Consider the following 56,599-nt stretch of genomic DNA (forward strand, 5'->3'; position numbering starts at 1 on the left):
ATCGCGGCACGGAAATCCGCATCCGCCTCGGGCTTGATGCGTACGATCGAGTTCATGAGGTACCCCTATTCCGTCAAGCCCGGCCCGAGCAGCTCGCGCAGGATAGCGCCTTCGAGTGCCGCGAGCTCCGCGGAGCCGCGTTCGCGCGGCCGCGCAAATCCGACCTTGATGTCCTCCGCAATGCGGCCATCTTCGATCACCAGCACCCGATCCGCCAGGGCGACCGCCTCGGAGACATCGTGGGTGACGAGAATAGCCGTGAACGCCTGATCCGCCCAGACCCGCTCGAGCAGCCGCTGCATCGCGATCCGGGTCAAGGCATCGAGCGCACCGAGCGGCTCGTCGAAGGCCAGCAGCCGCGGTCCGCTGACCAGCGCGCGCGCCAAGGCCACGCGCTGCTTCTGGCCGCCGGACAGGATGGACGGCCATTGATCGCGCTTGTCGGCCAGTCCGACCTCGGCCAGCGCATGCTCGGCGCGCTGGCGTGCGCCTTGCGCCTTGCGGTCGCGCCCCAGGCCGACCTCGACATTGGACAGCACCCGCGCCCACGGCAGCAGACGCGGCTCCTGGAACATCACCCGGACGTCCTCCGGCCGCGCGGCCGCACCGAAGCTGATCGCGCCGGCCGTCGGCTTGTCGAGCCCTGCGATCAAACGCAACAGCGTGCTCTTGCCGCAGCCCGAACGGCCGACGATGGCGACGAACTGGCCTGCGGGAATGTGCAGGTCGATGCCGCGCAGCACCTCATGGTCGCCGAAGGATTTGCGCAGGTCGCGGATGGTGAGCGGCAGGCCGCGCACATCCGCCGTGTCCCGCAAGGCTTCCGCCTGCGGCAGGAAGTCCGACTGATCGATCGCCTCGGTGCCGGAGAGCGGAACGCGAAGAAGTTGCTGCATGGAAACCTCAAGCTTTGCTGAATGCCGGATGCCAGGCCAGCGTCAGCCGCTCCAGCACGCGCGCGGCGCTGTCGGCGAGCTTGCCCAGCAGGGCGTAGATCAGGATCGACAACACGACGACGTCGATCTGCATGAACTCGCGTGCCTGCATCGCCATGTAGCCGAGCCCGGACGATGCGGCGATGGTCTCGGCGACGATCAAGGTCAGCCACATGATGCCGAGCGCGAAGCGCAGACCGACGAAGATCGACGGCAGCGCGCCCGGGAAGATCACCCGGCGGAACAATTCGCCGTCGCTCATGCCATAGACGCGGCCCATCTCGATCAGCTGCGGATCGACGGTGCGGATGCCGTGCAGCGTGTTGAGATAGACCGGGAAGAACACCCCGAGCGCGACCAGGAACAGCTTGGCGCTCTCGTCGATGCCGAACCACAGGATCACCAGCGGAATCAGCGCCAGATGCGGCACGTTGCGCACCATCTGCAGGGTAGTGTCGGTGAGCTTGGCCGAGAGCTGCGACAATCCGTTGGCGAGGCCGAAGGCGAAGCCGATGCCGCCGCCGATCACGAAGCCGATGCTGGCACGCCAGAAACTGACCCAGATGTTCTGCGCCAGCTCGCCGGAAAGGAGCAGCTTCCAGCCGGCGCGGGCCACATCGCTCGGGGCCGGCAACACCCGCACCGGCACCAGGCCGGCGACGCAGGCGGCTTGCCAGATCAGGATGATGGCGAGCGGCACGAGCCAGGGGATCAAACCGTCGGCGCGCGGCAGAGCAAGCTTGCGCGCCCGGGGAAGACTGTCGATCAGGCTCATGATTGCGAGGCCCTCCGCAGCGGCAACTGCTCGTTGGCGATGGTCTCGCCGAACGGGCCGGTGTTCGCCCGCAGCCTGGAGATATTGCTTGGCCGATCCAAGGCAAGCCGCGGAAACACCAGTTCGGCGAAACGATAGGCTTCTTCGAGATGAGGGTAGCCGGACAGGATGAAAGTGTCGATGCCGAGATCTTGATATTCGCGGATGCGCGCAGCGACCGTGTCGGGATCGCCGACCAGCGCGGTGCCGGCACCGCCGCGCACGAGGCCGACGCCGGCCCACAGATTCGGGCTGATCTCGAGCTTGTCGCGGCGGCCGCCATGCAGCTGCAGCATCCGCTGCTGCCCGACCGAATCCATCCGCGCGAAGATCTTCTGCGCGGACGCAATCGTCTCATCGGTGACATGCTTGATCAGGTCGTCGGCCGCGGCCCAGGCTTCGGCATTGGTCTCGCGCACGATCACGTGCAAGCGAATGCCGAACGACAATTTGCGGCCGCGCGCATCGGCAACGGCCCGCACCTTCGCGATCTTCTCGGCGACCTGGGCCGGCGGCTCGCCCCAAGTGAGATATTTGTCGACGGTATCGACCGCGACGTCGATCCCGGCATCCGACGAACCGCCGAAGAACAAGGGCGGCCGCGGCGCCTGCACCGGCGCAAACAGCAGCCGGCCATCCTCGATCCGGATGTGCTTGCCGGAGAAATTCACCGCCTTGCCTTCGAGCAGATCGTTGTAGACGGTGAGGAATTCGCGCGTCACCTCATAGCGCTCGGCATGGCTGAGATAGATGCCGTCGCCCTTGTTCTCGATCGGGTCGCCGCCGGTGACGACGTTGACGAGCAGCCGCCCGTTGGTGACGCGGTCCAGCGTCGCGGTCATGCGCGCCGCCACGCTCGGCGATTGCAGGCCGGGGCGCACCGCGACCAGGTAGCGCAGCCGCTCGGTGAACGGCGCCACCGCCGAGGCCACGATCCAAGAATCCTCGCAGCTGCGCCCTGTCGGGATCAGCACGCCATAATAGCCGAGCTGATCGGCGGCTTGTGCGATCTGGCGCAAATAGTTGAAATTGACCTCACGCCCGCCTTCCGACGTGCCGAGATAGCGGCCATCGCCGTGGGTGGGCAGGAACCAGAGAATATTGGCGTTGGAAACGTTACTCATACGTTGCTCTCATCGTTGATGTGGCTGCGGCATGGCTGCCGCTGATGTCGCGGGTTCAGGTGGACGGCGTCCACTTCCAGACGATGTCGGCGACGTTGACGGGCTTTGGAATGAGACCGACCCGCGCGAAGCGATCGGCGACCGCCTGCTGGCTCTTGATGATGTCGTCATCGAGCGGAACGACGCTGTAGATCGAGCGATCGACGAAGCGCCTCACCGCGGCGAGATCGACGCCGGTCGCCTCGGCCTGCGCTTTTGCGACCTCCTCGTGATGGCTGTTTGCCCATACGCCTTCGGCGGCGAAGGCCGCGTTCAGCTTGGCGACCAGGCCCGGATACTTCTCCACGAAGTCGCTGCCGACGATGTAGAACGAATTCGGCTTGTGCACGTCCTTGTCGAAGACGATGGCCCGCGCATTCTCCTTCAGTTCGGCCAGCGCGAGATAGGGATCCCAGATCGACCAGGCATCGACCGAGCCTTTGACGAAAGCTGCCGTCGCATCGGCCGGCGCAAGCGGCGCCGGAATGATGTCGCTCCAGGACAGGCCGGCTTTCTCCAACGCGGCAACCAGAAGATTATGCGCGCTGGAGCCCCTGCCGAAAGCGACGCGCTTGCCCTTCAGGTCCGCGAGCGTCCTGATCGGCGAATCCTTCGGGACGATGATGGCCTGGCTGCTGCCATTCTGCTTGACAGCCGCGGCATAACGGACCTTGGCGCCCGCGGCCTGCGCGAAGATCGGCGGCGCGTCGCCGACATAGCCGAAATCCACGCTGCCGACGTTGATGGCCTCCAGCAACGGCGGACCGAATTGGAAATCCACCCAGACGATGTCGATGCCATCGGCCTTGAATGCGTCCTCCAGCGTATGGCGCGCCTTCACGGCCGGGAAGAAGCCGCCCTTCTGCGTGCCGATGCGGATCTCCTTCGGCCTGTCCTCGGCGAAGGCCGGCGCAGCCAAGGCTGCGATCGCCGCCGCGCCGAGCGATAGTTTCAAGAAGTCCCGCCGTTTCATTGCCATCTCCAGATCCCCACACCCGCATCCGCGTTGATGCGATGCGAAAGATGATGGGGATTGCCGAAATGGCTGTCGAGCACCCGGAAAAAATAGCGATATCAGTCCTGTCGGCAGGCTCCCGGCGCGATGTTTGTTTCAACAAGCAAAGCCGATGCAGGGAGAATTTCTAGCGGCCGAACGCGCACTCACGGTCCTTCACGGTTCATCAACCGTATTGGCGATCGGCTGCATCGCCTCCGTCCTCATCTCTGCGCAACCTTCGATGCGGTCCTGTGTCGATTGATCCAGGTCAACGTCGGCAACACGGCCGTTGATTAGCGTACAAACAGGCCGCGGCCCGGATGCCGCCAATCCCCCCTCCTCAGAAGAGAATTCTCTCATGTCGCCCGTGGGCAGCGATGCGAACGCGCATGCGCGTCGCAGACGCATGGAAATTTTCGCCTTCCTGTTTCTAACGGCTGTGCTGATGCCCGCGCTCGCAGTGGCGAGCGTCGGCTCCTATGGGCTTGCGGTGTGGTGCTACCAGATGCTCGCCGGGCCGCCGGGACCGCCTGCCTCGCACTGAACCGCTCTCCTCGACCATCAGGATTCCCCCGTGTCCCGCCTCCAATCTTCCATTAATCGCCGCGCGCTCATCACCGGCCGCGCACTGACCACCGAGCGCGTGATCGCGCCGCCCTCAGGCGAGATCGCCTCGATCATCGTGCAGGCCCGTCCCGATCAGCTCACCACGGTCGAAGCCGGCATCCTCGCGCTCCCTGGCTGCGAAATCCACGGCCGCGACATCAGGGGCAAGCTGATCGTCGTCGTCGATGCCCCCAACGCCGGCGCGCTCGGTTCGACCATGAACACGATCGCCTCGCTCCCCCATGTCCATTCCGCCTGCCTCGTCTTCCACGCCATCGACGCCGGCTAATCACACGAGACCACAATGACCGACATGAAGATCGATCGCCGCCAGATGCTGAAGCTCGAGGCCGCCGCGATTGCCGCGGCCGCAGCCGGCATGCCGAGGTCGAGCCTGGCGGCAAACCTCATCACCGAGCGCGAAGCCAGCGCGCTGAAATGGGACAAGGCGGCCTGCCGCTTCTGCGGCACCGGCTGCAGCGTGATGGTCGCGACCAAGGACAATCGCGTGGTCGCCACCCACGGCGACATCAAGGCCGAGGTCAACCGCGGGCTGAACTGCGTCAAGGGCTATTTCCTGTCCAAGATCATGTATGGCCACGACCGGCTGACGCAGCCGATGCTGCGTAAGACCAACGGCAGATACGACAAGAACGGCGAGTTCACGCCGGTGTCGTGGGACGAAGCGTTCGACATCATGGCCGTGAAGTTCAAGGATGCGCTGAAAAAGCGCGGCCCTTCCGGCGTCGGCATGTTCGGCTCGGGCCAGTGGACGATCTGGGAGGGCTATGCCGCTTCGAAACTGTTCAAGGCCGGCTTCCGCTCCAACAATATCGATCCCAATGCGCGCCACTGCATGGCCTCCGCGGTCGCTGGCATGATGCGCGCCTTCGGCATCGACGAGCCGGCCGGCTGCTATGACGATATCGAGGCCACCGACGCCTTCGTGCTGTGGGGCTCCAACATGGCGGAGATGCATCCGATCCTGTGGACACGGGTGACCGACCGCAGGCTGTCGGCGCCGCATGTCCGGGTCGCCGTGCTCTCGACCTTCGAGCACCGCTCCTTCGATCTCGCCGACATCGGCATGGTGTTCAAGCCGCAGACCGATCTCTACATCCTCAACGCCATCGCCAACCACATCATCAAGACCGGCCGCGTCAACAAGGAGTTCGTCTCCGCACATACCGTGTTTAGGCGCGGCCAGACCGACATCGGCTACGGGCTGCGGCCGGAGCATCCGCTGGAGCAGAAGGCGACCGGGCGCACCAAGGCCAATGACGCGACCGACATCAGCTTCGATGAGTACGTGAAATTCGTCTCGGACTACACGCTGGAGAAGGCCGCCGAGATGTCCGGCGTGCCGCTCAACCGGCTCGAGGCGTTGGCAGAGCTCTATGCCGATCCGAAGACCAAGGTGGTCTCGTTCTGGACCATGGGCTTCAACCAGCACACCCGCGGCGTCTGGTGCAACAACCTCGTCTACAACATCCACCTGTTGACCGGAAAGATCGCAGAAGCCGGCAACAGCCCGTTCTCGCTCACCGGCCAGCCCTCGGCCTGCGGCACCGCGCGCGAGGTCGGCACCTTCTCGCATCGCCTGCCGGCCGACATGGTGGTGACCAACAAGGAGCATCGCGCCAAGGCCGAGCACATCTGGAAGCTGCCGGAAGGCACCATTCCCGACAAGCCCGGCTATCACGCCGTTCAGCAGAGCCGCATGCTGAAGGACGGCCTGCTCAATGCCTATTGGGTTCAGGTCAACAACAATTTGCAGGCCGGCCCCAACGCCAACCAGGAGACCTATCCCGGCTTCCGGAACGCCGACAACTTCATCGTGGTCTCGGATGCCTATCCGTCGGTGACCGCGCTCGCCGCCGATCTCGTTCTGCCGACCGCCATGTGGGTGGAGAAGGAAGGCGCTTACGGCAATGCCGAGCGGCGCACCCAATTCTGGCATCAGCTCGTGACAGCGCCCGGCGAGGCGCGCTCCGACCTCTGGCAGCTGATGGAGTTCTCCAAGCGCTTCAAGGTCGAGGAGGTCTGGCCGGAGGAGCTGATCGTCAAGATGCCGGAGGTTCGCGGCAAGACGCTGTTCGACGTGCTCTATCGCAACGGCCAAGTCGACCAGTTTCCGGTCAGTGAGATCGAGGCCGGCTACGCCAACGACGAATCCAGGGCGTTCGGCTTCTACGTCCAGAAGGGGCTGTTCGAAGAATATGCCTCGTTCGGCCGCGGCCACGGCCATGACCTCGCGCCGTTCGAATCCTATCACCGCGAGCGCGGCCTGCGCTGGCCGGTGGTCAACGGCCAGGAGACGCGCTGGCGCTTCCGCGAGGGCAGCGATCCTTACGTGAAGCAAGGCGCGGGCATTCAGTTCTATGGCTTTCCCGACGGCAAGGCCCGCATCTTCGCCCTTCCCTACGAGCCGCCGGCGGAATCGCCCGACAAGGATTATCCGTTCTGGCTCTCGACCGGCCGCGTCATCGAGCACTGGCATTCCGGCACCATGACGCGCCGGGTGCCCGAGCTCTACAAGGCTTTCCCCGAAGCGGTCTGCTTCATGCACCCTGACGATGCGCAGGACGCGAGCCTGCGGCGCGGCGACGAGGTGAAGGTGGCGTCCCGCCGCGGCTTCATCCGCGCCCGGATCGAGACGCGCGGCCGCGACAAGCCACCGCGCGGGCTCGTCTTCGTGCCCTGGTTCGACGAATCCAAGCTGATCAACAAGGTGACGCTCGACGCCACCGATCCGATCTCGCTGCAGGCCGATTTCAAGAAATGCGCCGTGCGCATCGAGCGGGTGTAAGCGCCATGATCAAGAAACTCACGATGATGCTGCTCGCCGCGACCCTCGCGGCCGGATCAAGCGCGCTGCTGGCGCAAAGCGTGTCGTCCTCTCTGCGCGGGCCGGCGCCGCTCAACGAGGAAGGCCCGGCGCCGCCGATGACGGCGATGAAGAATACCGCCGAGAAGGAGGTGCGCAACTATCCGGAGCAGCCACCGGTGATCCCGCATTCGATCGAAGGCTATCAGGTCGACATGCAGGGCAACAAATGCCTGTCCTGTCATGCCCGCGCCCGTACCGCGGAGTCGCAGGCGCCGATGATTTCGGTGACGCATTTCATGGACCGCGACGGCCAGTTCCTGGCCTCGGTGTCGCCGCGCCGCTTCTTCTGCACCGAATGCCACGTGCCGCAGAGCGTTGCGACGCCGCCAGTCAGCAACGACTTCGTCGATATCGACACGATGCTGAGCCGCGAACGTCCCGGTGGCCGCCGATGAGTACCCGCGAAACCGAAGGCGGCGCGCCGGCCAAGCGCCGCGGATTGCTCGAGCGCGCCTGGACCTTCGTCCTCGACCTGATCGATGTGCTGCTCAAGCCGAGCTCGGTGTTCGCGCTCGGCGCGCTGGTGCTCGCCGGCTTCGTCGCCGGCGTCGTTTTCTGGGGCGGCTTCAACACCGCGTTGGAGCTGACCAACACCGAGAAATTCTGCACCGGCTGCCACGAGATGCGCGACAACGTGTTCGCCGAGCTGAAATCGACGATCCACTTCTCGAACCGCTCCGGCGTGCGCGCGAGCTGCCCGGATTGCCACGTGCCGCACAATTGGACCGACAAGATCGCACGCAAGATGCAGGCATCGAAGGAAGTCTGGGGCCATCTGTTCGGCTCGATCGACACCCGCGAGAAGTTCACCGATCGCAGGATCGAACTCGCCGCCCATGAATGGGCGCGCTTCAAGGCCAATGATTCGCTCGAATGCCGCAACTGCCACAGCGCGCAATCGATGGACATCACCAAGCAATCGCCGCGCGCAGCGGTGGCACATCAGCGTTTCCTCTTCACCGGCGAAAAGACCTGCATCGACTGCCACAAGGGCATCGCGCACCACCTGCCCGACATGCGCGGCGTGCCGGGGTGGCAGTAGAAGACCGTGTAGTCCTTACGCGTCGATATGTCGTAAGCCCTAGCCAAGAGCTCGGTGGTCTCCCCTCCCCCTTGCGGGGAGGGGTTGGGGGTGGGGGTCCACACGGGCAGTCTTTGCTGAGCCCCCCTCCCCGACCCTCCTCCGCAAGGGGGGAGGGAGCGCACCGCCCGCGTTGCGAGAGCGCAGCTCCCGACCTCGACACGTCAGGATCGTCTCTGCCCGAACCCGCTTGATCTCCCAGAAACAGCCCTTAGGTTCACCGGGTCCCGAGTCGCCCCCGCGGCTTCACCCGTTGAGCAATGCCCACCTTCACCCCGCACCAGGATTCCGCACTGAAAGCCGTCGGCGACTGGCTGAAGGCCAAGCCCGGCCGCAACGGCACGCCGCCGGTATTTCGCCTGTTCGGCTATGCCGGAACCGGCAAGACCACGCTGGCCCGTCACATCGCCGAAGGCGTCGACGGCGAGGTCAAGTTCGCCGCCTTCACCGGCAAGGCCGCGCTCGTCATGCGCAACAAGGGCTGCGACAACGCCTCCACCATCCATTCGCTGATCTACCGGGCGCAGGAGAGCGGCGAGGAGCAGCCGAATTTCGAGTTGTGGGACGATGCGCCGGCCTCCAAGGCCAAGCTGATCATCATCGACGAATGCTCGATGGTGGATGCCGATCTCGGCCGCGACTTGCTCTCCTTCGATTGCCCCCTGCTCGTGCTCGGCGATCCCGCGCAGTTGCCGCCGATCAAGGGCGGCGGCTTCTTCACGGAGTCGGAGCCGGATGCGATGCTGACCGAGGTGCATCGCCAGGCGCAGGACGATCCGATCGTGCGGATGTCGATGGATGTCCGCGAAGGCAACACGCTCGATGTCGGCCGCTACGGCGAGAGCGAAGTGGTGGAGCGCCACGAGCTCGACCCCACCCGCGTGATGGGCGCCGATCAGGTCCTGGTCGGGCGCAACAACACCCGCCGCGCCTACAACATGCGGGTGCGGCAGCGCCTCGACATCGAGGACACATTGCCGGTCGCCGGCGACAAGCTGGTCTGCCTGCGTAACAATCGCAAGAAGGGCCTATTCAATGGCGGGCTGTGGCGGGTGAAATCGCGCACCGCTTCGAAATCGAAGATCATCGGCATGCGGCTCGCGCCGGACGAGGATCTCGGTCGCAAGGTGACCAAGGTCTCGGTCCGCGGCGAGTGCTTCGCCGGCGGCATCGAGGACATTCCCTGGGAACAGCGCAAGCCCTATGATGAGTTCGACTACGGCTATGTGCTGACCGTGCACAAGTCGCAGGGCTCGCAATGGGACGACGTCGTGCTGTTCGACGAGAGCTTTGCTTTCGGCGAGAGCCGCGCCCGTTGGCTCTATACCGGCATCACCCGCGCCGCGAAGCGGCTCTCGATCGTGGTGTGATCGACGTCATCGCCACATCGTGCGCGTCAATGCCGGCGACGATACGGCCTGCGAGGAACCACCGGCGTCGGCCCGGCCGTGGCATCCAAGGGCGCCATCTGGTGCGCCCGCCGCATCAGGGCCTCGGGCGTCAGCGCGCCGCCATTGAGCACGTCGCGATCGGGGTGCATCGCCTGAAAGGCGGCAGGCTCCGAGAACGACTGTGCCGATCCGGCGGACATGGCCGCCATGGACAGCACCAGCGACGCGGCAAGTGTCTTCGCAACGGTCCTCGTCATGAATTCAACCTCCAGCTGCTGGAAAATATCATAGCACGCCAGCGGTTCCTGCAACATCAGGCCGCCATCATCAGCGGCGATACGGCCGCTGATGATGCACATAGACCCGGCCCGGCACCGGAGTAGCATACGGATAAACCGGCGCCGTGCCGCCGGCACGCTCCAGGCCCATGCGGCCCGCGAGCGTCAGCGCCCCGCCATTGAGCACGTCGCGATTGGGATACATGGCCTGAAATGCAGACGGCTCCTGCTCGCCCCAGAACCAGCCCTGGGCCGATGCCGGCGCAGCGCCAGCAACTGCCGACAGCGCAAGCGTCACTGCAAATACCTTCCAAATAGTCATGGTTGTCCTCCGTCTCTCTTACGTGCGGAGAAACGCGTTCGTCTGCTGCTCTGATCGGAGACGTTTCCAGCGGAAATTCTTGTCGGTGATGCCGATGTAGGAAGCACGCCGGCAGACGCCCAATCACCGTGCATCACGACCATGCGAATGATACGAACTATCGTTCTCGATGCGCGCTCCTCCGCTCCCGAAAGCGCGTTGTTTGTTACTCTCGCTTCCGAGACGGTGCGCAAGACGGTTTTATTCCCCGGCAGACGCGTGCTGACAAAGAACTAATGGCTGGCGATCACGGCTCCGCGACCGCTGACTGACGATGGTCTCACAGCGTTTCACGATGCTTCCACGATGATTCTCGCGGGAGCGTCAGAAGTACCGCGCCAGCCGCTTCCCTGGCAGCAGGTCATATGGCGCCTTCCAGCCGGGCAGCGCGGCGATGCGCCGCAGCCAAGCGTGAACATCAGGAAAGTTTGCGGCGAGATCGTAGCCGCTCTCCTCCACCGGAAACATGAGGTAGCCGCACATCGAGATGTCGGCCACCGTCGGCCGCTCGCCGATGATGAACGGCCGCTGCGCCACTTCGCTCGCGACAATCGAGAGGAAATCATCGATGCGCTTGCGGAAGAATTTCTGCACGCCCTCGTTCGGCGACGGTGTGAAGGCACGGCGATAGCGGTAGCTCGCCATGTAGCCCGATAGCTTGTGATTGTCCCAGAACAGCCAGCGCAGGATCTCGAACCGCTCGCGCTCGTCGGTCGCGCCGAACTGTCCATAGCGCTCGGCGAGCCGTAGCAGAATCGGCGCGGTCTGGGTCAGGCGGACACCATCCTCCTCCAGCACCGGAATCTCGCCCATGGGATTGACGCTCCTGCGCCACTCCGGCGTGAGGGTGACGCCGCCACCGAAATCGGTCCACACCGGTTCGAAGCTTTGGCCGCAAAGCGTGAGCATGAGCGCCAGCTTGTAGCTGTTGCCGGATTCCGGGAAATAGTGCAGCCGATAGGTCGCCATCTCAGCGGTCGCCTCCATGTGCGGACGGAAGCCTAAACGAGCGCGGCGGACCTGACCATTCAGTTTTCGGCTGCAAGCCTTCAGCGGCATGCAAGGCGTCGTCACGCCTCCCATCTATGCCGCGAAGGCCGCGGCCTCCGCAAACAGCCAGTCGCGGAATTGCGCGAAGCCGCGCGCCTGCTCCGCACGACCGCCGCGATGCACCAGATGAAACTGGCGCGGCAGCCGCACAGGCTCGGTGAACAACGGCGTCAGCCGGCCGCTCGCAACGAATGGCCGAACCACCGGATCGAGCCCGAGCGCGATGCCCATGCCCGCAGAGGCGGCCTCGTAGACGACCTGCAGATTGTCGAAGGCAAGACAGTGTTGCGGGATAGCGTTGACCCCGACGCCGGCGAACCACTCCTGCCAGAACGCGATCTGATGGCTGGTGCCGATCAGCCTCTGCTCCAACAGCGCGCGCGGCTCGTGGCATTCGGTCTTGCCGAGAAACTGCGGGCTGGCCACCGGCACTGCGTCGACGGCCAGCAGCGGTTCGCAGACGAGACCCGGCCACGGTCCCCGCCCGAGCCGGATCGCGCAGTCGATCTCCCGACGGGACTCCAGGTCTTCGATCTCCGGCGAGGTGTGCAGCTGGAGTTCGATCCCATCGTGCTGCGTCTGAAAACGCTGCAAACGTGGAATCAGCCAATTTGCGGCGAATGTCGGCATCACGCTGACGGTCAGGCCCTTGCGCTGCCCACGCCTCCTCACCGCCTCCGTCGCCCGCGCCATCCGCTCCCAGGCCGGATCGAGTGCCGCGAAGTAGTCACGACCGGCATCTGTCAGCGAGAGTCCGCGCGGCTGCCGTTCGAACAGCCGTGCGTCAAGCTCGGCCTCCAACAGCTGGATGCGCCGGCTCAATGCAGGCACCGTGAGGTTCAACCGAAGCGCGGCTTGCGCCAGGCTGCCGACGCGCGCCACCGCCACAAAGGCTTCGATGTTTTTCAGAGGAATTCGCCGCATGAGGGAAGTTTAGAGCAGCATCTCGACCGGTGCGAGGATGCTGCATGCAAGATCGAGACATAGCCTCATGCAGAAATTGCCCGTCGTGCCAATCTGCCGCATGTGTGTCGCCTTGCCGTGTCGGGCAAATCACCGGCACACTCTCCCGCGTCTCAGCCCACAAGAGGGGCGCTTCGCGATCGTCACGAGTGTCGGGCCTGGGATGCGACGGACGCAAGGGTATCGCAGCGTGGTTGCACGCCGACGAACGATATCAGCGCGTACGGTGAAATCGTGTGGTCCTGATACTCCGACGCTAGTATCAAGCTCGCGATGAGGTTTCGCCTCGCGCAGGTGACGGTGGCCAAAAAGCCCGGCGCACCGGGGAGACCACGTATAAGCCGTAAGACCGTCGTGCAGGGAAGGCCGGTTGTTCGGCTCGTACCTGTGGTGACTGCCGCCTGCATTTTCTTCTGCAGGCGGGCCATGGGTGCGGCCAGCATCCGGCCTTCCCTGTGCCCTCTTCGCGGAGAGGGACGCGAAACCATCATCACTCGGACGCAAAACGCGCCGCGAGGTCGGCAGTCATGTTCGCTTTCAGCTTCGGCTTTCATCGGCCCCGAGCGGTCCGGTCGCAACCCTTATCCTATCACGCAGTCGTGTCCCGGAGGCCGTAACGGGGACGGACGATGCGCGTATCTTGCGAGGATGCCGGCGGGACAGCCTCGCCCCGTCCGGACTTGACGACGAATAGCCAGAGACTGACTGAGAGGACACCCCATGCGCCGCAATCCGCTCCACCGCCTGCTCCCGAAAGCCACGATCCTCGGCGTCTTGACAGGCGTCTTGGCCGGAGCCGCCCTGCTCGCCGTCGCGCCTTTGCGTGCGGCCGAGGATGCCGTGGTGATCCCGCCGCCAGCCCAGGATGAGCCGGCCGCCAGCGGGCTGGAGACGGCCGTCCTGGCCGGCGGCTGCTTCTGGGGGGTACAGGGCGTCTATCAGCACACCGCGGGCGTCGTGAATGCGGTGTCGGGCTACGCCGGCGGCAGCAAAGCGACCGCCGACTACCACACCGTTTCGACCGGCAGTACCGGCCACGCGGAATCCGTCGAGGTCAAATTCGACCCGAAGAAGATCAGCTACGGCAAGATCCTGCAGATCTTCTTCTCGGTCGTGCACGATCCGACCCAGCTCAACCGGCAGGGGCCGGATACCGGAACGCAATATCGCTCGGCGATCTTCGTAACCTCAGACGCGCAGAAGAAGGTGGCGGAGGCCTATATCGCCCAGCTCGACCAGACCAAGGTGTTCAAGAAGCCGATCGTGACCAAGATCGGCAAGCTCGATGGCTTCTATCCGGCGGAAGGTTATCATCAGGACTATCTGACGCTGCACCCGAGCCAGCCCTATATTGCCTATAACGACCTGCCGAAGATCGAGAACCTGAAGAAGATCTTCGCCGAGAACTACCTGGAAAAGCCGACCTTGGTGAGCGACGCCAAAGCGACCAACTAAGGCGAACCAACTGACGGCATAACAAGAATGCGGCTGATCAAGCCGCTGGAGAGCGAGACATGACCGACACCAAGACGAGCGAGAAGATCGTCAAGAGCGAGGCAGAGTGGCGCAAGGAGCTGACACCGATGCAATATGCGGTGCTGCGCGAGAAGGCGACCGAGCGCCCCTTCACCGGCGAGTACGAGCATGATCACCGCGCCGGCACTTACGTCTGCGCCGGATGCGGCCAGACCCTGTTCGAGTCCGATGCGAAGTTCGAGTCCGGCTGCGGCTGGCCGAGCTTCACCCGGCCGGCGGCCGAGAACCATATCGACGAAGAGAGCGATACCAGCCACGGCATGGTCCGCACCGAGGTCCTGTGCTCGCGCTGCAGCGGCCATCTAGGTCACGTTTTTCCGGATGGCCCCGGCCCGACGGGGCTGCGTTATTGCATCAATTCGGCGGCGCTGAAGCTGAAGCCGCGGTGAACTGGTGAGGGCGGCGCTGGGGTCCGCCCTTGGCCCGTCATCCGGCGGAGGTAGGCGGGCGCCGTCCCGCTCCTGCCAAAGCAATCAAACCAGCACACGACATCGCCAGGAGGGTGATCAGGAAATGATTATTCACCCACTGGTTGAAAATAACATAAGTTACTGAAATACATTTATTTTCCGGGCTCGAGGGGAGCGCTCCTGGATTTACGATGTGCTCCTGGGGGATTCGCAATTTTGTCAAAAAGGCTTATATTAGCGCTGTAACTGACATGCAGGGCCGGGCCGCCTGGGCGGCTTTAACCGCCCTCGACACCCGCAATCGCTGGCGCCAGCCGCCACGCTGCAACAGAAAGCTCGCGTCAGCGCTCCATCCGACAAGAAGAGGTCTCAGACCATGCGTCCTATGCGTCCGTTCAACTTCAACACATCGGCCGAACTGTTCCCCGCCGCCATCCGCAAGAAGAAGCGGGCAGGCTTTGCCTATCGGCGGTTTGGCACCGCGGCGGAAGCCGTGCGTTTTGCCATGGAGGAACTGCCGGCGGATTCGCTGAACGGCGCCTATCTGCAGGTCGAGGAGGCCCGCTTCGACCAGAACGGCATTCGCTCGCTGTACGAGAGCGAGGCGTTCCCGCTGCCGCGCCGCGCGGCGCCGAAGACGCCGGATGCCAATGCGGCGTAAGCCTCCGATACATTCGACTTTAAACCCTGCCCCGCCTTGTGCGGGGCAGTTTTTTTCTGAAGCCTCTTTTGCTGCTTTTGCCGGTTTACCGCGGCTGGGTGTCCAGCCAGCGCCGCAAGATCCGGGCGTTGCGCATATTGGCGCGGAACAACACGTCGAATGCGTCACCCGCCACGGGCACCATGCCGACCACGCCTTCGACGGCGACATTGGCGAGCATGCGGGTGATGACATGCCAGGGCGCGCCGAGCGCGCGGGCCTCGCGCACCAGCCACAGCGACAATGCCGTCGCGATCAGGTCGCCAACGACCGGGATCAGGCCGATGATGCCATCGATGCCGTAACGGATATTGGTGCCGGGCAGCACGAAGGCGACGTCGAGCAGCTTCGCGATCGCTTCCAGGCGGATCATCCGCTGCTCGCGGGTCAGGTTGCCGAATGGATCGGCCGTCTGGAAATCGAAACGGTAACCGCCCGCATTCTGGAACGAACCCGTAAACGCCCCATGGGGCATTTCGTACGGGACTTCGCGCCCCTCCTGGTCGATCACCGGCCCGCGCGCCTCGGCGCCCGTGAAGCGCGCATGCGAGGTCCGTCCGGTGGGGCGGCGCGACCGGCTCGTGATGTTGTCTTGTGGCATGCCCATGAGATGGAAACGCGAGAGCGCAACACAAGTTGCGTCACGCCGTCGCGCTCAGGCGGCCGAAGGGGCAGCCGGCTGCGGTTCCTCAACGAATTTGTGCACCAGCCAGGACGAGACCGTCGCCGGGATGAAACCGACCAGGCCGTACAGGATGAACTGCGCCACGCCGGAATCCGCCCCGTGCGACGAATAGTTGAAAGCAGCCAGCAGGAACGCGATCGCGCCGACCAGCAGCATGCGCACGACCGGCCCGATGCGCCTGACATGGCAGAGGATGTCGTCGATGGCGCACATCATGAGCGCAGGCAGGAAGCCGAACAGGTAGCTGTATTGCAGCGAAACCGCGAAGACCTTGAACACCTTTGCGATCTCGGCCGCATTGGTGCCGGTCCAGTAGCCGGACTGATAGGTGGTGACGAGCAGGAGGCAGAATCCGCCGAGCGCAGGTCCTACGGCGACGAAGATCAGATAGCGTTTCATGCCTCACTCCCTCCGCCCTGCCGGTCGATCGCAGCCGGGCGCCCGCTTACTCACCCCATTGAGCGAACGCATCGTTGAAGGCGCGCTCGCCAGGCTCACCCTTCTCGATCGCGATGATCGCGCGGCGCTGGTTGGTGTAGACCAGCGGCACGTCGAACCAGGAGCGCTCCTTCAGGAGCTGGGTGTTGCGGGCGCGGTCGGAGTCCACATTGGACAATCCGACCAGGAAGAAGCCGTCGGTGACCTTGACCGCGAGGCCTGCGAGGGGCGTACCGCGCGCCTGCTCGTTGGACTTCATCAGCAGGCCCGGCACGTTCCCCACGCCGCCGCCGGAGAAGTCAGGCGGCAGGATGAAGGTCAGCTCGACCGTATGGCTGGCCGGCAGCGACGAATCCATGTTGCGCCGGAACGACATCGTCATCTTGAACTTGCGATCCGGGATCTCGATGTCGCCGCGTACCGCGATGTCCGGCTTCTGCTGGCCGGAGCCCTTGATCTGCTCGGTGCGCCAGACCACCGTCCCGATATACTGCTTGCCCTTGGGATCGGACGGATCCTCATCGTAGAGCACCACGCGCTGGGCGACCGGCGCGATCTGGTCGGACTGCGACTGACCGACCCGATCCGGAATCTTTGGTTTGGTCAACGGCGCCGTGGTGTCCTTCGGTGTCTCGACGGCGGGCGACGACCTGAGCATGTTGCCGACGGCCGAAACAATCGGCCTGCCCCACAACAGGCCCGCGCCGATCAGAATCAGGACGACGCCGACCGCGATCGCGCTCTTGAACGGGAATGTGGCGCGCCCGCCCAGCTTCTTGTTGGCCTCGCGGTCCCGCTCGGCGCCAGCGCGCGACCGGCCGGATTGCGCCGGCAACGCGTAGCGTTCGGCTTCCTCCACCGCTTCATCGTAGGAATAAGGTCCGTCGGACGCCGCCCCATGGTCATCGGGCCCCGGCTCCAGCCGGTCCAGGTCGGTCGGCGGCACGTTGGCGTAGGTCTTGCGCGCGGCCCGGTTGGCCTGGGCCGTCGCCTTGCCGAGGTCGTCGACGTCGGCCGTGATATCGCGGAAGCCGCGCATGGCCGGCGGCTGCCCGTCCCCATTATTGTTGTCGGGACCGCGCCGCGGTCCCGCGGCACGCTCGCGCAGGGGCGGCATCCGCGCCTCCGGGATCGCCCCTTGCGGCTGGCCCTGTGGCGGCTGCGGCCGAGGCGGCATCGCCGCTTGCCCGGCGTCGGGCCGTGGATTGCGCGGCAGCCGCGTCTGGTCGGGGGACGCAGGCTCACCGCCCGGCGGCCGCTCGCTGCGCCCTTGAGAAGGAGCGGCCGGCCGCGGCCGTGGTCCTGGCGCACTGGCACCCTGCTCGGACCCGGCCGGCGGTGGCGCTCCCGGCTGCCCCGCGGGGGCGGATGGAGCGTCTGCACTGCGCCCACCGGCACGGCGCAGGGCATCGCCCGGCCGGGGGCTGCCGCCCGCCGCCCGCGCTGCATCGCGCGCACGCTGCGCGGCTTCCGCTTCGACCTTGCGGACCGCCTCTTCCAGCGCCAGCCGCTCGCGGGTGATTTCCGATTCGGACAGCGGCGGCTGCACGCCGCGCAACTGCGCGATCAGCGCCGCTCGTGCCCGCTCATAGAGCGCACGACGACTTTCGCCGCTGGCATTGGGGTCCAGTCCGGCGATGGCACGGGCGATCAGCGGGTAGTAGTCGGCCATGTCAACTCAACTTGCGCGCTTGCCTGCCATATCCAGTCAAGCCTCGAACGGGTTCTGGACCAGAATAGTATCCTCGCGTTCGGGGCTCGTGGAAAGCAGAGCAATCGGACAACCCACCAGTTCCTCGACCCGCCGCACATATTTGATCGCCTGCGCCGGCAGATCCGCCCAGGACCGCGCATTCGCCGTGGGCTGCTTCCAGCCTTCGATGGTCTCGTAGATCGGCTCGACCCGCGCCTGCGCACCTTCGCCGGCGGGCAGATGATCGATTTCCTTGCCGTCCAGCCTGTAGCCGACACAGACATCGATCGAATCGAAGCCATCGAGAATGTCGAGCTTGGTCAGCGCCAGCCCGCTGATGCCGCAGGTCCGCACCGTCTGGCGCACCAGCACGGCGTCGAACCAGCCGCAACGGCGCTTGCGCCCGGTGTTGACGCCGAATTCCTTGCCCCTGCGGCCGATCTCTTCCCCGATCTCATTGGTGAGCTCGGTCGGGAAGGGCCCCTGGCCAACGCGCGTGGTGTAGGCTTTGCAGATGCCGAGCACATAGCCGACGCTGCCGGGCCCCATGCCGGTCCCGGTCGCCGCCTGCGCCGCCACCGTGTTCGACGAGGTGACGTAGGGATAGGTGCCGTGATCGACGTCGAGCAACGCGCCCTGCGCGCCCTCGAACAGGATACGCTTGCCCTCACGCCGCTTGGCGTCGAGCAGGCGCCAGACCGTCTCGGCGTAAGGCAGAAGCTGCGGCGCCATCTCCGCCAGCCCGCGCAGGATTTCGTTGCCGTCGATCTGTTCGAGGCCGAGGCCCCGGCGCAGCGCATTGTGATGGGCAAGCAGCCGATCGATCTTGTGCGGCAAGGTGCCGAGATCGGCGAGGTCCATCAGGCGGATCGCACGGCGGCCGACCTTGTCCTCATAGGCCGGGCCAATGCCGCGGCGCGTGGTGCCGATCGCAGTCGCCGTGTTCGAGGACTCCCGGAGCGCATCGAGCTCACGGTGCAGCGGCAGGATCAGCGTGACGTTTTCGGCGATGCGCAGATTGTCCGGCCCGATCGCGACGCCCTGGCCCTGAAGCTTTGCGACCTCCTCCAGGAAGGCCTGCGGGTCGAACACGACGCCGTTGCCGATCACCGACAGCTTGCCCGGCCGCAGCACGCCCGAGGGCAGCAGCGCGAGCTTGTAGGTCGCGCCATTGATGACAAGGGTATGGCCGGCATTATGGCCGCCCTGGAAGCGCACGACGATGTCGGCTTGCTCCGACAGCCAGTCGACGATCTTGCCCTTCCCCTCGTCGCCCCATTGGGCGCCGACGACGACCACATTAGCCATTCCCAGCTCTTTCCTCTGCCATTATCCAAAACAGCACGATCTGCGCGGAAATTAACGGTTCCCATTTCCAAGGGCCGTCGTGCCCAATCATGCGCCCAGCCAGAATCGCGGCCGGGACCGCTCGCACGCGAGGCGCCCCACCGGATAAAGGAAGCGGCCCGGCTAGGCAAGCAAGAACGGGGCTTTTGGACCCGCCAGGGCGCGTCCAAGCCTTTGATAAGCCCCAAAATTTCATGCCGCCCCACCCGTCGGGTCGGATTGCGCCCGGTCATCCCGCTTCTTGGCGGCGGAGTCTCCCGGGGCTTGCCTCAATCACCACAGGACGACGGCAAATGTAGGTCATCGGTGCGTGTGGCCGTCGAGAGCCTGCTGCAGCCCACGGTCACATCGGCGGCATCAGGATTGGATCCGGCCGTCGACCACCTCGATGATGCGGTCGCAGCGGCGCGCCAGGTCGAGATTGTGCGTCACCAGAAGGAAGCTGGTGCCGCTCTCGCGATTGACCTGCCGCATCAACTCGAAGACGGCGTCGGCGGATTTGGTATCGAGATTGCCGGTGGGCTCGTCCGCAAGCACCAGGTCGGGATTCATGGCCAGCGCGCGGGCCACCGCGACCCGCTGCTGCTGACCGCCGGACATGTTGGTGGCGAGATTGTTGGCGAACTTCTCCAGGCCGACCTGCTGCAACAGCTTCAGCGCGCGCTGCTCGATGTCTGTGCTCGGGAAGCCGCGATCGACCAGCATCGGCATCATGACGTTCTCCTTGGCCGTGAATGCCGAAATCAGCAAATGATATTGGAACACGAATCCGATGGTGTGGCCGCGCAGGCGAGTAATCTCGGTGTCGCCGAGTGCCGCCGTATCCTCGCCCTTGATGGTGAGCTGGCCGGAGGTCGGCCTGTCGAGCAGACCGACGATGTTGAGCAGCGTGCTCTTGCCGGAGCCGGATGGGCCGATCAGCGCGACGAACTCGCCACGGTCAACCTCGAGGTCGATGTCGTGCAGCACCTCGGTCTCGGTCGGCTGGCCGATATTATAGGCTTTGCAAACGTTCTGAAGACGCAGGATTTCCTCAGCCACGGATCGCCACCACCGGATCGAGCTTGGCCGCGCGCAGCGCCGGCGCCATCGCCGCCAGCAGCCCGGTTATCGTGGCGAGCAGCGCAGTCATCACGAAGAGCTGGCGTTCGAGGATCAGCGGAAACAGCTCCGAGCCATCGGCCTGCCGCGCAACCGAGTGCCAGTAGATCAGGGCGCCTGCCCCTAATGCCGCTCCGAACAACGAGCCGACAAAGCCGAGCAGCCCTCCCTGCAACAGGAACACGCGCAAAATCTGGCCGCGCGAGGTGCCCATCGCGCGCAGGATGCCGATCTCCTTGGAACGCTGAATTACCGAGACGATCAGCACGGCCGCGATGCCGAATGCGACCGAAAGCCCGACGAACAGCCGGATCAGCGTATTGGAGGTCTCTTGCGCGCGCACGGCCGTGAAGAACTGCGCGTTGGTCTTGATCCAGCTGTCGGCCTTGACGACGTTGGATGCCTGGATGCGCTGCGCGATTGTCTCGGCGGCGTAGATGTCCTGCACGGTGATGTCGATGGTGGTGACGCCGCCGATCATTCCGAGCAGCGACTGCGCCGTACGCAAGGCGGCATAGGCCGCGCGCTGGTTGACGCCTTTGCTGCCGAGATCGACCAGGCCGGTCACCGTCAGCACGCGATTGGCGCCGGAAGCCGCCTGGATGTTGAGCTTGTCGCCGACGGAGGCACCGAGATCCTTGGCGAGTTCGGTGCCGATGATGATGTCGTCGCTGGTCAAACGCGGCTCGCCGGCGGCGATATAGTCTGGGATCTTGACGATCTTGAAATAGGTCTCTGGCTCGATGCCCGACAGCGTGACCGCGCGGCTGGCATCGCCGCGAATCGCGAGCACAGAGCCCGCAATGGTCGGCGACACCGCCGTCACCTCGGGCATCGCCTGCATCTGGTCGCGGATCTTCGGCCACTGGTCGATCGAGATCACCCGCTGGCTCGGGCGCTGCACGACCGCGTCCTCGATCACGCCCTTGTCATTGCGCAACGGCCGCGCGACCTGATCGGGCGTCAGCAGCTGGATCTGCGGCTGCGAGGTCAGCACACGTTTGATGAAATTCGCTTCCAGCCCGGCCAGCATCGCCGACATGAACACGATGACGCCGACACCGATGGAGATGCCGCCGATGATGAACAGCGTTTGCAGGCGCCCTTCGCGCAGGAAGCGCACCGCGGCGATCCACTCGAACGGCAGCCAGCGGTTCACGACAACACCGGACGCAGCCGCTGGCCGGTCAGGATGCCTGAATTGGCGGGAATTGCGACATCACCGGCCGAGAGGCCGCCGACGATCTCGACGTGGCTGTTGCCGCGGATGCCGACCTGCACCGGACGTTTGACGGCCCGGCCATCCTTCACGCCGAGCACCCAGGGCTGCCCCGAGGTGAGATCATGAACGGAGCGAACCGGAAGGACCAGCGCATCGTTCTTCGAGGCCACGTTGATGTCGACCGACACCGTCATGTCCTGCCGCAGATAATCCGGCGGATCCTGCACCGTGAGTTTGACCTGGACCGATGCCCGGGAAATGTCGATGCCGGGATTGATGTAGCTGACGATGGCGGCGAAGCGCCGGTCCGGATAGGCATCCGCCGACGCCAGCGCCTTCTGTCCCAGCGCGAGCTTGCCGAGGTTGCGCTCATCGATCTGCAACACGAGCTGGACCTCACCGGCGGGCGCGAGCACCAGCAGCGCCTTACCCGGCTGGGCCACCGTGCCCCGCTCGACATTGCGCGTGATCAGAACGCCATCGCGCGGCGCCACAATCGTGGCATACCCCAGGCGCGACTGCGCAGTGTCGAGATTCGCGCGCGACTGGTTCAACAGCGTCTCCGCCATCACATAATCGCTGCCACCCGGACTTGCGGTAAAGACCTGGAATTCGGCCGCGCGCTTCTGCGCGAGCGCGACGTCGAGCGTCTTCTGCACGTCGTCGAGTGCCTGGCGCGTAGCATAGCCGCCCTCCGCCAGGTGCGAGGTGCGATTATAGGTCTGCTGCGCATTCAGCAGCGTGGCCTGCGCCTGGGTCAGGGCCTCCTTCGCCGAAGGCAGCGTCAATTCGGCGAGCTGGCGCATCCGCGCCTCGGCCTGCGCCACCGAGCCCTGCGCCTGCACGACGGCTGCCTTCAGCTCACGCGATTCCAGCGAGATCAGAGGCTGTCCTTTGGTGACGCGCTCGCCCTCCCGCACCAGCACCTCCTCGACCGTACCGGTGACCTGGCTGCCGATCTCGACCCGATAGGGTGTCTCCACATGACCACTGGCGACGACCGTTTCGACCAAATTGCCGCGCCTGACCTGGTCCACCACCACAGCGGGGCCAAAGATGACACGAGCGCCTTGCCAGGCTCCAATGCCGGCCAGCAGCAGAGCGGCGAGAATGAGCCAGCGATGAGCGGAAATCGCGGACCACACCGCATGCACTTCGATGGTGCGCTTGGGCGGAAGGACGGCAGAGTGTTGAACCATCACATTCATGACAGAACCGGCCAAAGCGCGGTCTTCTCTGTTGGACCATGTCGGTCGAGATTACAGCAACTAATACACCAAGCTGTTCCCGTGTTGCGCTGGGTCAATCGCCTGACAAATCTTCATGCAAATCAGAGAGGAACATGGACAGTCATCCATGAAGATGAATGGAGCCGCCGGTGGTCAACGACCTGAAGCAGACTGAGCACCAGTTCTGGCGGCTGTCGCCGGCACAGGCCGGCGACATGCTCGGTTGCGGCCTCGATGGCCTCAGCAGCGCCGAAGCCGGCGAGCGGCTGGAACGTTACGGTCCGAACAGCGACGCGCCGCCCCACGCCGTGGGCCCCTTGCGCGCCGTGCTGCGCCGCCTGCTCGAACCGCTCTCACTCATCCTGCTCGTCGCCGGGGTGATCTCGATGTTGACCGGCGACGGTATCGGCGGAACCATCATCGTGCTGATCCTGGTCCTTTCGATCGGACTCGACACGGTGCAGGAAGGGCACGCCGTCAGAGCCGCCGAGATGCTCCGCCGCTCCGTCGCATTGAAGGCGGAGGCCAAGCGCGATGGCGTGTTCCGCGAAATCGAGGTCGACGCCGTCGTGCCCGGCGACGTCTTGCGCATCCGCGCCGGAGATATCGTGCCGGCTGACGCGCTCATCCTCGAGAGCATCGCCTTCACGGCCGGTGAAGCAGCGCTGACCGGAGAACCCTATCCCGTCACCAAGCGTCCGGGTGTTCCAAGCGATCCGGACGAGAGATCGAATGTCGTATTCCGCGGATCGGTGGCACAGACCGGTGAAGCGATCGCGATTGCTGTCATGACCGGGCCGAACACGGTGTTCGGCGCCGCAGCCTCGGCGCTGGCCGAAGCCCATGGCCGGACTCCGTTCGAGCGCGACCTGCATGAATTCGGCCTGGTCACGGCGCGCCTCACGCTCGCGCTCGCCTTCATCGTGCTGTCGATCCGTGTCGTGGCCGGCCGGCCGGTGCTGGACTCTCTCTTGTTTGCTGTCGCACTCGCGGTGGGGCTGACGCCGGAACTGCTGCCGATGATCACGACCGTGACGCTGTCGCGCGGTGCGCTGCGCATGGCCGGTCGCAAGGTCATCGTGAAGCGGCTCGCGTCCATTCACGATCTCGGTGCAATGTCGATGCTGTGCACCGACAAGACGGGAACGCTGACCTCGGCGGAGATCACCCTGGCACGCAGCGTCGCGCCCGATGGCAGCGACAGCAAGCGCCCGGCCGAACTCGGCGCGATCGCTGCGGCGCTTGGCGGCGACCGTGGCTCGCTCGATGCTGCGCTGGTGGCCGGAGCCGGTCATGCCGCCGAGGGCTGGAGCCTCGGCGGTCGCCAGGCTTTCGACTTCTCCCGCAGGCTGGGATCGGCACTCGCGGTCAGCTCGCTGGAACGGGTGCTGATCGTCAAGGGGGCGCCCGAAGCCGTGCTCGAACTCTGCACGACGCAACGACATGGGACAAACACGGACAGCATGGACAAGGCCGGCCGCGCGGCTGCACTCGCGCAGGTTCATGCGCTGGCCCAGGAGGGATTGCGGACCGTTGCCATTGCCTCCCGCCCCTGGCCCGGCGCGCCCCGCGAGATAGAGACTGAGGACGAACTGGACCTCGTCTTCGAGGGTCTCTGTGCCTTCGCCGATCCACCCAAGCCGACCGCAGCGGCGGCGATCACGCGGCTTGCACATGCAGGCATCGGGCTGAAGATCCTGTCGGGCGACGATCCCGTGGTGGTCAAGCGGCTCGCCGGGCTGGTGGGGCTGAAAGCCGAGCGCGTGCTATCGGGCAGCGACATTGCCGAACTCAGCGACGAGGCACTCGCCGTTCAAGTCCACTCCGCCGATGCCTTCGGCCGGCTCGCGCCCGACCAGAAGTCGCGTATCGTCAAGGCGCTGCAGGCCTCCGGCGAGGTGGTCGGCTTTCTCGGCGACGGCATCAATGATGCTCCGGCTCTGAAGGCCGCCGATATCGGATTATCAGTTGATTCCGCGACGGGCGTCGCGCAGGCAGCGGCCGACATGATCCTGCTCGCCTCCGATCTCGAAGTGGTCGCCGACGGCGTGGAGGAAGGACGACGCACCTTCGCCAACATCCTGAAATACATCCGGATGGGCGCAAGCTCCAATTTCGGCAACATGCTGTCGATGGCCCTGGCTTCGGTCGTGTTGCCGTTCCTGCCGATGCTGCCCACTCAGATCCTGCTCAACAACCTGCTCTACGACTTATCTGAGCTTGGCATTCCCTTCGACTGCGTCAGCCCGCGGGCGACAGCGCGGCCGCAGCTCTGGAGCATGAGGCGTCTGGTCCGCTTTGCGGCGATCATGGGTCCCCTGTCGTCGGTGTTCGATATCCTGACCTTCGCGGCGCTGATCTACCTGTTCAAGGCTTCGCCGGACGAATTCCGCACTGCCTGGTTCATCGAATCCATGGCGACGCAGATTCTCGTCATCTTCATCATCCGGACCAACGGGCCGCCCTGGAGCGATCGTCCCGACCCCGCGCTGACGGCCTCCTCGCTGATCGCGCTTCTGGTCGCAATGATCATTCCGTTCACGCCGGTCGGGACATGGTTCGGCTTCGTCCCGTTGCCAGCAGCGCTGCTTGGCACCATCGCGCTGCTGGTTGTCCTCTATCTCGTCTGTGCCGAGCGCCTGAAGTCACTCGCGGTGCGCCCGATGGTGCGACACGTGAGCCGAAGATACAGGCGACACCGACACGAAGCGGGCGCGTGAGGAAGCGGGCATGTGGCAAGGCATCACGGTTACAGAGATTCGGTTTGCTGCGGGCTCGATCCGTCGCGCCCCGTCGAAGCAGGCGGGCGCCCGCTGCATAGTTGCGATGCATCTGCCCCCTTGATAGGCACTCGCAATTGATGTCTTTGGATTGAGCCGAGGCAAATGCCGGCTCGATCGCAGTCGGGCTCGAACGTCGCGGCGCATCGAACCGGGCCTTAGACCTGATCATGTCCGCCGCAGACCCCGCCGCGCCTGCTTCACCTGCGCGCGCCTGGATCGCCAACCAGCCCTATCTGCTGCTCAGCATCACCGCGCTGTGCTGGGCGGGCAATGCCATCGTCGGCCGGCTTGCGGCCGGTCACATTCCACCGGTGACCCTGTCGTTCCTGCGCTGGTCACTGGCCTTCCTGATCATTCTGCCGTTCACCTGGAAGCAGCTGCGGCAGGATTGGCCCGCGATCCGCTCCCGGCTCGGTCTCATGATCACGCTGTCGATCGCCGGTATCGGTGCCTTCAACACGCTGCAATACTGGTCGCTCGAATACACCCAGGCGCTCAACATCCTGCTTCTGCAGTCCGCAGGTCCGCTGATCGTGGCGGTGTGGTCGATCCTGCTGCTGCGCGTCCATCTCACCGTCGCGCAAGGCCTCGGCATCCTGCTCTCCATGGCGGGTGTGCTCACCATCCTGACACGTGGCGATCTCACGGCACTTACGCAGATCAGCTTCAATCGGGGCGACCTGATCTTCCTGGTCGCGATGGCGATCTTCGGCTTCTATTCCGTGCTCTCGCTGAAACGGCCGCCGATCCACGGCCTGTCGTTCGTCACCTTCACCTTTGGCTGCGGCGCCGCCAGCCTGATCCCGTTGTTGGCTTGGGAGCTCTATGCCCGCCCCGTGATGGCATTCGACGCCAAGAATCTGCTGTCACTGCTTTACGTGGCCATTTTCCCCTCGACGATCGCCTATCTCTGCTTCAACCGAGGCGTGCTCCTGATCGGCGCCAACAGGGCAGCGCCGTTCTTCCACGTCGTGCCGGTATTCGGCTCGATCATGGCCATCGCGTTCCTCGGCGAACGGCCGCAGGCGTTCCATTTTCTCGGCTTTGCTCTCGTACTCGCGGGCGTGTTCGTCGCCTCGCGCAAGCAGGCGAGCTGACCCCGACCTGAGGCAAATCGACCCGGGACGGGGTTTTCCGGTCCCCATAGATGCTGTCGCACAGCCGCGCTATGCTGAGCGTGGCGGTCTCGTCCACCCGACGGCGGGCTCGCGATCTTTCGGGGTAACCGAGATGACGACCGTTCCGGAACTGGTAGCCGACGCGCTGGGCAAATTCCTGGCCAACTATATGCGCCGCCGATTTGGGTCGCAGCAGGCTGAACTGGTCGAGATGGTGCCCTCGATCGCCCGGATCGCCATCGAATGCATCGGCAACAGCGATGCGCTGTATCACAATGTCGAGCACACGATGCTGGTGACCTTGGCCGGCCACGAGATCCTGCGCGGCCGGGCACTGCACAGCCACATGCCGGCGGAAGACTACGCCCACATCATCATCGCCTGTCTGACCCATGATATCGGCTATGTGCGCGGCCTGTTCATGGCCGACGACGAGGACGGCTACGTGGTCGACGACTCCGGCCGTAAGATCACCTTGCCGCGCGGCTCCTCCGATGCGGCGCTGATGGCCTATCACGTCGATCGCTCCAAGATGTTCGTGAGGGAGCGGATGGAAGGGATTGCGGCGCTCGACAAGGGGCGGATCGCCGCGGCCATCGAGGGCACGCGATTTCCCTGCAGCCTCCCGGACGGCACCGAATCCAGCGACGACGACGCGGCGATCCTGCGCGCGGCCGACCTGATCGGCCAACTCGGCGATCCCAACTATATCCGCAAGGCCAATGCGCTTTATTACGAATTCGAGGAGACCGGTATGAACCGCCAGCTCGGCTATTCCTCGCCCGCCGACCTCGTCAATCTCTATCCTCAGTTCTATTGGAACAGCGTCGCGCCACACGTGCAGACCGCGATCCGCTATCTCAACGTCACTTCGGTCGGACGGCAATGGATCGCCAACCTCTACAGCAACGTCTTCCGCGCCGAGCGCGAGATCTCGCTGTCCGGTCCGCAGACTTGAGCCGATCGCGTCGCGAGCGCAAGCGCATCGCCGACCAAGCTTGCCGCCCGATGCATGGCACCAATACGCCAGCCCTGCTTGCCGCCGGAGACGATTAGGCCCAACTTGCCGTTGCCCTGCACATCTGCATTTTTTCCTTGCTGACAAAACCCGCATCTCCGTTGCGCTGGCTCAACAACCAGCCCTATCTGTTGCTCGCTCTCGCCTCGCTGTTCTGGGCCGGCAACATCGTGTTGGCGCGCTATGTCGCGGGCCATGTGCCACCTTTGACGCTATCCTGCATCCGCTGGATCGGCACGTTCCTGATGCTCTGGCCGTTTGCCCGCCCCCATGTGAAGCGGGACTGGCCTGTGATGCGGGCGCATTGGCCATTGCTGCTGCTGTTCGCGCTGACGGGATTCGCGCTCAACAACGCGTTGTCCTATTGGGCGATGCAGTATACGCAGGCGCTGAACGGGCTGCTGATCCAGTCGTCCACCCCGCTGTTCGTCGCCCTGTGGTCGCTCGCGCTGTTCGGCGTCCGCCTCACCGCGCCGCAATTGACGGGCATCGCGGTCTCGTTAGCCGGCGTCCTGGTGATCCTGTTGCGCGGCGACCTTGCTGCTCTGGCCAACATTCAGTTCAATCGCGGCGACCTGATGTTCGCTGGCGCGCTCTTCACGTTCGGGCTCTATTCGGCGCTGATGTCACGACGGCCGACCATGCATCAGCTGTCCCTGATCTCGTTCTGCACCGCAGCCGGAGCCTTGCTGCTGCTGCCGCTCGCGGCGTGGGAATATTCATCCGGTGCCGTGCTCAAGCCCGATCTGCTGTCGCTGTCAACATTGGCTTATGTGATCGTCTTTGCATCGACGCTCGCCTATCTGTTCTTCAATCGCGGCATCAGCCTGATCGGTCCGAACCGCGCCGCGCCGTTCCTGCATCTGGTCCCGGTGTTCGGTTCGGCGCTCGCGATCCTGTTGCTCGGCGAGCAGCCGCAGCTATTCCATCTGATCGGCTATGCGCTGGTGCTCGCCGGCGTGATCACCGCGTCCCGCTCGGGTAGCGCAAAAAAATAGGGCAGCCGCGGCCGCCCTACCTGTTCTTCCTGATAAGAGCGAATTCAGGCCGCCCGGACCTTGGCGAGGAAGCCGTCGACCGCCTGGCGCAGCAGGCCGGATTGGTTGTCGAGCTCGCGGGCATTGGTCAGCACATCCGAAGCCGCGGCCCCGGTGGCCGCAGCGGCCTGGGTCACGCCGCCGATATGGGCACTGATCTCGTTGGAGCCCGCGGCCACCGACTGGATGTTGCGCGCGATCTCGCGCGTCGCATCCCCCTGCTGCGCGATCGAGGTCGAGATCGAGCCGGTGATCTCGCTCATCTGCGCGATGGTCTGGGTGATGCCGTTGATCGCCGCGACCGCGTCGTTGGTAGAGGTCTGCATCGCCGCGACCTGCGCCGAGATCTCTTCGGTCGCCTTGGCGGTCTGATTGGCCAGCGCCTTGACCTCGGAGGCAACGACCGCGAAGCCCTTGCCCGCCTCGCCGGCGCGAGCGGCCTCGATGGTCGCATTGAGCGCCAATAGGTTGGTCTGCGCCGCGATGCTGTTGATCAGGCCGACCACCTCCCCGATCTTCTCGGCGCCGGTCGAGAGCACCTTCACGGTCGCATTGGTGCGCTCGGCGTCGCTGACCGCCTGGCTTGCGATCTCGCTGGAGCGCGTCACCTGGCGGGAGATCTCGGCGACCGAGCCCGACAGCTCTTCGGCGGCGGCGGCCACCGTGCCGACATTGCTGGTGGCGCTTTGCGACGCGGCACTCACCGTCGAGGCACGCACGCTGGCATCGCTTGCGGTCGCCGTCATCGACTGCGCCGTGCTTTGCATGCCCTGGGCAGCCGCTGCGACCGAGCGCACGATGCCATTGACGCTGCGCTCGAACTCGGCCGCCAGATTCTCCATCGCGGCCCGACGCTCCCCGGCCGCACGCTCCTGGGTCGCCGCCTCCGCCTGCTCAAGCTCGCGCATGCGCAGCGCATTGTCCTTGAATATCTGCACGGTGGCGGCCATCACGCCGACCTCGTCGCCGCGGCCGACACCGGGGATCTCGCCGTCGAGCCTGCCATCGGCGATCTCCTGCATCCGCCTGCCGAGCAGGTTCAGGGGAACGCTGATGCTCCGGCCGATCATCCAGGCGATGCCGCCTGCAATTGCGACGATGCCGAGGATCGCAAGGCCCATCATCCATTTCAGCGGCCCCATGCGCGCCTCGATGTCGTCGATATAGACGCCGGTCCCGACATACATGTTGAAGAAGGGAATCGCGGCCGCATACGCCACCTTGGGAATCGGCTGGGTGGTGCCCGGCTTCATATAGTCGAAATACATCAGATGCTCGCCCTTGGCCGCGACATTGTCGCGCCATTCGCGTGCGATGAAACGGCCATTGGTCGACGTGTTCAACCGGTTGACGCCGATCTGCTTCGGATCAGGCACCAGGATCTGCACGCCATCCATGTCAGCACCGAACAGGTAGCCGTCGCCATTGTCGTAGCGGATCGAGTTGCCCCGCCTGCCGAACTCGGCAAGCGCCGCCTCCTTGGTCATCCGGCCCGCCTCGACCTCCTTTTGCAGGCCCGCGGCCATGCTGCGGGCGACGTCGATCACGGCATGGATCTGCTCGATCTTGGCGTTCAGCATCTCCCGCTGCATCAGATAGCCGGCAAGGGTGCCCGCGATGCAAAGGCCAATCAGCGCCACGCCCACCACGATGGCGAGCTTGGGGGCGATCTTCATATTGTTCAGCTTCACGGGGCACTCCACGGCAGGGACGAACCGAATTGGCATGACAACCGGTCACGCCTGCCGTGAAGGTAAATGGAAACCCTTTAGCGCCCGGTTACGACCGGCGACTTTCCGCCATGCCCGCCACGAATGCGCCCCTGACGCCAATGACGGGCGCAGGATGCGCTCGCCATGGCCGCAGACCTCGATCAGGCCGCGCGCACCTTGGCCAGGAAGCCGTCGACGGCCTGGCGCAGCAGGCCGGACTGGTTCTCGAGTTCGCGGGCATTGGCCAGCACCTCGGAAGCCGCCGTGCCCGTCGCCACCGCGGCCTGGGTCACGCCGCCGATATGGGCGCTGATCTCGTTCGAGCCCGCCGCGACCGACTGGATGTTGCGGGCGATCTCGCGCGTCGCATCACCCTGCTGCGCGATGGAGGTCGAGATCGAGCTGGTGATCTCGCTCATCTGCGCGATGGTCTGACCGATGCCACTGATCGCGGCAACTGCATCGCCGGTGGAGGTCTGCATCGCCGCGACCTGCGCGGAGATCTCTTCGGTCGCCTTGGCGGTCTGGTTGGCCAGCGCCTTGACCTCGGAGGCGACGACCGCAAAGCCCTTGCCCGCCTCTCCGGCGCGGGCGGCCTCGATGGTCGCATTGAGCGCCAGCAGATTGGTTTGCGCAGCGATACTGTTGATGAGGCCGATCACCTCGCCGATCTTCTCGGCCCCGGTCGAAAGCACCTGCACGGTCGCGTTGGTGCGCTCCGCGTCGCTCACCGCCTTGCTTGCGATCTCGCTGGAGCGCGTCACCTGGCGGGAGATTTCGGCAACGGAGCTCGACAGCTCCTCGGCCGCCGCCGCCACGGTGCCCACGTTGTCGGTCGCGCCCTGCGTGGCGGTGCTGACGGTGGAAGCCCGTGCCGTGGCGTCGCTCGCGGTCGCCGTCATCGACTGCGCAGTGCTCTGCATGCCCTGGGCCGCCGCAGCGACCGAGCGCACGATGCCATTGACGCTGCGCTCGAACTCGGCCGCCAGGTTCTCCATCGCGGTGCGGCGCTCCGCAGCCGCACGCTCCTGGCTGGCGACCTCCCCGCGCTCGAGCTCGCGCATGCGCAGCGCATTGTCCTTGAAGATCTGGACCGTCGCAGCCATCGCCCCGACCTCGTCGCCGCGCCCGACGCCGGGGATCTCCGCATCGAGCCTGCCGTCGGCGAGCTCGCGCATGCGGCTGCTCAGCTGATTGAGCGGGCCAGAGATGCTGCGCCCGATCATCCAGGCAATGCCGCCGGCGATCACGGCAATGCCGAGGGTCGACAGGCCCAGCAGCCATTTCAGCGGCCGCAGCTTGGCATCGATGTCGTCGATGTAGCTGCCGGTGCCGAGATACATGTTGAAGCCGGGCACTGCGACCGCGTAGCTGATCTTGCGGTTCAGCGTCTCCTGACCGGGCCGGGCGAATTCGTAGGTCAGAAGGATTTCACCTTTGGCCTTCACGCCGTCCATCAGCTCTTGGGACAGCTTGCGGCCGCCGGTCAACACGTCCATCCGGTTGGTGCCGACCTGCTTGGGATCGGGCGCCAGCACCGTGATGCCCTCATAATTGGTGCCGAACAGATAGCCGTTGCCGTTGTCATACGTCATGGAATTGGCGCGGCGGCTGAATTCGGCCAGTGCGGCCTCCTTGCTCATCTTGCCGGCCTCGACATCCTTCCAGATGGCCGCCGCCAGGTTGCGCGCGGTCTCGACGATCGCCTTGGCTTGGTCGATCCGCGCGTTCAGCATCTCACGCTCCATCAGCTGGCTCGCGAGCGTACCGGCCGCACCGAGCCCCAACAGCGCAACGCCGACGACGATGGCAAGCTTGGGCCCGATCTTGATGTTGTTCAGCAGCACGGCAGCTCCTCCGAGGGATTTTACGAACGTTCGAGGCAATTCCTCTCAAGCTAGCTGCGGTTTCTTAGTACTTGCTGTACGCGGAAGTCGGTAGAATTGCGGAGGACGCGCGTGATCTACGCACGCTCTGATACGGCCAGCCTGCAGATACGATTCTAGATCGTTGAGGGCGCGGAACTGTCGATGCAGCGCTCCACGGCAGCCAAATTTACCGTCGCCTCGTGGCGCGCGCAGACCGGCCTGGTACAGATCATTCTGCCTCAAGAACTCATCGAGTCCTTCCGGACCGCGCATCGCGCGGAGCCGTTGGCTCGCCTCAGCGACGCCGTCACGCCGACAGCTTCTGCTCCGCCAGAGGCCGCAGCGGCGGAAACTCGTCCGCGGTCAGCGTCTCCTTGGTGATCAAAAGCGCGACGCCGCGCTCGAGGTCTTGGCGGTGGCCTTCGAGAAGACTGCGCGCCCGCGCATCGCCCTCGGCGATGAGATCGCGAACCGCGAGATCGATCTCCCGACCCGTGGCCTCCGCGGCTGAGACCACCTGGTCCTGCGCCTGCAGGAAAGACATCTGAGGCCGTGGCGCGTAGGTTCGCTGGCCGACGGTCTTGTCCATCCCGTATTTCGTGACCATTTCGATCGCAATTTCGGTCGCGCGCTGCAGATCGTCGGCGGCGCCGGTGGAGACATCGCCGTCGAAGATCAGCTGCTCCGAAGCGCGGCCGCCCATCAGCACCGCAATGCGATTCTTCAATTCGCTGACCGATAGCAGGAAGCGATCCTCGGTGGGTCGCTGCATCGTGTAGCCGAGCGCGCCGACGCCGCGCGGAATGATCGAGACCTTCTGCACCGGATCGACACCGGCCAGATTGGCCGCGACCAGCGCATGTCCCATCTCATGATAGGCAACGCGGCGACGCTCAGCAGGGCTGAGGACTCGGCTCTTCTTTTCGATGCCGGCGACGATGCGCTCGATCGCGACCGTGAAATCGTCGAACGTGACTTCGTGACCCTTGCGGCGGGTCGCGGCGATCGCGGCCTCGTTGATCAGGTTGGCAAGGTCGGCTCCAGTGAAGCCAGCCGTGAGGCCCGCCACTTTGTCGAGATCCACGTTGGCGGCCATCTGGATCTTGCGGACGTGCACCTTGAGAATTGCGAGCCGTCCACTTTTGTCGGGACGATCGACCAGCACCTGGCGATCGAAGCGACCGGCGCGCAACAGCGCCGGATCGAGGATTTCCGGCCGGTTGGTCGCGGCAAGCAGGATGACCCCCGAGCTCGGATCGAAGCCGTCGAGTTCGGCGAGCAGCTGATTCAGCGTCTGCTCCTTCTCGTCATAGCCGCCGAACGAGCCACCGGCGCTGCGGCTGCGGCCGAGCGCATCGAGCTCGTCGATGAAGATGATACAAGGTGCGGCCTTCCGCGCCTGCTCGAACAGGTCGCGCACGCGCGCCGCACCCACGCCAACAAACATCTCGACGAATTCGGAGCCGGAGATCGAGAAGAATGCAACGCCGGCTTCGCCCGCGACGGCGCGCGCGAGCAAGGTCTTGCCGGTGCCGGGCGGACCGACCAGCAGAATGCCCTTCGGCACATGCGCACCCAGGCGCCCGTAAGCCTTCGGATCCTTCAGGAACTGCACCACCTCCTGCAATTCGAACTTTGCCTCTTCGACCCCGGCGACATCGGCGAAGGTGACCTTGGTGTCGGTTTCGACATAGACCTTGGCCCGCGACTTGCCGATCGACATCAATCCGCCGAAGCCTTGGCGGTCCATCACCCGACGGCCGAGGAACACCCAGATCAGATAGAACATCAGCCCCGGGACCACCCAGGACAGCAGCGTCTGGATGAAACCGCCGGGCGGCACGCCGGTCACGGTGACGCCTTTGGCGGCGAGCTTGGCGGCAAGCTGCGGGTCCACCCGCGCCGTGATGAAGCCGGTCTTGCCGTCCGGCTGCTTGTCCTTGAACTTGCCCTGGATCGTGTCCTGGGCGACCGCGACCTCGGAGATCTTGCCCTGGTCGATCAGTTGTTCGAATTGACTGTAGGGGATGGTCTCGACCGTATTATAGGTGGTCAGCAGCCATTGCAGCAGCAGCATGCCGAAGCCGGCCAGCAGGATATAGCCGATGGCAATGGCCTGCTTGCGGGTGGACGGATCGGATTCCATGTGAGGCGCCTTTCGTCGGGTCGGGCATGCTGGTCATAACGCCGGAACGGCATCGCCTTTCCAAATCGACCACTTAACAAACGGCAGGTTCTCGGGCTTGTCCTGGATCAAGCCGCGCCGCACCCGCCATGGTTTGATGATCGACGAAGTCCAGCCGGTCGAGGACCCGGACGTGCCCTATGCCGAGATCGACGATCTTCCGCCATCGGTGCGAATGCACTTGCCCGTGCATGCGCAGGAGATCTATCGCGCAGCCTTCAACAATGCATGGACGCAATATGCCGCACGCGGGCCGCTTCAGCGCGAACGCATCGCCCACCGCGTCGCCTGGGCCGCGGTGAAGCACAAATACGAGAAGGTCGGCGACGCGTGGCTTTCGCGGGACTGAAGCAAAATTCTACAGCGCGGCATTTGACCACGAACCTCCCCTCCTGAGCCACAGGAGGGGAAAGTCTGCACGGCAACAACGTAAGACCGGCTGGGGCGCACCCCAGCTCAGAACGCCAGCGCCTTGGCCTGCTTGACCTGGGGCAGCGCCTGGATCTGCGCGAGCAGATTCGCAGGTACCGCGCCGTCCACCTCGACCAGCGCGATCGCATCGCCGCCGGCCGCGACGCGCCCCAGATGGAAGGTCGCGATGTTGATCTTGGCGTCGCCCAACAAGCTTGCGAAGCGGCCGATGAACCCCGGCTTGTCCTCGTTGGTGACGTAGATCATCGACTTGCCGAACTCGGCATCGACGCGGATGCCCTTGATGTCGACCAGCCGCGGCTTGCCGTCGGCATAGACCGTACCGGAGACCGCGCGCTCCTGATGCTCGGTGGTGACGGTCACCGTGATCAGGCTCTCATAGTCGCTCTCGCCGGCACGCAGGATCTCGTCGACGACCATGCCGCGTTCCTTGGCGATGACAGGCGCGGACACGACATTGACCTCGCCCAGCATCGGCCGCAGCAGGCCGGCCAGCACCGCCGAAGTCAGCGCCTTGGTCTTCATCTCCGCGACCTGCCCCTCATAGGTGATCTGGATCTTGGCGATGCTGCTCTCGGTGAGCTGGCCCGCGAACGAGCCGAGCTTTTCGGCGAGCGCGATGAACGGCTTCAGCTTCGGCGCTTCTTCGGCCGTGATGGAGGGGAAATTGATCGCGTTCGAGATCGCGCCGGTCAGCAGGTAGTCCGACATCTGCTCGGCGACCTGCAGTGCGACATTCTCCTGCGCCTCGGTCGTGGAGGCGCCGAGATGCGGCGTGCAGATCACATTGGCGTGGCCGAACAGCGGATTGCTGGTCGCCGGCTCCTCGGCGAACACGTCGAGCGCCGCACCGGCGACATGTTTGGAATTGAGCGCCTCGAGCAGCGCCGCCTCGTCGACCAGCCCGCCGCGGGCGCAATTGATGATGCGCACGCCCTTCTTCATCTTGGCGATCGCCGCGGCATCGATGATGTTCTTCGTCTTCTCGGTGAGAGGCGTGTGCAGGGTGATGAAGTCGGCGCGCTTCAACAGTTCGTCAAGCTCGACCTTCTCGACGCCGAGATCGCGCGCGCGCTCCTCGGTCAGGAACGGATCGAAGCCGATCACCTTCATATGCAAGCCCTGGGCGCGGTTGCAGACGATCGAGCCGATGTTGCCGCAACCGATCACGCCGAGCACCTTGCCGGTGATCTCGACGCCCATGAAGCGGTTCTTCTCCCACTTCCCGGCCTGGGTCGAGGCGTCGGCCTGCGGAATCTCGCGGGCCAGCGACAGCATCATGGTGATCGCATGTTCGGCGGTCGTGATCGAATTGCCGAATGGCGTGTTCATCACGATGATGCCCTTGGCGGTGGCCGCAGGAATCTCGACATTGTCGACGCCGATGCCGGCACGGCCGATCACCTTCAGCCGCTTCGCGCGCTCGATAATCTTGGCGGTGGCCTTGGTAGCCGAGCGGATCGCAAGGCCGTCATAGTCGCCGATGATGTCGGCGAGCTTGTCCTTGTCCTTGCCGAGATTGGGCTGGAAGTCGACCTCGATGCCGCGGTCCTTGAAGATCTGGACGGCAGCGGGAGAGAGTGCGTCGGAAATGAGAACCTTGGGTTTGGACATGGGGTCTATCCTGCAAAGCGGAATTGGCATGGCAGTCCAAGCCCTCTCTCCTTGTGAGAGAGGGACAACGTCGGCGAAAGTCTTGTAGGGTGGGCAAAGCGAAGCGTGCCCACCATCTTCGCTGTTTATGAATCCGTCATCGCGAGGAGCTCTTGCGACGAAGCAATCCAGACTTTTTGCTTGTCCCTGGATTGCTTCGCTGCGCTCGCAATGACGAGAAGAGCGAGCTTAAGCCGCCTTGGGCAGCGCCGCCTTGGTTTCGGCAAAGGCCCAGTCGATCCACCGCGTCAGGATCTCGACGTCCTTCGCTTCCACCGTGGCGCCGCACCAGATGCGCAGGCCGGCCGGCGCGTCGCGGTAATGCGCGAAGTCGAAGCCGGCATTCTCCTTCTCGACCAGCGCCACCAGCTTCTTCGCAAACTCGGCCTGGGCATCGGCCGAGAGCGAGGTGACGGCGGGATCGATCACCTTCAGGCACACCGAGGTGTTGGAGCGGATCGCCGGATCCTTGGCGAGGAAATCGATCCAGGGAGTTCGCGCTTTCCAGTCCGCCAACGCCTTGGTGTTGGCGTCAGCGCGCGCAATCAGCGCCTTCAGGCCGCCGATCGACTTGCCCCAGTTCAGCGCGTCCAGATAGTCCTCGACGCAGAGCATCGACGGCGTGTTGATGGTCTCGCCCTCGAAGATGCCGGCATTGAGTTTGCCACCCTTGGTCAGACGGAAGATCTTCGGCAGCGGCCAGGCCGGCTTGTAGGTCTCGAGCCGCTCCACCGCGCGAGGGGACAGGATCAGCATGCCGTGCGCGGCCTCGCCGCCGAGCGCCTTCTGCCAGGAGAAGGTCACGACGTCGAGCTTCGGCCAGTCGAGCGCCTGCGCGAAGGCGGCGGAGGTCGCGTCGCAAATGGTAAGGCCCGCGCGGTCAGCGCTGATCCAGTCGGCGTTCGGGACGCGCACACCGGAGGTGGTGCCGTTCCAGGTGAAGACGATGTCGCTCGCCGGATCGACCTTGGAGAGATCCGGGATCTCGCCGTAAGCGGCGTGCAGCTTGGTGACGTCCTTGAGCTTCAGCTCCTTGACGATGTCGCTGACCCAACCTTCGCCGAACGATTCCCAGGCGATCGTAGTCACCGGACGCGCTCCGAGCAGCGACCACAACGCCATCTCGACTGCACCGGTGTCGGACGCCGGCACGATGCCGATCTTGTAGTCGGCCGGAACTTCCAGCACTTCGCGCGTCAACTCGATGGCCTGCTTGAGCTTGGCCTTGCCGATCTTGGCGCGATGGGAGCGTCCGAGCGCTGCGTCTTTGAGGTTTTCGGGGGTCCAGCCGGGGCGCTTGGCACAGGGGCCGGACGAAAAATGCGGCACGACAGGCCGCTGAGCGGGCTTCGCTGCAGTCATGATCTACCCTTCCAGATAGTAAGCCTCCCGTTGGGGGGAGGTGTCCCGCCGTCGTGATTAAGGGAAACGCGACGCAGCGTCAAGGAAGTTCGCGCGGCGCGGAGACAGCATCACGCAGTCGTGGTCGCTCACCTCTATTCGGGCGCGGCGCCAATCGGCGCCTGCCCCGCTGGCGGACGATGTAGGAACGTCATCGATGCATAGGCGCCGATCCACGACCCGATCGCGGCGAAGCCGACATAGACCCAGTTCTCCGTGTAGCTGATCACTGCGAAGGACGAGAGCACGTACCAGACCGAGCTCCAGGTCGCGGCGGAGCCGCGCTTACGCGCCACCACTGCCGTCGTGAACATCACGTAGACCGCGTCGGTGGCCGCGGTCGCGAGCACGACACCGAGGGCCGTAAGCGGATTGATTGCAGACATCGCACCTGCTCCCATCATTCTGTTGCCGTGCCGCACAAACCGACTTCATTGTCTCGCTAATGACAATCATGCAGAATGCGACACGCGGCCAATGCGCAGCACGCGCCAACAACAAGGATACAGCGATGGAACGCGTCCGTCTCGGGAGGAGCGATCTCGAACTGACCAAGCTCGGTCTTGGCACCGCCCCGCTCGGCGGCCTCTTTGCGCCGGTGAGCGAGGAAGATGCCGAAGCGACCATCGCCCGCGCGTGGTCCCTCGGTGTGCGCTATTTCGACACCGCGCCACTCTACGGCTTCGGACTTGCCGAGCAGCGGCTCGGCCGATTTCTGCGCGCGCAGCCCCGCGACACTTACGTGATCTCGACCAAGGTCGGGCGTCTCCTCCGTGCCGGCGCCGCGGCGGCAGAGGACGATCACTACAAGGGCACACCGCGCCTGCGGCCGCAATTCGATTTCAGCTATGACGGCGTGATGCGCTCCGTCGAGGAGAGCCTCGCGCGTCTCGGCCTCGACCGCATCGACATTCTGCTGGTGCACGACCCGGACGATCACTTTGGCGATGCCGTTAACGGCGCGTTCCGCGCGCTGCAGCGGCTGCGCGAGGACGGCTCGGTGGGCGCGATCGGCGCGGGCATGAACCAATCTGAGATGCTGGCACGCTTTGCGGAGAGCGTGCCTGTCGACTGCTTCCTGCTGGCCGGCCGCTACACCTTGCTCGACCAAGGCGCGCTGACAGCCCTGCTTCCGATCTGCCTCGCCCAGAACATCGGCATTGTTCTCGGCGGCATCTACAATAGCGGCATCCTCGCCGATCCCCATGGCGCGGCGAAGTTCAACTACGAGGATGCCGATGCCGCGCTGGTGGCGCGGGCACAAGAACTCGATGCGCTCTGCAAGCAGCATGGCACCGAACTCAAGGCCGCTTCCATCCAATTCTGCGTCGCGCATCCGGCGGTGACGGTGGCACTGCAGGGCGCCCGCTCAGCCGATGAAGCCGCCGAGAACGTCGCGATGGCGAACGCTCCGGTGCCGGCGTCTTTCTGGCAGGAGCTCCGCGCTCGCAATCTTGTCGACCCGCGAGCCCCACTGCCGGGAGATATGCGATGACGATCGATGCCCATCAGCATTTCTGGGATCCTGGAAGGGCCGACTATCCCTGGATGCAGGGAGACGCGATGGCGCCGATCCGCCGCCCTTTTGGGCCGACCGATCTGGCGCCACTGCTCGATGCTGACGGCATCGATGCCAGCATTCTCGTGCAGACCCGATCATCGGTTGCCGAAACCGAGGAATTTCTTGGCATCGCAGACGTCACGCCGTTCGTCGCCGGAGTGGTCGGCTGGGTCGATCTGACCAATCCTGCCGTGGGTGCCACGATCGATCGGCTGCGGACACTTCGCGGCGGCCGCAAGCTGATCGGCATTCGTCACCAGGTGCACGACGAACCGGATGCGAACTGGCTCTGCCGTGCCGATGTCCAGCGTGGCATCGAAGCTGTGATCAGGCGCGATCTGGCTTATGATTTTCTGGTCCGTACCCGCGAGCTGCCGGCCGCGACCGCGACGGCGCGCGCCTTTCCGCAAGGCCGCTTCGTGCTCGACCACTGCGCCAAGCCGCCGATTGCGGCCGGCTTCGATCAGATTTGGGCGGGCCGGTTCGCCGAACTCGCCGCGTGCACGAACGTCTGGTGCAAGGTCTCGGGACTTGCGACGGAAGCCATGTGGGACGATTGGGACGCCGAACGGCTGTCCTCGTATGTCGCGCACGCCGCGCGCTGTTTCGGCGAGGATCGCCTGATCTTCGGCTCGGACTGGCCGGTGTGCCTGCTTGCCGGCGACTATGGCACGATCAAGCGTGCGCTGGAGCGCTGCCTGGCGAGGCTCGGCCCTTCGTTCCGAGACAAGGCGTTCGGCTCAAATGCAAAGGCTGCCTACCGCCTTTCCTTGTAGCTCTGTCGTCAGAACCGGATCGTCATGCCGACATGGCTGCGCTCGAAGCCGAGCCGCTCATAGAAGCGCTGCGCATCGACGCGGCTGTTGTGGGTCAACAACTCGATCAGCTTACAGCGCTTCTCGCGCGCCTGCGCGATCGCCCAGCGCAACAGCAGCTCACCGATGCCACGGCTGCGCCGGTCGGACGCCACCCGGACGTCTTCCACCAGCGCGCGCGAGGCGCCCTGCGAACTCAAGCCCGGCAGAATGCAGAGCTGCAGACAGCCGACCACCCTCCCCGCGTGCTCAGCCACCACGAGCGTGAGATTCGGATCAGCTACGATGGCCTCGAACGCCGCGAAATACGAGGCGGGCAGCGGATCCTCGATCCGCTCGCGCGCGCGGCCAAGATGATCGTCCGCGAGCATCGCGACGATCGCCGCGACATCCTCGCGCCGCGCGGCACGGATGGTGATTGCAGTCGTTTCGGTCATGATTGTCCTGCTCTCAGGCCGCAGGCTGCAGACCGAGTTCGGCTTCCGCGACGGCAATCCAGCGCCTCAGCGCCGGATAGCGCGACAGATCGAAGCCGCCCTCATGCGCCATGCGCGTATAGGCGAGCAGTGCGATATCGGCAAGCGAGAGCGCTTCGTCCACCAAAAAGCGCGCGGCTTCGAGATGCCGCTCCATGTGGTCGAGCGCCCGATAGCCGCGCGTAAAGAGATTGGGATCGAGCGCCTCGACCGGTTTGCCGAGATAGGCGACCTGAAACCGCGCCACCGCGATATAAGGCTCGTGACTGTACTGCTCCCAGAACAGCCAGGAATCCATCTGCGCAGCGGCGAAAGGATCGGCCGGAATGAGCACGCTGTCGCGCGCCAAATAGCGGATGATGGCGTTGGACTGAGTCAAGATCCGCGCGTCGGCGAGAACGACGGTCGGCACCTGCCCCCAGGGATTGAGCGCGAGAAAGTCGGCGGTGCGGGTCTCGCCCTTGACGACGTCGATGTCGATCCAGTCATAGGGCAATGCGAGCAGGTCGCAGACCCATTTCACCTTGAGACAATTGCCGGATATGCGATCGCCGTAGATTTTCATGTGCGCTGCCTCGTGATAGTCGCAGAGCAGCAGGTGTCTGTGGCGGTGTCAACCTCCACGAGCGATCGGCAGATCTTTGAAAGTCTCAGAACTTGTAGCCGAGACCGGCGCGAACGGTATTGATGTTCGTGTCGACTGTGGTCGTGAAGCGAACGTATTCGTACTCGAAACGGGCAAAGAGTCCCGCGATCAGATTGACGTCGACACCGAGGCCGGCGGAATAGCCGTAGATCAGACGATTGTGCTGCCCTTCAGACGCGCTCAGCGTCGCGCAGAACGGGGGCGTTGCGCTGTTGCAGGGGGAGACCGCAACCGCGTAAGTCGTCGCATAATTGTCGTCGACGGATACGCCCCGGGTGATATCGGCCTTTCCCAGTGCCAACCCGAAGAATGCGTAAGGCAGGAAACTGCCCATCGCGTAGCCGGCCCGGCCGCGAATGGTGGCCATGTCGGAGATCGATATGGACGACGTAGCCGTCGACGTGACGGCGTGATAGAAGCCGTTGACCGGGGAATTGAATGCACGCGACATGCTGGCGGACGAGGTGCCTCCGAAGGAGCCGTGCATATAGCTCATCTCAACGCCCAGCACGACGTCGTCCCACTGCGAATTATATCCTGCGAAGGCGCCATAGGCGCTGGTTTGCGCGGTCGTCTTTCCGAAGGGAAGCGGCCACTGTGACACACCATAACTGCTCTCGATGGTAGTGTTGGCGAGCAACGCGGCCGTCATCGTCTGATTGCTGCCGCTGAACTTCTCATCCGACGAGCCGTAGCCGCCCTGTCCACCGATGTAGAAGCCCTCCCAGTTGACCTGAGAGGTGGTGAGGCCGTCGGTGAAGCTGCCCCGCAGAACGGGAAGATCCGGCAGGTCGGCGGCGTGAGCAGCAGCAGAAACGAAACCGCAGATCACACCCGCCAGCACAACGCGACGCATCGCAACGCTCCAAATCGGACAACTGAACTCTGACCGAGATCATCGCGCGTTAACCTTAATCATTCGTGTCTAAAATTGCCGAGCTGCAATTCTTTCATCCCCTGGTCGAGCGGACATGGAGCGCAAACAAAGCAAAACGGCGCGGGAAAGCCCGCGCCGTCGGCAAGTCGTCAGTTCAGGTGTCCGCTCAGCCCTTGCGGATCAGCGGCATCATCGGAGGCGGCGGCGGACTGTCGAAATTCCAGCGCACGCCGAGCTTCAGATCGTGCGAGGTGATGTCCTTGAACTTGAAGTAGTTGCCGGTGGTGGTGCCGTCATAGGCCGACAGCACGCCGGTCCGTCCTTCGCCCATGTTGACGTAACTGTAGGCGAGTTCGAGCACGAGGTTGGGATCGACCTGATAGGCGAGACCCGCATGGGCCGCCCAGGCGAAATTCCATCTCGAGGCGCTCGGCGCGCTGGCGAAGCTCGGAGCGCCCGTGAAGCTGTTGATGCCGGTGTCGGTGAAGTTCGAGATGGTCACGCGCGCGCCGCCGACGCCCGCACCGATGAACGGAGTGATGCACCACCAGGTGCCGAGATCGACATAGGCGTTGGCCAGAACCAGCCATTCGGACTTGCTGGCGCTGTAGTTGTCGATGCCGGAATACGGGATGCCGAAGGCAGTTGCGGTGAAGCGGTCCGTCCCCTTGAAGTTCGAATTGCCGCGATATTGCCCGGTGATGTCGCCGCGAAACCAGTTGTTGAAGCGGTACCCGACGCCGACCCCGTAGATGCCGGCGGTATCGAACGCCGAGGTCTGGTTGAATGACGTCATCGGCGTATAGGCCGACTCGCGGGTGTAATGAACGTCACTGGTCCTTTGGTTGCTGAAACCGATCTCACCGCGCAAATACCAACCGCCGAAATCCGCGGCCGGCGGCGGCGCGTACATGGGCGGAGGCGCGATCGGCATATCGGCCGCAAAGGCCAGTGTAGAAAACAGCGAGGCCGCTCCGGCGGCGATCAAAGACATAACGCTACGCATTGCTTCGTCCCTTTAGCCCGGTGGGGGCGAAATTCGAGGCCCACATCAAAACTGACGGCTACACGATGACGTCAAATGCTTAAGCGCCACTTAACCCTAATAATTAAGGTTGATAATTGCTTGATCGCGCGCAGCCGCATGGACACAGCACAAATACACGCATTGCGTGCTCATCAAATAACTAACAACTTACAGCAATCGATCTATGAAAGAACGGACGCAGATCTCGCCGGGCGCCGAAACCGGACTACGGCCGAACTAACAACTCGCTCGCATCACCCCCTCATCGCAGGCCGATCAGGTACGAGCGGCAAAGACGACGACGCCGGCCGTCAATTCAATGACGGCCGGCGCAGTTCGTCGCAAAGCTCGAATGGGCTAACAGCTCACGCCGCGGCAGCAGCGGCCTGACCGAGCGCATCGACGATGTTGTCGACGACCTCCTCGACCAGGATGCGGTCATCGCCCTCGCCCATCACGCGGATCACGGGCTCGGTGCCGGAGGAACGCACCAGCAGCCGGCCATGGCCGTTCAGGCGCTTCTGGCCGGTGTCGATCGCTGCCTTGACATCGGCATCGTCGAGCGGCTTGCCGCTGCGATAGCGTACGTTCTTGAGGATCTGCGGCAGTGGATCGAAGCGATGGCAGACTTCGGAGACCGGACGCCGCAGCTTCTGCACCGTCGCCAGCACTTGCAGCGCGGCGACGAAGCCGTCGCCGGTGGTCGCGTAATCGGACAGGATGATATGGCCGGACTGCTCGCCGCCGAGGTTGTAGCCGTCGGCCAGCATGCGTTCGAGCACATAGCGGTCGCCGACCGGCGTACGCACCAGCTCCAGGCCCTGCCCCTGCAGGAAGCGCTCCAGACCGAGATTGGACATCACGGTCGCAACGATGCCGGGCCGCGCCAGTCGTCCGTCCTCCTTCCAGCTCTGCGCGATCACCGCGAGCAATTGATCGCCATCGACGATGTGGCCGCGCTCGTCGACCAGGATGACGCGGTCGGCATCGCCGTCCAGCGCGATGCCGATATCGGCGCGCATCTCCCGCACCTTGCGGCACAGCGCCTCCGGCGAGGTCGAGCCGCACTCCTTGTTGATGTTGAAACCGTCCGGCTCGACGCCGATCGCGATCACGTCGGCGCCCAATTCCCACAGCGCTTCCGGCACCACCTTGTAGGCGGCACCGTTGGCGCAATCGACCACGACGCGCAGGCCGTCCAGCGAGAGATCGCGCGGCAGCGTCCGCTTGGCGAATTCGATGTAGCGGTCATGCACGCCGTCGATGCGGCGCGCGCGACCGAGGCTAGCGCTCTGCGCGAGCTTCTTCTCGAGCGGCTCGTTGAGCAACTGCTCGATCTGCTTCTCGACCTCGTCGGAGAGCTTGAAACCCTGCGGGCCGAACAGCTTGATGCCGTTGTCCTCGAACAGGTTGTGCGAGGCCGAGATCATGACGCCGAGATCGGCGCGCATCGACTTGGTCAGCATCGCGACCGCCGGGGTCGGCATCGGGCCGACCAGCATCACATCCATGCCGACCGAGGTGAAGCCCGCCACCATGGCGTATTCGATCATGTAGCCCGAGAGGCGGGTATCCTTGCCGATCACGACGCGATGGCGATACTCGCCGCGTTGAAACAGTAGACCCGCGGCCTGCCCGACTTTGAGCGCGAGTTCCGGCGTGATCAGGCCATTGGCGCGGCCACGAATCCCGTCGGTCCCAAAATAGTTACGGCTCATAAAACCCCCAGCAACAGCCCCTGGATTCCGTGCCGGGCGACGAATCAACGGATCCGTTCCAATTCACCGGCCAGCTGCGGGGTTATAATCGCGTTACTGCGAAGATGGCTTCAAAAAAAATGATGAATCGTTACCGCGAGACTTCGAGGCCACATCTAACCCATTGTTAACATTAATATTTGCCAGATCAAGCCCGTACTACTCGCGGCGTTCTCCACTACCTTTGTCCCGGGATGGGGCCGGCTGCGTCGCACTCACGGGATCGGAGGCCGGGAAGGTCTCCTCCAGCCCCTCCTCCAGCTCCGCTTCGAGCCGCGCCTTTTCCGTGTCCTTTTTCTTGTCCGTGGCGTCCTGGTCTTTTGGTTTCGCGCTCATGGCTGGGAGCCCTTTCATCTCGCCCCGTCTTCTGTCTCGCCCTACCTTGACTCCCCGGCATTGCGTCCTGTTCCAAGTTCGATTTGGCAGCCGCCGCAAAGATGCTAGATGACACCCCGCGCATCAAAAGCAAGACGGGGCCGGGAGCCAACAGCGATGAAGCATATCACCTGCATCGAGGATCTGCGCGAGCTGCACAAGCGGCGCGTGCCGAAGGCCTTCTTCGACTATGCCGATCGCGGCTCCTATGCCGAGGAGACCCTGCGCGCCAATCGCGACGACCTGCAGAAGATCAAATTCCGGCAGCGCATCCTGGTCGACGTCTCCAAGCGCGATCTGTCGACCACGATCCTGGGCGAGCCGTCGGCGCTGCCGATCGTCCTCGCCCCTGTCGGCCTGCTGGGCATGCAGCATGGCGACGGCGAGATTCACGCCTGCCGCGCCGCGCAGGCGGCCGGCATCCCGTTTACGCAGAGCACGATGTCGATCTGCTCGATCGAGGACATCGCCGGCAGCGTGGAGAAGCCGTTCTGGTTCCAGCTCTACGTGATGAGAGACCGCGGCTTCATCAAGGCGCTGATCGAGCGCGCGATCGCCGCGAAGTGCAGCGCGCTGTGCCTGACCGTCGATCTGCAGGTGATCGGCCAGCGCCACCAGGACATCAAGAACGGCATGAGCGTGCCGCCGGAATGGTCGCTGTCCAAGTTGTTCGACTTTGCGACCAAGCCGGCCTGGGTCAAGGGCGTGCTGCAAGGCAAGCGCCGCACCTTCGGCAACATCGCCGGCCACGTCAAGAACACGGAAGATCTCACCAAGCTGTCGGCCTGGACGGCATCGCAATTCGACACCAGCCTGAACTGGAAGGACATCGACTGGATCCGCTCGATCTGGCCGGGCAAACTGATCTTGAAGGGCATTCACGACGTGGAGGACGCCAAGCTTGCGACAGAGACCGGTGCGCAGGCGCTGGTGGTCTCGAACCATGGCGGCCGTCAGCTCGATGGCGCGCCGTCGTCGATCCATGTGCTGCCCGGCATCGTCGACGCGGTCGGTGACAAGATCGAGATCATGTTCGATGGCGGCATCCGTTCCGGTCAGGACGTGATGCGCGCGCTCGCACTCGGCGCGAAATCCTGCATGATCGGCCGCGCCTATGCCTACGGCCTCGGCGCCGGCGGCCAGATGGGCGTGGCGAAGGCCATCGACATCATCAGGAACGAGCTCAACACCACCATGGGGCTCTGCGGCGTCAACACCATCGCCGAGATCGACCGAAAGGTGCTGGCGAATTAGGGCGCGGACGCAACTGACGCGAGGCCGCAGCCTGATTGTGGCTACAAAGTCGCTCCCGCCGACCATATGAGACGACAGCAAATCGAGGCCGCCGAACCGAAATTCGGCGGCCTCCTTTATGTCGACGCGGTCGCGGAGCACGAGGCTCAGATCCCGGTCTACAATCACTTCAAGTATGCAGGAGACTTAGCGGGTCGGGCACCGTTCCGTAGCTCGGTAGATTGCGAGGTGGTAGATCTACGGGTCCAGCGCCGCTCCGAGGCGCATTGAACCATGAGAGCGGCGCCGAGCCGGTCGTCAATTCGCAGCGGCGTTGGGGCACAGCTCGACGGGCAGATTGATTTCAAACTGCGCGCCGCCGCCTTCTGCAGACGACGCCAAGAGTTGCCCGCCGTGGCGCTCCACGATCAATCGACAGATGGCCAGTCCCAACCCCATTCCCTGAGATTTCGTGGTCACGAAAGCATCGAAGATGGTGTCGAGCTTCTCCGGATCGATGCCGGGTCCGGTGTCCGTGACCTTGATGCCGATCCCATCGTTCAGCCGCCGCTCGGTCGTCAATCTCAGGACCCGGAGTTTACCTTCGCTTGCATCCATGGCCTCGATGGCGTTGCGAATCAGGTTGAGGAGGACGTCCTGCAATTGACCCCGATGCCCCCAAACGAGCGGCAGCCCCGGCTGGAGTTCCGTTTGCACTTCAATGTCGTGTTCTGCGAACTCGAAATGCAAACTCTCCACAATGCTTGAGATCATTGCGTTCACATCGATCGCCATCCGCCGGCGATTGGACTTCCGGAACAGGTCGCGAATGTTATCGAATATCTCGCTCGCTCGGCGTCCTTCGGTGACGATCTTGTTGAGGGCCGACCGCGCCTTCCCGACATCAGGCGGGGTATGGCCCAAGAATCGCAAAGCGGTGCTTCCCCTCATCACGATGGCGGCAAGGGGCTGCTTGACCTCGTGCGAGATCGACGCAACCGCCGCCTCCAAGTTCATCAACTTGTTGTCGCGCTCGCGTCGCAACATCGCATTCGCACCAGCAAGGCGCGTGTACAACCCGGTCGTCTCCGCAAGCAGGATGACCAGCACGATCGTCGAGGTGGCGATTGAAAGCATGCGGCTGACGTAAAATCCAAGACTAAAGCGAACCACTGTAAGAGCCAGTTCGCCGATCATCGCGCAAACCACCACCATCAACCCGAGATCGAGAATAGATCGACGATATACCCACAACAATCCGAGCGAGAGCGCACAAAACAGCAAGTCGACCAACGGGGCGAACGTACCCAGCGTAGTGAGATCCGTTGCGCTTGTGAAAAGGCGCGGCAAATACGGATCTGCCGCAATTGCGATTCCTGTCAATGCCAATACGATTGCAACCGTGATCGCCACGCATCGGCCGATAGCAGACCGGATCGGGCCTCGAATTCCGGACGGGTCGCGTTTCAGCAAGACATAGGCAGAGAGAGCCGCCGGGAAGCCAAAATGCCAGAAAATATAGAGCCAAGCGGTGGTCTGGATACCAGCGCCGAGGAAGCCTGCCGGAGCAAAGGCGCCCGGAAAAGTCAGCGCATGGGGAATGACAATGAGCGCCGTGAAAAGATAGCCGCCCGCAAGTACCAGCAATGCGCGTGACCGGGAGATCGAGAACTGGGCGAACAACAGAATGGCCGTGATCAGATCGGTGACGAGAATCGTGGCGTTCAGGAACGGTATGAACGCGGCGAAGATCGGCAGCGTGATCGACGCGAAGGGAGCAACAATCGCAACGGTGAAAAATAGAAGCACGACGGCTCTGCGCGCGATACGATTTTGCGTGGCTGTCGGCTGAAGATTGATGAGTCCGATCTCGCTGTCGAGCCCCTCGTAGGCTGACAGCTGGTCAACGGTGTCCCCGTCGCGCGCACCTTGAGAGGCTGCCTGGTCGCTCATTTACGATGGCGAGAGTTGGCTTGAGAGCCACAGACGGACGAGATCCGGCAGCCCTTTCGCCGCTAGCTTTTCAACGATATGCGCTCGATGGAATTCCACGGTGCGCGGGCTGATGCCGAGTTCGACCGCGATCTCCTTGTTGGCTTTTCCGGTCACCAGACGCTTGAAAACCTCGTCTTCCCGCGGCGTCAACTTTTGGAGGCAGCGACGCGCTGTTTCGGCGTCGATTGTCCCGATATAGCTCTGCTGGGGGCGCAGGGCCAGATCGATAGCGGCCAGCAGCGCATCGGCTTCAAACGGCTTTTCCAGAAAATCCACTGCGCCCAATTTCATTGCCGCCACGGCCATGGAAACGTCGCCATGGCCCGTGATCAGCATGAACGGCAACATCGCGCCGGCAGCCCGAAGCCGGCGCAGGAGTGTGAGACCATCCACGCCCGGCATGCGGACGTCGCTCACGATGCAACCGGGCTCCAGCCCCGCGCCTCGCGCCAGCAATTCCTCAGCCCGTTTGTAGGTGCGGACCGTGTAGCCGGCGTCTTCGAGCAGATCGAGCAGAGACTCGCGCATCGCTCGATCGTCTTCGACGACATGGATCACGGATTTACCAGGCACAGCGCTTTCCCCAGCGACAGCCAGCAAACCTGATAGCAGGCCCGCTATCCGTCGAGTTGATCAGGATCAACTCTCGGTTTCCAAGCGGCGCAGTGAACGTCCTCAGGCCGACCCAATCTTGGCGCTGGAGAGGCATTCCCCGTAAGTCTACTACCTCGCGTAATCCCGAGTTACCCGCTCATGTGTCCTCCGATAGACCGTTTGCCAATGGTTGAGTGACCAGATCGCAGGGAATGAAAATGGACCCGGCCTAGATCTTGATCGCTGCATTCGGTCGGTGTGATGACCCGAACCATCCCCAAGGTTGTCCCCTCATCACATGCGGACCGAAAAGGCCGTCGAACGATAAGTTCGACGGCCTTTTTTTGTTTGGTGAGTGAGCCGGCGCGCCAACTATTTCCGAGAATGGCGGCTTTGCGGAGCAGCGCCCATGTCACCTGCCACCCGCAATCAGTCTCGGGCCGATCGAGTCCCGGCGAGACGTGCCGGCGTGGTCGAACGTTCGGGTTTGTGCCGCCAAAAAGCTGGTTGGAAACAAACGCTGCAGCCGGCTTCGCAAGCACTCGCTCCCATAAGGAGAGAGGGTAGGAGCAGTCACATGGGCGGCGTGATGCCGTCGCGGCCTACGTTGACACGGTTGGCTTCCAGCATGTCGTCCTTCTTGGTCGCTCCGAAAATGATGATCTGCGCCCCCACCTTCACTTCGGACTTATCGCTGGCGACGAAGGTCACGATCGGCGTGCCCGGCGGCACCACGACCTTCTTCTCCCCATCCTTGTACTTGACCAGGATGTTCTGGCCGTCGGTGCCTTTGACCGTCTGTGCAACAGTCGCGTTGGTCATGGTCGAGTTCGGCTGGCGGTCCCAGGGACGGAAGCCTTCTGCCGCGCCGCGCTGATTCTCCGGGAAGATGTGAACAGCGATCGCCTTCTGGGTGCCATCGGGCTGAGGCATGCCGGTGACGCCGATATAGGAGCCATCCTTGATCTCGGCCAAGGAGGTCTTGACCACCGCGAACACCGCAGCGTCATCGGTCATGCGGACCTTCACCTCGTTGCCCTCGCGCGTCTTGATGGCGAGCACGGGACCGTCGATCGCCTCGATCTGCCCCCGAATGCGGACCGTGGACGGCTGCTGAGCGAGAGCAAGCGTAGAGACCAGACCGAGCGCAAGCGCCGCAAGGCCCGACTTCAAAGAGAACATTTTCGACATAACCTCTCCGGATGCTGGAACAATCCACAACCTGCGCCCCGACCACAACGGAGCTATTCAGGTGACAGCGCGCAGCTGGATATGAGGGTATTACGCAACGAAGCGGCGGCTGTTACATCGGCGGCGTTATTCCATCGCGGCCGACGCTGACACGGCTGGTCTCGAACGAACCGTCGGGCAGCTGTTTCATGAAGGCGATCACCTTGGCGCCCGGCTTGAGCTCGGACTTGTCGCCGGGCACGAAGGTGACGACAGGCGTTTCCGGCGTCACGTCGACCTTCTTCTCGCCGCCCTTGTATTTGACCAGCAGCGTGTGACCGTCATTGGAGACGACGCTCTCCGAGACCGTGGCGTTGGTCATGCTGGAGTTCGGCTTCAGGTCCCACGGCCGCGAGCCCTCGCCCGTGCCGCGCATATTCTCCGGAAAGATGTGCACCTCGACCGCCTTCGGCGCGCCGTCCGGACCCGGCAGCGTGGTGACGCCGATGAAGGAGCCGACCTTCACGTCCGCGAGCTGCGCCTTGACGACGCCGACCACGCGGAGATCGCCGGTCATGTGCAGCCGGACGTCCTCGCCTGTGCGCGACTTCACCGTGATCACATCGCCATCGGTGGTCTCGACCGTGCCACGCACGCGCGTCGGCACCGGCGCCTGCTGGGCGAGCGCGAAAAGGGATGTCGATGCAAGCATGACGACTGCAACAAACGGGCGGACCAGAACGACACGAACAGGCATGATGAGCTCCGAGGCTTGCCGCGGATGATTTCCCATCCGCGGCCCACACGACGCGTGCGGGGGACGAAGATAGATACGCTCCACCTTCGCGCTTATTCCGCGCTCAAGCCCTTGTGAGATCGGCTTCGACCAGCGCGCGGAGTTCCGCCGTCACTTGCGGCCGCTCCCCGAACCACAGCTCGAAACCGCGGACAGCCTGGTGCAGCAGCATGCCGAGCCCATCGGCGGTCCGCAGTCCCCTCGCCCGCGCGGCTGCCAGCAATTGCGTTTCGAGCGGCACATAGACGAGATCAGCGACCACGCAGCTTTCCGGCAATGCGCCGATGTCGAGCTCGAGCGGCGGCTGGCCGTGCATGCCGAGGGAGGTGGTGTTGACGAACAGGCCGGCGCGCGGCAGCAGCGCACCGATGCCGTCCCATCGCGTTGGCAGCACGCACGCGCCGAACTGATCGGCGAGGCCTTGGGCCCGCGCCAGCGTGCGGTTGACGACATGAACGCGGCCGATGCCGCGCTCGAGCAGCCCGAACACGACGGCGCGCGCCGCGCCGCCCGAGCCCAGCACGAGCGCCTCGTCGGTACGGTCCCAGCCAGGCGCCGAAGCATCGAGATTTTCGATGAAGCCCTCGACGTCGGTGTTGGTCGATCGCAATACCCCGTCATCGTACCACAGCGTGTTCGCGGCGCCGACCGCGTGAGCGCGGGCATCTGGCTGCGTCAATGTGAGCACGCGCTCCTTGTGCGGAATCGTGACATTGGCGCCGATGAAGCCGTGCTTGGAGAGATGGGTGACGAAGTCGGCCAGTTCCTCCGGCGGCACGGCTTCGATCGAATAGCCGCCGGCGATCCCAAGCTTGTGGAGCCAGTGATGATGGATCAGGGGCGAGCGCGAATGTGCGGCGGGCCAGCCGATCAAACAGGCAGCGCGGGCTTTGGGAGCGATCATGGCGGTGACATTGGCCAAGCGCGCGGTGCTGTCAATGCTTGCGGTCAAGGCCTGGTCAATGCTTGGGCTCGACGGCTGCGGCGGCGTACAGGGCTAGCAGCAGCGCAAAGGCCGCCGCGATCCAGACCGCCATCAGATTGAGCTGCAGATAAGCCCAGGCACCAGCGGCCGAGCCCGCCACCAGCGCGGCCCAGAGCAGGACGTTCGGCACCCAGCCAAACCGGGGTCCGCCGGTCAAGGCTACCGCGAGTTGCTGGCCACTTTGACCAGCGCGCCGGTCACATAGGTCAGGCCGAGCCCGCCGGCCCCGCCGATCTGAAAGGCTGCATTCTCCAGGCCCATGGCCACCACGATGCCGGCCACCGCACTCTGGGGCGGGCCCTTCAGATGACAGAGCGTCGCCGCGACCAACAGGCCACCCTCGACCATCAACAGCAGAGACTGCGCATAGGCGCTGCGCAAGCGCATGATCAGGCTTCCCAGCGCCGCGCCCGCCACGAACAGGCCGATCAGGCCGGCCACATAAGCCGCCTCCTACCACTGCGCTTCAGCGAGGCTGACGCTCATGCGGGTCGAGTTGCCGCTCATGAAGGAGACGAACAGGCCGCCCAGATGCAAGAAGCCGATGCCGTCGAAGAAGCCGGCGAGCGCACTCAAGGCGAGGGCAAGAACCAGGTTCCGGAGATCGTCGAGCATGAAAAGCAGCCGATGCCAGCGCTGCTTTCAAGGCGAACGTATTGGTGAGATGGCGCCCATCGCAGATGCGTTCACCCTCGCCCACCGGGGAGAGGGTGAACGGAGCCGGGCCAGCATTGACCGGCCGGACATCGGGCTTCTAAAGCCGGTCCGCCGGCTCGGTTCCTATCGATCAGGAGAAAGCCGTCGGTGGAATGAGCATCAGCTCGCGGCCAGCGCCTCGGCCGCGATATCCGGCGGTGCCTCACCGCCTTTGATGTCGCTCACCGCCCGCTCGATGGTCTCGCGATAGCGCACCAACGGCGGGCGCACGCCATGGGTCAGGAGAGCACGGCGGACAGTGGGAGAGGCGCCGGTGATGAAGAGCCTGATGCCCTGGCGCTTGGCTTTCGCGGCCACCCGGCTCATGGCGTTGGCGGCTGTCGAATCCAGGAACGGCACGGCGGAAAAATCGACCACGAAAGCCTTGCGGCGATCGGCGATCGAATCGAGCACGGTGCCCACGGTCGAGGCGGCGCCGAAGAAGAAGGCGCCGGTGATGCGGTAGATCAGCACGTCCTTGTCGGAACCGAGCTTCGGATCATAGGGCACCCGCGCGTCGTCGAAGTCCGGCCGGTCTTCCGTCGCCAGCGGCGTACCAGCCTCCACACCCGTCATCTGCGCCATGCGGTGGATGAAGAGGACGGCGCCGAGCGCGAAGCCGACCAGGATGCCTTCGGTAAGATCGCGGAAAATCGTGAGCAGGAAAGTCGAAAGCAGCACGGTGGCATCGCCCCAGGAGGAGCGGATCAGGGTCATGAATTCGTGCTTCTCGGCCATGTTCCAAGCCACCACCACGAGCACGGCGGCGAGCGCGGACAGCGGGATGTAGCTCGCCAGCGGTGCCGCGATCAGCATGAACAGCATCAGAAATACCGAGTGCAACATGCCGGAGACAGGGCCGCGCGCGCCGGCCCGCACATTGGTCGCAGTACGGGCGATAGTCCCGGTGACGCAGATGCCGCCGAACAACGCCGAACCGACATTCGCAAAGCCCTGCGCCACCAGTTCGCAATTGGAGCGGTGGCGGCGGCCGGTCATGCCGTCGGCAACGACGGCCGACAGCAGCGACTCGATCGCACCCAGCAGCGCAAAAGCGATGGCATCCGGGAACACAGCCACCGCCTTGGCGAGCGAGAAGGCCGGCAGGGCCGGCAGCGGCAGCTCGCGCGGGATGCCGCCGAAGCGGGTACCGATGGTTTCGACCGGAAGGTTGAAGGCCCAGGTGAAGACAGCGGCAACGGCGACAGCAATCAGAATCCCGGGCCAGGTCGGGCGCAGCCGCTTCAACCCGACGATGATCAAAATCGCGGCCGCGGCGAGCAGGAGTGCAGGGATGTTGGTAGTCGGCGCGCCATGGGCCAGCGCAACCAGCTTCGGAAGCAATTCGCCGGGCTCCTTTTCCGTCAGCGTGATGCCGAACAGATCCTTAAGCTGGCTTGCGAAGATGATCACGGCGATGCCTGCCGTGAAGCCGACCGTCACCGGATAGGGGATGAACTTGATGTAGGTGCCAAGCCGCAAGTAGCCTGCGATCACCAGGATCACACCGGACATCATGGTCGCCAGGATCACGCCGTCGAGGCCCTGGACATCGACGGTATGGGCGACCAGCACGATGAAAGCGCCGGCCGGACCACCGATCTGGAAACGGCTGCCACCGAGCAGCGACACCAGGAAGCCGCCGATCACGGCGGTATAGAGCCCTCGTCCCGGCGAGACGCCGGAGGCGATCGCGATCGCCATGGAGAGCGGAAGCGCTACGATCGCAACGGTAAGACCAGAGAGTGCATCCGCCCGGAGGTCGGAGAGGCCATAGCCTTCGCGCAGCACGGTCAGCAGCTTGGGCGAAAACAGCTCGGCGAAAGTCGGCTGATGCTCCGCGCCCCGGCTCCGCGTCACGCGCTCACTGGCAATGCTCATTTACAATGCTCCCGTCGTATCATCGGCCGGCTCCCGCCACGCAACGATGTCTCAAGCACGACGAAACGCGCCGGCTCCGCCGTGCGGCGCAAGCCTATGACGCGTCATCGCGTTCAGCCTCAATATTTGACGGCCCACGCGGCGGAGGCGGTCCCGGCTCCTTCAGACGAACACCGCGCCCGCCATTCTCGCTGCGCGTATGTTCGCCGATCAGATCCACGCCCGCACGATTGAGCGCATCGACGACCTTGGTCAGCGTATCCACGACGCCCCGGACGTTGCCTGTAGAGGCTTCCATCCGCTGGATCGTCGGTAAGGACACACCGGCCAGCTCGGCCAAGGTTTTCTGATCTATCCCGAGCAGCGCTCGCGCTGCCCGCATCTGGAACGACGTGATCACACTGGCCTCACGTGACAAGCATCATAACTGATGCTTAGAACCAAGACAATGATGTAAAATACATCACACAAGGACGTGAAGCAAGAGCAAACCTCCCCCCGGAGAGGGGGAGGCCCGCAGCCGAACGAGAGGCTTAGTCCTTAGGCCGCATCCCGATGCGAAGCGATGATGTGCTCGGCGGCGCGCCCCGTCACCTCGGCCATGTGGTCGAACTGGCGAGTGAAGCTGCCGGCCCCGGCGGTGGCGGAGCGCAATTCGACGATCAGTTCGCCGATCTCGGCCTCCGGCATCATCGCCCGCACGCAATCCCAGCCCGGCCAGCCGTCGCGCGTGTCGAAGGAGAGGATCTGGCCGCGTCGCGCCGACAGAATGGCATTGATCTTGGCGGTCGCATCGGTGGGACAGACGATCTCGACCGTGTAGATCGGCTCGAGCAGCACCGGCTGGCACTGCGGCAGCGCCTCGCTGAGACCGATCCGGGCCGCGGTCCGGAACGCGAGATCGGAGGAGTCGACGCTGTGATAGGAGCCGTCGGTCAACGTCACCGCGACGTCGATCACGGGGAAACCGAGCGGGCCGCGCGCAAGCCCATCGACGACGCCCTCTTCCACCGCCGGGATGTAGTTGCGCGGCACCGCGCCGCCGACCACGGTCTCGGCAAACTTGAAACCCTCGCCGCGCGACAACGGCTTGATCTCGAGTACGACATCCCCGAATTGGCCGTGGCCGCCGGACTGCTTCTTGTGGCGCCCGCGCTGGGTGATGGGCTTTCGGATGGTTTCCTGATAGCCGATTCCCGGCGCATGCGATTTGACATTGACGCCGAAGCGGTCACGCAAGCGCTCCAGCGCGACTCGCAGGTGCATCTCGCCCTGCCCCCATAGCACCGTGTCATGGGTGCGTTGGTTCTGCACCATCGAAAGCGACGGATCCTCTTCGCTCAGCCTGAGCAGTGCCTGACCCAGCTTGACGTCGTCCTTACGGTCGATAGCGGCGATCGAGATCGCGAGCACCGGAGAGCACGGCTCGACCTTGGTCAGTGCCGCAGGCGCGCTCTTGCCGGTCGCGATCGTGTCGCCCGTCTTGACCGGGTCGAGCTTGCCAAGTGCAACGGTGTCTCCGGCTTCCGCGGCCGCGCGCTTGCTATCGTAGCTGCCGTTGGCGGCAAGAATACCGGAGACCCGCGCGGTCTCGCCCGAAGCCGCATGCAACGTGGCG

Annotated in this window: 54 protein-coding genes and 1 pseudogene (2 of these 55 only partly in view); 17 read left to right on the top strand and 38 right to left on the bottom strand. The window is 64.2% G+C overall.

Features of this window, described 5'->3' with window-relative positions; genetic code table 11:
• The 5 genes in view from QXZ85_RS15060 to QXZ85_RS15080 are tightly spaced (at most 55 nt apart) and all read right to left on the bottom strand, a layout consistent with a single transcriptional unit that may run on beyond the window.
• On the bottom strand, positions 1–56 hold the start of the coding sequence (locus tag QXZ85_RS15060) for a flavin reductase family protein (RefSeq protein WP_315704823.1). The gene continues 517 nt to the left of window position 1, outside the view; the window shows 56 of its 573 coding nt (coding positions 1–56); it begins with the start codon at positions 54–56; its stop codon lies beyond the left edge, outside the window.
• Between the two features lie 9 nt (positions 57–65).
• On the bottom strand, positions 66–896 hold the full coding sequence (locus QXZ85_RS15065; protein WP_315704824.1) for an ATP-binding cassette domain-containing protein: 831 nt from the start codon (positions 894–896) through the stop codon (positions 66–68).
• 7 nt (positions 897–903) lie between these two features.
• Positions 904–1,710: an aliphatic sulfonate ABC transporter permease SsuC gene (gene ssuC / locus QXZ85_RS15070; RefSeq protein WP_315744094.1), complete on the bottom strand. Its 807-nt coding sequence runs from the start codon at positions 1,708–1,710 to the stop codon at positions 904–906.
• On the bottom strand, positions 1,707–2,873 hold the full coding sequence (gene ssuD, locus QXZ85_RS15075) for an FMNH2-dependent alkanesulfonate monooxygenase (protein ID WP_316166491.1): 1,167 nt from the start codon (positions 2,871–2,873) through the stop codon (positions 1,707–1,709). The genes ssuC and ssuD overlap by 4 nt, the downstream gene beginning before the upstream one ends.
• Positions 2,874–2,928: 55 nt before the next feature.
• A complete protein-coding gene (locus QXZ85_RS15080) occupies positions 2,929–3,885 on the bottom strand; it encodes an aliphatic sulfonate ABC transporter substrate-binding protein (protein WP_315704827.1) in 957 nt (318 codons plus the stop codon).
• Between the two features lie 382 nt (positions 3,886–4,267).
• Between QXZ85_RS15080 and napE the strand changes: the two genes are divergently transcribed.
• The 6 genes from napE (at position 4,268) to QXZ85_RS15110 (ending at position 9,856) form a co-directional block, all read left to right on the top strand.
• Positions 4,268–4,453 carry a periplasmic nitrate reductase, NapE protein gene (gene napE, locus QXZ85_RS15085; RefSeq protein ID WP_315704828.1) on the top strand — a complete coding sequence of 62 codons (186 nt, stop codon included), beginning with the start codon at positions 4,268–4,270 and terminating at the stop codon, positions 4,451–4,453.
• A gap of 30 nt (positions 4,454–4,483) precedes the next feature.
• Positions 4,484–4,804: a chaperone NapD gene (locus QXZ85_RS15090; RefSeq protein ID WP_315704829.1), complete on the top strand. Its 321-nt coding sequence runs from the start codon at positions 4,484–4,486 to the stop codon at positions 4,802–4,804.
• A 15-nt stretch (positions 4,805–4,819) separates the two neighbouring features.
• Complete coding sequence (napA, locus tag QXZ85_RS15095; protein WP_315747631.1) at positions 4,820–7,324, top strand: nitrate reductase catalytic subunit NapA; 2,505 nt, start codon at positions 4,820–4,822, stop codon at positions 7,322–7,324.
• Between the two features lie 23 nt (positions 7,325–7,347).
• Positions 7,348–7,800, top strand: coding sequence for a nitrate reductase cytochrome c-type subunit (locus tag QXZ85_RS15100; RefSeq protein ID WP_409977591.1), 453 nt, complete (start codon positions 7,348–7,350; stop codon positions 7,798–7,800).
• A complete protein-coding gene (locus QXZ85_RS15105) occupies positions 7,797–8,447 on the top strand; it encodes a NapC/NirT family cytochrome c (RefSeq protein ID WP_315727641.1) in 651 nt (216 codons plus the stop codon). The genes QXZ85_RS15100 and QXZ85_RS15105 overlap by 4 nt, the downstream gene beginning before the upstream one ends.
• 299 nt (positions 8,448–8,746) lie before the next feature.
• The gene (locus tag QXZ85_RS15110; protein WP_315704833.1) at positions 8,747–9,856 is read left to right on the top strand and encodes an ATP-dependent RecD-like DNA helicase; all 1,110 of its coding nucleotides are present in this window, start codon (positions 8,747–8,749) and stop codon (positions 9,854–9,856) included.
• 26 nt (positions 9,857–9,882) lie between these two features.
• Here the strand turns inward: QXZ85_RS15110 and QXZ85_RS15115 are convergent, their stop codons facing one another.
• From QXZ85_RS15115 to QXZ85_RS15130, 4 genes are all read right to left on the bottom strand, one after another.
• The gene (locus QXZ85_RS15115) at positions 9,883–10,236 is read right to left on the bottom strand and encodes a hypothetical protein (protein WP_315747630.1); all 354 of its coding nucleotides are present in this window, start codon (positions 10,234–10,236) and stop codon (positions 9,883–9,885) included.
• The gene (locus QXZ85_RS15120) at positions 10,205–10,477 is read right to left on the bottom strand and encodes a hypothetical protein (RefSeq protein WP_315765689.1); all 273 of its coding nucleotides are present in this window, start codon (positions 10,475–10,477) and stop codon (positions 10,205–10,207) included. Before QXZ85_RS15120 ends, QXZ85_RS15115 begins: the two co-directional genes overlap by 32 nt.
• 363 nt (positions 10,478–10,840) lie before the next feature.
• Positions 10,841–11,485, bottom strand: a complete 645-nt coding sequence (locus QXZ85_RS15125) for a glutathione S-transferase family protein (RefSeq protein ID WP_316174378.1) — start codon at positions 11,483–11,485, stop codon at positions 10,841–10,843.
• 114 nt (positions 11,486–11,599) lie between these two features.
• A complete protein-coding gene (locus QXZ85_RS15130) occupies positions 11,600–12,490 on the bottom strand; it encodes a LysR substrate-binding domain-containing protein (RefSeq protein WP_315704836.1) in 891 nt (296 codons plus the stop codon).
• A gap of 759 nt (positions 12,491–13,249) precedes the next feature.
• Here QXZ85_RS15130 and msrA point away from each other — a divergent pair.
• The 3 genes from msrA to QXZ85_RS15145 all read left to right on the top strand — a co-directional run bounded on the left by msrA (position 13,250) and on the right by QXZ85_RS15145 (position 15,136).
• Positions 13,250–13,984 (top strand): peptide-methionine (S)-S-oxide reductase MsrA, encoded by a 735-nt coding sequence (msrA, locus tag QXZ85_RS15135; RefSeq protein ID WP_316174379.1) that lies wholly within the window; start codon positions 13,250–13,252, stop codon positions 13,982–13,984.
• A 59-nt stretch (positions 13,985–14,043) separates the two neighbouring features.
• Positions 14,044–14,454, top strand: coding sequence for a peptide-methionine (R)-S-oxide reductase MsrB (msrB, locus tag QXZ85_RS15140; RefSeq protein WP_315765691.1), 411 nt, complete (start codon positions 14,044–14,046; stop codon positions 14,452–14,454).
• A gap of 397 nt (positions 14,455–14,851) precedes the next feature.
• Positions 14,852–15,136 carry a hypothetical protein gene (locus QXZ85_RS15145; protein ID WP_315704839.1) on the top strand — a complete coding sequence of 95 codons (285 nt, stop codon included), beginning with the start codon at positions 14,852–14,854 and terminating at the stop codon, positions 15,134–15,136.
• Between the two features lie 85 nt (positions 15,137–15,221).
• On the opposite strand, the gene QXZ85_RS15150 is transcribed toward QXZ85_RS15145, so the two are convergent.
• The 7 genes from QXZ85_RS15150 to QXZ85_RS15180 form a co-directional block, all read right to left on the bottom strand.
• Positions 15,222–15,782 carry a DUF4112 domain-containing protein gene (locus tag QXZ85_RS15150; RefSeq protein ID WP_315768440.1) on the bottom strand — a complete coding sequence of 187 codons (561 nt, stop codon included), beginning with the start codon at positions 15,780–15,782 and terminating at the stop codon, positions 15,222–15,224.
• A 48-nt stretch (positions 15,783–15,830) separates the two neighbouring features.
• Positions 15,831–16,259, bottom strand: a complete 429-nt coding sequence (locus QXZ85_RS15155; protein ID WP_315704841.1) for a DUF5413 family protein — start codon at positions 16,257–16,259, stop codon at positions 15,831–15,833.
• Between the two features lie 46 nt (positions 16,260–16,305).
• Entirely contained in the window at positions 16,306–17,970 is a 1,665-nt protein-coding gene (locus QXZ85_RS15160) for a hypothetical protein (protein ID WP_315704842.1), read from the bottom strand.
• Positions 17,971–18,006: 36 nt separating this feature from the next.
• The gene (locus tag QXZ85_RS15165) at positions 18,007–19,299 is read right to left on the bottom strand and encodes an adenylosuccinate synthase (RefSeq protein ID WP_315704843.1); all 1,293 of its coding nucleotides are present in this window, start codon (positions 19,297–19,299) and stop codon (positions 18,007–18,009) included.
• Positions 19,300–19,695: 396 nt separating this feature from the next.
• Positions 19,696–20,379 (bottom strand): ABC transporter ATP-binding protein, encoded by a 684-nt coding sequence (locus tag QXZ85_RS15170; protein WP_315704844.1) that lies wholly within the window; start codon positions 20,377–20,379, stop codon positions 19,696–19,698.
• Complete coding sequence (locus tag QXZ85_RS15175) at positions 20,372–21,598, bottom strand: ABC transporter permease (RefSeq protein ID WP_315704845.1); 1,227 nt, start codon at positions 21,596–21,598, stop codon at positions 20,372–20,374. The genes QXZ85_RS15170 and QXZ85_RS15175 overlap by 8 nt, the downstream gene beginning before the upstream one ends.
• Positions 21,595–22,860, bottom strand: a complete 1,266-nt coding sequence (locus QXZ85_RS15180) for an efflux RND transporter periplasmic adaptor subunit (protein ID WP_315768442.1) — start codon at positions 22,858–22,860, stop codon at positions 21,595–21,597. The genes QXZ85_RS15175 and QXZ85_RS15180 overlap by 4 nt, the downstream gene beginning before the upstream one ends.
• A 179-nt stretch (positions 22,861–23,039) precedes the next feature.
• Between QXZ85_RS15180 and mgtA the strand changes: the two genes are divergently transcribed.
• The 4 genes from mgtA (at position 23,040) to QXZ85_RS15200 (ending at position 28,807) form a co-directional block, all read left to right on the top strand.
• Entirely contained in the window at positions 23,040–25,610 is a 2,571-nt protein-coding gene (mgtA, locus tag QXZ85_RS15185) for a magnesium-translocating P-type ATPase (RefSeq protein ID WP_315704847.1), read from the top strand.
• A 230-nt stretch (positions 25,611–25,840) separates the two neighbouring features.
• Positions 25,841–26,770 (top strand): DMT family transporter, encoded by a 930-nt coding sequence (locus tag QXZ85_RS15190; protein ID WP_315704848.1) that lies wholly within the window; start codon positions 25,841–25,843, stop codon positions 26,768–26,770.
• Between the two features lie 133 nt (positions 26,771–26,903).
• Positions 26,904–27,749 (top strand): metal-dependent phosphohydrolase, encoded by an 846-nt coding sequence (locus tag QXZ85_RS15195; RefSeq protein WP_315744086.1) that lies wholly within the window; start codon positions 26,904–26,906, stop codon positions 27,747–27,749.
• 137 nt (positions 27,750–27,886) lie between these two features.
• A complete protein-coding gene (locus tag QXZ85_RS15200) occupies positions 27,887–28,807 on the top strand; it encodes a DMT family transporter (protein ID WP_315704850.1) in 921 nt (306 codons plus the stop codon).
• Between the two features lie 44 nt (positions 28,808–28,851).
• Here the strand turns inward: QXZ85_RS15200 and QXZ85_RS15205 are convergent, their stop codons facing one another.
• The 3 genes from QXZ85_RS15205 to ftsH all read right to left on the bottom strand — a co-directional run bounded on the left by QXZ85_RS15205 (position 28,852) and on the right by ftsH (position 34,572).
• Positions 28,852–30,537 carry a methyl-accepting chemotaxis protein gene (locus QXZ85_RS15205; protein ID WP_315704851.1) on the bottom strand — a complete coding sequence of 562 codons (1,686 nt, stop codon included), beginning with the start codon at positions 30,535–30,537 and terminating at the stop codon, positions 28,852–28,854.
• A gap of 182 nt (positions 30,538–30,719) precedes the next feature.
• Positions 30,720–32,405: a methyl-accepting chemotaxis protein gene (locus QXZ85_RS15210; protein ID WP_315744085.1), complete on the bottom strand. Its 1,686-nt coding sequence runs from the start codon at positions 32,403–32,405 to the stop codon at positions 30,720–30,722.
• A 328-nt stretch (positions 32,406–32,733) separates the two neighbouring features.
• Positions 32,734–34,572, bottom strand: a complete 1,839-nt coding sequence (gene ftsH / locus QXZ85_RS15215; RefSeq protein ID WP_315744084.1) for an ATP-dependent zinc metalloprotease FtsH — start codon at positions 34,570–34,572, stop codon at positions 32,734–32,736.
• Between the two features lie 97 nt (positions 34,573–34,669).
• Here ftsH and QXZ85_RS15220 point away from each other — a divergent pair, with 97 nt between their 5' ends.
• Positions 34,670–34,960 carry a ChaB family protein gene (locus QXZ85_RS15220; protein ID WP_409977585.1) on the top strand — a complete coding sequence of 97 codons (291 nt, stop codon included), beginning with the start codon at positions 34,670–34,672 and terminating at the stop codon, positions 34,958–34,960.
• Positions 34,961–35,067: 107 nt separating this feature from the next.
• Here QXZ85_RS15220 and serA read toward each other — a convergent pair whose 3' ends face one another.
• From serA to QXZ85_RS15235, 3 genes are all read right to left on the bottom strand, one after another.
• Positions 35,068–36,657, bottom strand: a complete 1,590-nt coding sequence (gene serA / locus QXZ85_RS15225; RefSeq protein ID WP_315704854.1) for a phosphoglycerate dehydrogenase — start codon at positions 36,655–36,657, stop codon at positions 35,068–35,070.
• A 228-nt stretch (positions 36,658–36,885) separates the two neighbouring features.
• The gene (locus QXZ85_RS15230) at positions 36,886–38,058 is read right to left on the bottom strand and encodes a phosphoserine transaminase (protein WP_315704855.1); all 1,173 of its coding nucleotides are present in this window, start codon (positions 38,056–38,058) and stop codon (positions 36,886–36,888) included.
• Between the two features lie 134 nt (positions 38,059–38,192).
• Entirely contained in the window at positions 38,193–38,483 is a 291-nt protein-coding gene (locus QXZ85_RS15235) for a hypothetical protein (protein WP_315704856.1), read from the bottom strand.
• A 125-nt stretch (positions 38,484–38,608) separates the two neighbouring features.
• Here QXZ85_RS15235 and QXZ85_RS15240 point away from each other — a divergent pair, with 125 nt between their 5' ends.
• Both QXZ85_RS15240 and QXZ85_RS15245 read left to right on the top strand, forming a co-directional pair.
• Positions 38,609–39,592 (top strand): aldo/keto reductase, encoded by a 984-nt coding sequence (locus tag QXZ85_RS15240; protein WP_315704857.1) that lies wholly within the window; start codon positions 38,609–38,611, stop codon positions 39,590–39,592.
• Complete coding sequence (locus QXZ85_RS15245; protein ID WP_315704858.1) at positions 39,589–40,434, top strand: amidohydrolase family protein; 846 nt, start codon at positions 39,589–39,591, stop codon at positions 40,432–40,434. Before QXZ85_RS15240 ends, QXZ85_RS15245 begins: the two co-directional genes overlap by 4 nt.
• An 8-nt stretch (positions 40,435–40,442) precedes the next feature.
• Here the strand turns inward: QXZ85_RS15245 and QXZ85_RS15250 are convergent, their stop codons facing one another.
• The 6 genes from QXZ85_RS15250 to QXZ85_RS15275 all read right to left on the bottom strand — a co-directional run bounded on the left by QXZ85_RS15250 (position 40,443) and on the right by QXZ85_RS15275 (position 45,592).
• Positions 40,443–40,910 (bottom strand): GNAT family N-acetyltransferase, encoded by a 468-nt coding sequence (locus QXZ85_RS15250; RefSeq protein WP_315704859.1) that lies wholly within the window; start codon positions 40,908–40,910, stop codon positions 40,443–40,445.
• A gap of 13 nt (positions 40,911–40,923) precedes the next feature.
• Positions 40,924–41,514, bottom strand: coding sequence for a glutathione S-transferase family protein (locus tag QXZ85_RS15255; RefSeq protein ID WP_315768444.1), 591 nt, complete (start codon positions 41,512–41,514; stop codon positions 40,924–40,926).
• An 85-nt stretch (positions 41,515–41,599) separates the two neighbouring features.
• Complete coding sequence (locus QXZ85_RS15260; protein WP_315704861.1) at positions 41,600–42,451, bottom strand: outer membrane protein; 852 nt, start codon at positions 42,449–42,451, stop codon at positions 41,600–41,602.
• Positions 42,452–42,638: 187 nt separating this feature from the next.
• Positions 42,639–43,478 (bottom strand): outer membrane protein, encoded by an 840-nt coding sequence (locus QXZ85_RS15265; protein WP_315704862.1) that lies wholly within the window; start codon positions 43,476–43,478, stop codon positions 42,639–42,641.
• Between the two features lie 386 nt (positions 43,479–43,864).
• The gene (glmM, locus tag QXZ85_RS15270; protein ID WP_315704863.1) at positions 43,865–45,217 is read right to left on the bottom strand and encodes a phosphoglucosamine mutase; all 1,353 of its coding nucleotides are present in this window, start codon (positions 45,215–45,217) and stop codon (positions 43,865–43,867) included.
• 198 nt (positions 45,218–45,415) lie between these two features.
• Positions 45,416–45,592 (bottom strand): hypothetical protein, encoded by a 177-nt coding sequence (locus QXZ85_RS15275; protein ID WP_315744083.1) that lies wholly within the window; start codon positions 45,590–45,592, stop codon positions 45,416–45,418.
• Positions 45,593–45,748: 156 nt separating this feature from the next.
• Between QXZ85_RS15275 and QXZ85_RS15280 the strand changes: the two genes are divergently transcribed.
• Positions 45,749–46,885 (top strand): alpha-hydroxy acid oxidase, encoded by a 1,137-nt coding sequence (locus QXZ85_RS15280; RefSeq protein WP_315704865.1) that lies wholly within the window; start codon positions 45,749–45,751, stop codon positions 46,883–46,885.
• Between the two features lie 297 nt (positions 46,886–47,182).
• Here the strand turns inward: QXZ85_RS15280 and QXZ85_RS15285 are convergent, their stop codons facing one another.
• The 10 genes and pseudogenes from QXZ85_RS15285 to QXZ85_RS15330 form a co-directional block, all read right to left on the bottom strand.
• Positions 47,183–48,817: a sensor histidine kinase gene (locus tag QXZ85_RS15285; RefSeq protein ID WP_315765707.1), complete on the bottom strand. Its 1,635-nt coding sequence runs from the start codon at positions 48,815–48,817 to the stop codon at positions 47,183–47,185.
• Complete coding sequence (locus QXZ85_RS15290; protein ID WP_315704867.1) at positions 48,818–49,432, bottom strand: response regulator transcription factor; 615 nt, start codon at positions 49,430–49,432, stop codon at positions 48,818–48,820.
• Between the two features lie 594 nt (positions 49,433–50,026).
• On the bottom strand, positions 50,027–50,635 hold the full coding sequence (locus tag QXZ85_RS15295) for a hypothetical protein (RefSeq protein WP_409977592.1): 609 nt from the start codon (positions 50,633–50,635) through the stop codon (positions 50,027–50,029).
• Between the two features lie 121 nt (positions 50,636–50,756).
• Positions 50,757–51,335, bottom strand: a complete 579-nt coding sequence (locus QXZ85_RS15300; protein WP_315768474.1) for a hypothetical protein — start codon at positions 51,333–51,335, stop codon at positions 50,757–50,759.
• 148 nt (positions 51,336–51,483) lie between these two features.
• Complete coding sequence (locus QXZ85_RS15305; protein WP_315768476.1) at positions 51,484–52,323, bottom strand: shikimate dehydrogenase; 840 nt, start codon at positions 52,321–52,323, stop codon at positions 51,484–51,486.
• Between the two features lie 55 nt (positions 52,324–52,378).
• A complete protein-coding gene (locus QXZ85_RS15310; protein WP_315768447.1) occupies positions 52,379–52,561 on the bottom strand; it encodes a hypothetical protein in 183 nt (60 codons plus the stop codon).
• 2 nt (positions 52,562–52,563) lie between these two features.
• Positions 52,564–53,019, bottom strand: a pseudogene (locus QXZ85_RS15315) (YoaK family protein).
• 201 nt (positions 53,020–53,220) lie between these two features.
• Positions 53,221–54,981, bottom strand: coding sequence for a SulP family inorganic anion transporter (locus QXZ85_RS15320; RefSeq protein WP_315704871.1), 1,761 nt, complete (start codon positions 54,979–54,981; stop codon positions 53,221–53,223).
• A 94-nt stretch (positions 54,982–55,075) separates the two neighbouring features.
• Positions 55,076–55,381, bottom strand: coding sequence for a helix-turn-helix domain-containing protein (locus QXZ85_RS15325; RefSeq protein ID WP_315704872.1), 306 nt, complete (start codon positions 55,379–55,381; stop codon positions 55,076–55,078).
• Between the two features lie 140 nt (positions 55,382–55,521).
• Positions 55,522–56,599, bottom strand: the 3' portion of a protein-coding gene (locus QXZ85_RS15330) for an elongation factor G (protein WP_315768449.1). The gene runs 971 nt beyond the window's last position; the window shows 1,078 of its 2,049 coding nt (coding positions 972–2,049); its start codon lies beyond the right edge, outside the window; it ends in the stop codon at positions 55,522–55,524.

Source organism: Bradyrhizobium sp. SZCCHNGR1005 (assembly GCF_032489995.1).
Classification (GTDB): domain Bacteria; phylum Pseudomonadota; class Alphaproteobacteria; order Rhizobiales; family Xanthobacteraceae; genus Bradyrhizobium.

What these genes read in the sequence shown, in the direction of transcription:
- QXZ85_RS15065 (WP_315704824.1), bottom strand. Translation starts at nt 896, where the DNA reads ATGCAGCAACTTCTTCGCGTTCCGCTCTCCGGCACCGAGGCGATCGAT.
- ssuC (WP_315744094.1), bottom strand. Translation starts at nt 1,710, where the DNA reads ATGAGCCTGATCGACAGTCTTCCCCGGGCGCGCAAGCTTGCTCTGCCG.
- ssuD (WP_316166491.1), bottom strand. Translation starts at nt 2,873, where the DNA reads ATGAGTAACGTTTCCAACGCCAATATTCTCTGGTTCCTGCCCACCCAC.
- QXZ85_RS15080 (WP_315704827.1), bottom strand. Translation starts at nt 3,885, where the DNA reads ATGAAACGGCGGGACTTCTTGAAACTATCGCTCGGCGCGGCGGCGATC.
- napE (WP_315704828.1), top strand. Translation starts at nt 4,268, where the DNA reads ATGTCGCCCGTGGGCAGCGATGCGAACGCGCATGCGCGTCGCAGACGC.
- napA (WP_315747631.1), top strand. Translation starts at nt 4,820, where the DNA reads ATGACCGACATGAAGATCGATCGCCGCCAGATGCTGAAGCTCGAGGCC.
- QXZ85_RS15100 (WP_409977591.1), top strand. Translation starts at nt 7,348, where the DNA reads ATGATGCTGCTCGCCGCGACCCTCGCGGCCGGATCAAGCGCGCTGCTG.
- QXZ85_RS15105 (WP_315727641.1), top strand. Translation starts at nt 7,797, where the DNA reads ATGAGTACCCGCGAAACCGAAGGCGGCGCGCCGGCCAAGCGCCGCGGA.
- QXZ85_RS15110 (WP_315704833.1), top strand. Translation starts at nt 8,747, where the DNA reads ATGCCCACCTTCACCCCGCACCAGGATTCCGCACTGAAAGCCGTCGGC.
- QXZ85_RS15115 (WP_315747630.1), bottom strand. Translation starts at nt 10,236, where the DNA reads ATGTGCATCATCAGCGGCCGTATCGCCGCTGATGATGGCGGCCTGATG.
- QXZ85_RS15120 (WP_315765689.1), bottom strand. Translation starts at nt 10,477, where the DNA reads ATGACTATTTGGAAGGTATTTGCAGTGACGCTTGCGCTGTCGGCAGTT.
- QXZ85_RS15125 (WP_316174378.1), bottom strand. Translation starts at nt 11,485, where the DNA reads ATGGCGACCTATCGGCTGCACTATTTCCCGGAATCCGGCAACAGCTAC.
- QXZ85_RS15130 (WP_315704836.1), bottom strand. Translation starts at nt 12,490, where the DNA reads ATGCGGCGAATTCCTCTGAAAAACATCGAAGCCTTTGTGGCGGTGGCG.
- msrA (WP_316174379.1), top strand. Translation starts at nt 13,250, where the DNA reads ATGCGCCGCAATCCGCTCCACCGCCTGCTCCCGAAAGCCACGATCCTC.
- msrB (WP_315765691.1), top strand. Translation starts at nt 14,044, where the DNA reads ATGACCGACACCAAGACGAGCGAGAAGATCGTCAAGAGCGAGGCAGAG.
- QXZ85_RS15145 (WP_315704839.1), top strand. Translation starts at nt 14,852, where the DNA reads ATGCGTCCTATGCGTCCGTTCAACTTCAACACATCGGCCGAACTGTTC.
- QXZ85_RS15150 (WP_315768440.1), bottom strand. Translation starts at nt 15,782, where the DNA reads ATGGGCATGCCACAAGACAACATCACGAGCCGGTCGCGCCGCCCCACC.
- QXZ85_RS15155 (WP_315704841.1), bottom strand. Translation starts at nt 16,259, where the DNA reads ATGAAACGCTATCTGATCTTCGTCGCCGTAGGACCTGCGCTCGGCGGA.
- QXZ85_RS15160 (WP_315704842.1), bottom strand. Translation starts at nt 17,970, where the DNA reads ATGGCCGACTACTACCCGCTGATCGCCCGTGCCATCGCCGGACTGGAC.
- QXZ85_RS15165 (WP_315704843.1), bottom strand. Translation starts at nt 19,299, where the DNA reads ATGGCTAATGTGGTCGTCGTCGGCGCCCAATGGGGCGACGAGGGGAAG.
- QXZ85_RS15180 (WP_315768442.1), bottom strand. Translation starts at nt 22,860, where the DNA reads ATGGTTCAACACTCTGCCGTCCTTCCGCCCAAGCGCACCATCGAAGTG.
- QXZ85_RS15190 (WP_315704848.1), top strand. Translation starts at nt 25,841, where the DNA reads ATGTCCGCCGCAGACCCCGCCGCGCCTGCTTCACCTGCGCGCGCCTGG.
- QXZ85_RS15195 (WP_315744086.1), top strand. Translation starts at nt 26,904, where the DNA reads ATGACGACCGTTCCGGAACTGGTAGCCGACGCGCTGGGCAAATTCCTG.
- ftsH (WP_315744084.1), bottom strand. Translation starts at nt 34,572, where the DNA reads ATGGAATCCGATCCGTCCACCCGCAAGCAGGCCATTGCCATCGGCTAT.
- serA (WP_315704854.1), bottom strand. Translation starts at nt 36,657, where the DNA reads ATGTCCAAACCCAAGGTTCTCATTTCCGACGCACTCTCTCCCGCTGCC.
- QXZ85_RS15230 (WP_315704855.1), bottom strand. Translation starts at nt 38,058, where the DNA reads ATGACTGCAGCGAAGCCCGCTCAGCGGCCTGTCGTGCCGCATTTTTCG.
- QXZ85_RS15235 (WP_315704856.1), bottom strand. Translation starts at nt 38,483, where the DNA reads ATGTCTGCAATCAATCCGCTTACGGCCCTCGGTGTCGTGCTCGCGACC.
- QXZ85_RS15240 (WP_315704857.1), top strand. Translation starts at nt 38,609, where the DNA reads ATGGAACGCGTCCGTCTCGGGAGGAGCGATCTCGAACTGACCAAGCTC.
- QXZ85_RS15245 (WP_315704858.1), top strand. Translation starts at nt 39,589, where the DNA reads ATGACGATCGATGCCCATCAGCATTTCTGGGATCCTGGAAGGGCCGAC.
- QXZ85_RS15250 (WP_315704859.1), bottom strand. Translation starts at nt 40,910, where the DNA reads ATGACCGAAACGACTGCAATCACCATCCGTGCCGCGCGGCGCGAGGAT.
- QXZ85_RS15255 (WP_315768444.1), bottom strand. Translation starts at nt 41,514, where the DNA reads ATGAAAATCTACGGCGATCGCATATCCGGCAATTGTCTCAAGGTGAAA.
- QXZ85_RS15260 (WP_315704861.1), bottom strand. Translation starts at nt 42,451, where the DNA reads ATGCGTCGCGTTGTGCTGGCGGGTGTGATCTGCGGTTTCGTTTCTGCT.
- QXZ85_RS15265 (WP_315704862.1), bottom strand. Translation starts at nt 43,478, where the DNA reads ATGCGTAGCGTTATGTCTTTGATCGCCGCCGGAGCGGCCTCGCTGTTT.
- glmM (WP_315704863.1), bottom strand. Translation starts at nt 45,217, where the DNA reads ATGAGCCGTAACTATTTTGGGACCGACGGGATTCGTGGCCGCGCCAAT.
- QXZ85_RS15275 (WP_315744083.1), bottom strand. Translation starts at nt 45,592, where the DNA reads ATGAGCGCGAAACCAAAAGACCAGGACGCCACGGACAAGAAAAAGGAC.
- QXZ85_RS15280 (WP_315704865.1), top strand. Translation starts at nt 45,749, where the DNA reads ATGAAGCATATCACCTGCATCGAGGATCTGCGCGAGCTGCACAAGCGG.
- QXZ85_RS15285 (WP_315765707.1), bottom strand. Translation starts at nt 48,817, where the DNA reads ATGAGCGACCAGGCAGCCTCTCAAGGTGCGCGCGACGGGGACACCGTT.
- QXZ85_RS15295 (WP_409977592.1), bottom strand. Translation starts at nt 50,635, where the DNA reads ATGTTCTCTTTGAAGTCGGGCCTTGCGGCGCTTGCGCTCGGTCTGGTC.
- QXZ85_RS15300 (WP_315768474.1), bottom strand. Translation starts at nt 51,335, where the DNA reads ATGCTTGCATCGACATCCCTTTTCGCGCTCGCCCAGCAGGCGCCGGTG.
- QXZ85_RS15305 (WP_315768476.1), bottom strand. Translation starts at nt 52,323, where the DNA reads ATGATCGCTCCCAAAGCCCGCGCTGCCTGTTTGATCGGCTGGCCCGCC.
- QXZ85_RS15320 (WP_315704871.1), bottom strand. Translation starts at nt 54,981, where the DNA reads ATGAGCATTGCCAGTGAGCGCGTGACGCGGAGCCGGGGCGCGGAGCAT.